The organism is Egicoccus sp. AB-alg6-2 (genome assembly GCF_041821025.1).
GTDB lineage: Bacteria > Actinomycetota > Nitriliruptoria > Nitriliruptorales > Nitriliruptoraceae > Egicoccus.
In genome coordinates this window covers 1-56,893 of sequence record NZ_JBGUAY010000011.1, presented here as the reverse complement: position 1 = coordinate 56,893, position 56,893 = coordinate 1, and the positions used below count along the sequence as shown (strand labels likewise).

The following is a 56,893-nucleotide window of genomic DNA, read 5'->3' as shown; positions in this document are numbered from 1 at the left end:
CCGCGTCGACCCGCGGGTCCCGATCGAGGAGACCGTGGGGGCGATGGCCGAACTGGTGAGCGCCGGCAAGGTGCGCTACCTCGGGCTCAGCGAGGCCGGCGCCGACACGATCCGTCGGGCCCATGCCGTGCATCCGATCACGGCGGTCCAGACGGAGCTGTCGCTGTGGACCCGCGAGGTGCAGCGCGAGGTGCTGCCCGCGCTCACCGACCTCGGCATCGGACTGGTGGCCTACTCACCCCTCGGTCGCGGCTTCCTGACCGGCAAGATCCGCACCGTCGACGACCTCGACGAGACCGACGGTCGACGCCGTCACCCGCGCTTCCAGCAGGAGGCGATGGCCGCGAACCTGCGGCTGGTGGAACTGGTCGAGGAGGTCGCGACGCAGCACGACGCGACGGCGGCGCAGGTGGCGTTGGCGTGGGTGCTGGCGCAGGGCGACACCATCGTGCCGATCCCGGGCACGACGCGTCCGGAGCGCATCGACGAGAACGTCGCGGCCCTCGACCTGACGCTGGACGCCGACACGCTGCGTCGCCTGGACGACGCGCTGCCACCGCAGGGAGTCGCCGGCACGCGCTACCCGGAGCCGATGATGCGGTTCCTCGAGACCTGACGCGGCGTCACAGACCGAGGGAGCGGGCGATCAGCATCCGCTGCACCTCCGAGGTGCCCTCGCCGATCTCGAGGATCTTCGCGTCCTGGTAGAACCGGCCCACGCGGTACTCGGTGGTGAAGCCGTACCCACCGAACACCTGGGTCGCCTCGCGGGCCGCCGTGACCGCCTGCTCGGACGAGTACAGCTTGCTGATCGACGCCTCGCGCTTGTACGGCTGCCCCTGCATCTTGAGCCAGCAGGCGTAGTAGTACATCTGCCGCGCCGTCTGGGCCGCCACCTCCATGTCGGCGATCTTGAAGGCCAGCGCCTGCTGCTTGCCGATCGGTTTGCCGAACGCCTCGCGCTCGTGGCTGTAGCGCACGCACTCGTCGACGCACCCCTGGAGAAGTCCGACGGCCAGGGCGGAGATGGCGATGCGGCCGTCGTCGAGCGTCTTGAGGAACTGACGGAACCCGGCACCACGTTCGCCCAGGGTGTTCTCGACCGGGACGCGGACGTCTTCGAGGATCAGCTCCCGGGTGTCGGAGGCGTGCCAGCCGACCTTGCGGTACGGCGGCGCGACCGAGAACCCGGGCGTGTCGACCGGGACGACGATCGCGGTCATCTCGTCGTCGCCGGTGAAGGCGGTGACGGTCACGATCGAGGTCATCTCGGTGCCCGAATTGGTGATGAAGACCTTGCCGCCGTTGATGACCCAGTGGTCGCCGTCCTGCACCGCCCTCGTGCGGGTGGCGCCGAACACGTCGGAGCCGCCCCCCGACTCGGTCAGGCCGAACCCGCCGAGCTTCTCGCCGCGGCACAGCTCCGGCAGCCACCGTCGCTTCTGCTCCTCGGTGCCGAACTCGTCGATGGGGGCGGCGCCCAGGCCGACGCCGGCCTCCAGCGTGATGCCCATCGACTGGTCGACCCGCCCGAGCTCCTCGATCGCGAGGCACAGGGTCAGGTAGTCGCCGTCCATCCCGTCGTAGGCGGAGCTGAACGGGATGCCGAACAGCCCGAGGGCACCCATCTGCCGCACGATCTCGACCGGAAACCGCGCCTGCGCGTTCATCTCGTCGGCCGCCGGGGCGATGACGTCCTCGGCGAACCGCCGCACGACCTTGCGGAACTCTTCCTGCTCCGGGCTCAACGCGAACGACAACGCCACGACGGCTCCCTCTCGGACGATTTCCCGTCAGATTACTTTGACGTCAAACTACTGCCGGCGTCGGAGGGGCGATCCCCGCACGGGCTCACCCGCCCCGCGTCACCCGGAGGTGGTGCACGTCGCCGGCACCGACGGCGACCTGGCGCTGCGGGGTGTCCACCACGAGCCGACCCTCGCGATCGAGGTCGACCGCCCGTCCCTCGATCGAGGACCCGTCGGGGAAGTCGACCCGGACCTCGGCGTCGATGGTGGCGCAGACGTCGCGGTAGGTGATCAGCAGCCGCAGGGGGTCTCCCGGCACCGAGTGGAGCCAGGCGGCCAACCCGCGCAGCACGTCGGCGAGCAGGTCGCCGCGGTCGACCTCCGCCCCCGTCTCCTCGGCGATCGAGGTCCACGCGGCCTGGTCACCGTCGCGTTCGGTGCCCCGCCAGTCGACGTTGATGCCGATGCCGATGAGCAGGACGTCACCGACCCGCAGCCGATGCTGCTCGACCAGGATCCCGGCCGCCTTGCGCCCGTCGATCAGCACGTCGTTGGGCCACTTCAGCAACGGGGTCACGCCGGCGCGGCGCAGGGCGTCGGCCGTCGCCAGGCCGGCGGCGAGCGGCACCAGGGTGGGATGGACCGGCGGGGTGGAGACGGTCGCGGTCAACATCAGCGACGCGTGCGGGTCGGGACCGTCGAGCCAGGTGCGACCCTGGCGGCCGCGGCCGGCGGTCTGCCGGTCGGCCACGACGATCAGTCCGGGCTGCACGCCCGAGCGCAACCGTTCCAGGGCGAGATCGTGGGTCGAAGCAACTTCCTCGACGTGTTCGACGGTGTGCCATGCCAGCGGCCCGGACAGCAACGCTGCCACGCGTTCGTGCCCGGCGAGGTCATCGGCCACGCTGCCTCGGTCGGCTCGGGGGCGGAGAGGTGGTGAAGGCTAGGATGCCCGACCTCGCGGCGGCTGCCTCGCTCCAGTGCCCGCCTGCGTCCCCGTCCACCGGAAGGTGTTCGCGTGGCCGAGACCACGAAGGACAAGCTCGAAGAACTGCGTCGCCGGCAGGCCGAGGCCATGGCCGGCGGTGGCGATCAGGCGATCGCGAAGCAGCACGACCGCGGCAAGCTGACCGCCCGCGAGCGGATCGACCTGCTGCTCGACGAGGGTTCGTTCGTCGAGACCGACGCGTTCGCGGTCCACCGGGCGACCGGATTCGGGCTCGAGGACAAGAAGATCCTCGGTGACGGCGTCGTGACCGGCCACGGCACCGTCGACGGGCGTCGCGTCTGCGTGTTCAGCCAGGACTTCACCGCGTTCGGCGGGTCGCTCGGCGAGGTGTTCGCGGCCAAGGTCGTCAAGGTCATGGACCTCGCGGAGAAGATGGGGGTGCCCGTCATCGGGCTCAACGACTCCGGTGGCGCCCGCATCCAGGAGGGCGTGGTCAGCCTCGGCGGCTACGGCGACATCTTCCTACGCAACGTGCGTAGTTCGGGGGTGATCCCCCAGATCAGCGCGATCATGGGACCGTGCGCGGGCGGGGCGGTCTACTCGCCCGCCATCACCGACTTCGTGTTCATGGTCAAGGACACGTCGCACATGTTCATCACCGGCCCGAACGTGATCAAGACGGTCACCGGTGAGGACGTCACGATGGAACAGCTCGGCGGCGCGATGTCGCACGCCTCGAAGTCGGGGGTGGCCCACTTCGCCGCCGAGGACGAGGAGAGCTGCCTCGAGGACGTCAAGTACCTGCTGAGCTTCCTGCCGGCGAACAACCTCGAGCTGCCGCCGGTCGTCGAGACCGGCGACGACCCCGAACGCGTCGTCGAGGAGCTCGACACCTTCGTGCCCGACAGCTCCAATCAGCCCTACGACATGCGCGACATCGTGCGCCACGTCGTCGACGACGGTGAGTTCCTCGAGGTGCATCAGCACTACGCGGAGAACATCGTGGTCGGGCTCGCCCGCCTCGACGGGCAGACGGTCGGCGTCGTGGGCAACCAGCCGGCCTACCTGGCCGGGGTGCTCGACATCGACAGCTCGGAGAAGGCGGCGCGGTTCGTGCGCTTCTGCGACGCGTTCAACATCCCGATCGTGACCTTCGTCGACGTCCCCGGGTTCCTGCCGGGCACCGACCAGGAGTACGGCGGCATCATCCGGCACGGCGCCAAGCTGCTGTACGCCTACGCCGAGGCCACGGTGCCGAAGCTGACCGTGATCGTGCGCAAGGCCTACGGCGGCGCCTACGACGTGATGGGTTCCAAGCACCTGGGCGCGGACGTCAACCTCGCCTGGCCGACGGCCGAGATCGCCGTCATGGGGGCCAAGGGGGCGGTCAACATCCTCTACCGCCGTGAGCTCGAGGCCGCCGAGGACCCCGACGCGCTGCACGAGGAATTCGAACAGCGCTACGCGACCGACCTCGCCAACCCGTGGCGGGCCGCCGAACGCGGCTACGTCGACGCGGTCATCGAGCCGTCACGCACGCGCGTCGAACTCGTCCGGGCGCTGCGGTTCACCCGCACCAAGCGCGAGGCCCGGCCCGCCCGCAAACACGGGAACATTCCCCTGTGAGCAACGCGAACGAACCCGGACCTGTGAGCAACGCGAACGAACCCGGACCTGTGAGCGACGCGAACGAACCCGGACCTGTGAGCGACGGGAACGAACCCGGACCTGTGAGCGATCTCCGTATCGAGGTACGTCAGGGCGCACCGACGACGGTCGACCTGGCCGCCATCGTCGTCGCGCTCACACCGGTCGACGTGCCGCGGACCGACGAACCGGAGACCCGCGGGGGCCGTCGAGCGACACCCGCCTGGACGCGGGCGGCCCTGCTCGAGGGCGTGGGTGGCCGCGTCGCGGTGAGCCCCGCGGACCTGGTCCAGCCCCGCAGCTGACCGATCCGTCGGTCTATTCGTCGGTCGCGTCCTCGGCGACGCTGTCGGCCTCGTCGCCGTCCCCGCCTGCGGAGGGCAGCTCGGGCTCCTCCGCGGGGGCGGTCGGGTCGGCGCCCTCCTCGGGCTGCTCGCCGAGTTCGGCCAGGGCGGCGTCGGCCTCTTCCTGCGTGGCGTAGACCGTCACGGTGGTCTCCATGCCGGCCGAGCGGTGCCCCGGGACGTTGCAGATGACCGTCCACTCGCCGGGGAACAGCAGGACCGTGTCCTCGCCGGTCTCGCCACCGTCGGCCTCGGGAATGCCCGAGCCGTCGGCCGCGCCGAGGAACTCGGCGTTGTGGTAGGCGTCGCTGACGTTGGTCACGGTCACGGTTACCTCACCCGTGACCGGGGTGCCCTCGAGGTTGTCGAAGAAGAAGTTGCCCATGTCCAGGGAGATGTCGCCGCCGGGGCCGACCGGCTGGATGGGGTCGAAGCAGTCCGAGCCCTCGGGGCAGCGCACGGCGGCGGCCTCTTCGGCACCGGCGGGAATGGGCGAACAGCCCGCGACGAGCAGACCCGCGGCGGTGACCAGTCCCAGCGTGGCGCGACGCACGACGGCTCCTTGGAGGACACGTGGAGGTGACGGTGATCCGACGACTCGAGGCACGTACGGCCACCTGTGCCGCCGGCGACCCGCAGCGTACCTGCGCGTCGTCGCGGGCTGCCAACCGGCGCGCGGGCGGTGCGTACGCCGCCGGGACGACGGTCGGGACGGCCGCCAGGCGAGCTACTCGACGGTCAGCAGGCCGCGCATCGACGACTCGTGGCCGGGGATGGTGCACACGTAGGGGTACTCGCCCGGTTCGAGGTCGAGGGTGCCCTGATCAGTCCCTCCGGGGCCGCACTCGGCGACGACCGTCCGTTCCTCGCCGACCACGAGGTTGTGGTTGACGCGGTCCTCGCAGCGCAACTCGAAGACGATCTCGCCGGCGGGTGCGGCCAGGCCGGCCGGGTCCCATTGCAGCCGGTCGGTCCCGGTCACGCGCAGGATCCCGTCGTCGTCGGGGGTGCCGACGACGGCGGGTTCGACCGGTGCTGGCGGCCCGCCACCACAACCGGCCAGGACCAGGGTGGCGGCGACCAGCAGGTGGCGCGGACCGGGGCGGCGCACGGTGCCGTCCTTTCGACGTGGCGACGAGGCGGCGGCAGTGTGGCGACACCCCCTCGCGGACGCCAATCCGCGGGTCGTCGAGCGGGCGACCAGCCCCGGCGGCGGAGTTCGGCCGCACGGGTCACTAGTCTGCCGCGGGTCGAGGTCTGTCCCCTGCCCGAGGTCGAGAGTCGTGTTCGACGCCGTCCTGGTCGCCAATCGCGGCGAGATCGCCATCCGCGTCATTCGCGCCTGCAAGGAACTCGGTGTCCGCAGTGTCGCCGTGTACAGCGAGATCGACCGCGACGCCCCCCACGTGAGGCTGGCCGACGAGGCCTACCTGCTGGGTCCGGCGGCGGCCTCGGAGTCCTATCTCAACGTCGAACGCATCCTGGCGGTCGCCCGCGAGGCCGGCGTCGACGCGATCCACCCGGGCTACGGATTCCTGTCCGAGAACGCCGACTTCGCCGACGCGGTCGCCGAGGCAGGGATGACCTTCGTCGGTCCGCCGGCCGAGGCGATCCGCAAGATGGGCGACAAGCTCTCCGCCCGGGCCGTCGCTCTGGCGGCCGGCGTCCCCGTGGTACCGGGGACCCAGGAGCCCACCGACGATCCCGACGAGGCGATCCGCTTCGGCGACGAGTACGGCTATCCGGTCGCGGTCAAGGCGATGTTCGGCGGCGGCGGTCGCGGCATGAAGGTGGTGCGCAACGCCGACGAGATGCGTGAGGCCCTCGAAGCCGCGCAACGCGAGGCCAAGGCCGCGTTCGGCCGCGGCGAGTGCTACCTCGAGCGCTATCTCGAACGTCCGCGCCACATCGAGATCCAGGTGCTGGGCGATCTCGACGGCACGCTGATCCACCTCGGCGAACGCGACTGTTCCCTGCAGCGTCGCCACCAGAAGCTGGTCGAGGAGGCCCCCGCCGCGGGCATCTCGCAGGACCTGCGCGACCGGATCGGGACCGCCGCCATCGAGGTCGCCCGGGAGATGGGCTACCACAACGCCGGCACCTGCGAGTTCCTGCTCGACGCCGACGACGAGACCTTCTACTTCCTCGAGATGAACACCCGCCTGCAGGTCGAGCACCCCGTCACCGAACTCGTGACCGGCGTCGATCTGGCCCAGGCCCAGCTGCGCATCGCCGCCGGCGACGGCATGGGCCTGACCCAGGACGAGGTCACGCTCACGGGTCACGCGATCGAGGTCCGGATCAACGCCGAGGAGCCGGCGACCAACTTCATGCCGACCCCGGGGCTGATCACGCGGCTCGTTCCGCCGCTGGGGCCGTGGGTGCGCTTCGACACCGGCACCGAGTCGGGCTACGAGGTGCCGCGCGACTACGACTCGATGATCGCGAAGCTGATCGTGTGGGGCGCCGACCGCGACGCCGCCCGCGCGCGCATGTCACGCGCCCTGGACGAGCTGGTGATCGAAGGCATCCCGACCACCGTCCCGTTCCACCGCCTGGCCATGACCAACGAGCAGTTCGCCGCGGGTGAGCACGCCACCGTCTCCGTGGAGCGCGAGTGGGACCTGTCGGGGCTCGAGCCGCAGGGGCCGGCAGCCCCCGGCGAGGGCGTTGACGGCGAGCCCTCGCGCGAGGTGACCGTCGAGGTCGGCGGCAAGCGGATCGGCGTGCGCGTGTTCGGCGACCTCGCGCTCGGCGCCGGGGGTGCGACGGCCGGGGCCCCTGCCAAGCGGCGGGGACGGCCCGGCGGGTCCGGCGGCCAGAAGGCCGCGGCGTCGACCGACGACCTGGTCGCGCCCATGCAGGGCACGGTGGTCAAGTACGCCGTGGCCGAGGGCGACACGGTCGCGGCCGGTGACCTGGTCGCCGTGCTCGAGGCGATGAAGATGGAGAACAACATCACCGCGCACCGGGACGGCACCGTCACCAAGATCGGCTTCGCCGCCGGGGACGTGGTCGAGTCGGGGGCCGTCCTGGCCAGTATCGGCGACGCGAGCTGAGAGCCGGCCCGCGCAGCACGCGCGCGGGCCGGGGACATGACCCGAAGGGTGGGCGTAGGTTGCCGACCCGATAGCCGGATGTGACTACCCGTTTCGTGGCACGTGATCATCTGTGCCCGGTCCTCCGGCATCGCTCACAAGGGTCGCCGCATGCGCCGGTTCACGCTCCTCGTCGTCCTCGCCCTCCTCGCCAGCGTCCTGCCGGTCGCAACGGGCGCCCTCGCCCAGGAGGCCGAGCCGACCGGCCCGGGGGTGGTGATCAGCCAGGTCTACGGCGGCGGGGGCAACAGCGGCGCGACGCTGACGCACGACTACGTCGAGCTCTTCAACGCCGGCGACGCCACCGCGGACGTCGGTGGCTACACGCTGCGGTACGCGTCCTCATCCGGGACGTCATGGACCAATAACGCGATCCTGCCGGCCGGGGCCTCGATTCCTCCCGGCGGGTACTACCTGGTCCAGCTGGCGACGAGCAACGCATCCGTGGGGTCGGCGCTGCCGCCGGCCGATGCAACCGGCAGCATCAACCTCGCTGGCGGCAGCGGCAAGATCGCCCTGTTCGCCAGCAACGCCACGGTTCCGACGGAGATCTGCCCAGGCGGCGCCGAGCTCCTCGACTTCGTGGGTTACGGCACCGCCAATTGCGGCGAGGGAGGCAGCTCCACCCCGGCCCTGAGCAACACGACGGCCGCGCTGCGCAACGGCGCGGGCTGCGTCGACACGGACGACAACGCGGCCGACTTCTCGACGGGTTCCCCGGCACCCCGCAACAGCGGCACGCCGGCCGCCCCCTGTGACGGCTCGAACGAGCCCGACCCGGACCCTGACCCCGATCCCGACCCGGATCCCGACCCCGACCCTGACCCGGCCGACGCGACCGTCGTGATCAGCCAGGTCTACGGCGGCGGTGGGAACAGCGGGGCCACCCTCACCCACGACTTCATCGAGCTGTTCAACCGCGGCGACCAGGCGGTCGATCTGCAGGGCCACGCGGTCCAGTACGCCTCGTCGACCGGCACCTCCTGGCAGGTCACGCCGCTCAGTGGCACGATTCCCGCCGGCGGCTACCACCTCGTCCAGCAGGCGGCCGGCAGCGGTGGCAGCCAGGCACTGCCGACCGCGGACACGACCGGGTCCATCCCCATGGCCGCTGGCGCGGGCAAGGTCGCGCTGACCGACTCGACGACGGCGCTGCAGGGTTCCTGTCCGACCACCGTCATCGACCTGGTCGGCTACGGCGGGGCGAACTGCTTCGAGGGCAACGGCGCGGCGCCCACCCTGAGTGCCACCGCCGCCGCGATCCGCGACGAGGCCGGCTGCGTCGACACCGACGACAACGCGGCCGACTTCGCCACCGGTGCGCCCTCGCCGCGCAACAGCGCAGTCGAGCCGGCGCCGTGCCGTGAGCGGCCCGTTCCCGACCCCGACCCCGAGTTCCCCGAGGACGTCTGCACGGCGACCGACGACGACATCACGGTCGTCAACGAGATCCAGGGGGACGGCAGCGAGACCCCGATCGCGGGCCAGCTCGTGCTCACGCGTGGCGTCGTGACGGCCGACTTCACCTCCGGCGGCGACAGCGGCATCCCGGCCAACCAGGGCCTGCGCGGGTTCTTCGTCGAGGCGATCGAGGAGGACCGTGACGACGACCCGGCGACGTCCGAGGGCGTGTTCGTCTTCGACGGTCCCGGCGCGTTCGACGGCAAGGTCGGCGACCTCGTCCACGTCGTCGGCCGGCCCAGCGAGTTCAACGGGGTCACGCAGGTGAGTGCCTCCGACCTCGCGGTCTGTGCCGACACCGGTGTCGACGCCACGTTGCCGCCGCCGGCACAGCTGCCGCTCCCGACGCATCCCGCGGATCGAGGGGACGTGTTCGAGCCGCTCGAGTCGATGCGGGTCGTGCACGACGAGCTGACCGTGGTCGAGTTCTTCCAGATCGAGCGGTTCGGCGAGGTCCGCCTGTCCTCGGGCGGCGTGCTGCAGAACCCGACCAACGTGGTCGATCCCCGCGACGACGCCGCCTACGAGGCCGTCGTGGCGTACAACGCCGCCAACAACATCATCCTCGACGACGGCCGGACGGGACAGAACCTCGACCCGCTCCCCTACGTCGTGCCCGGTGACACCTTGCGCATCGGCGACCAGCTGCGCGACGTGCCCACGATCCTGCACTTCGGGTTCGGCGAATGGCGGCTGCAGCCGGTCGACATCGGCGAGATCACCGAGGAGTTGCGGACCAACCGCTCGCGTCCCCGTCCGCAGACGCCGCCCGAGGTCGGTGGCAGCCTCACCGTCGCCAGCTTCAACGTCCTCAACTACTTCAACGGTGACGGGTACTTCGTCGGCGACGACCACGCGACCGCGACCGGATTCCCGACCGCCCGCGGGGCCGTGACGCCGTCGGAGTTCGACCGCCAGACCGAGAAGATCGTCGACGCGATCGTGCGCATGGACGCGGATGTCCTCGGCCTCATCGAGATCGAGAACGACGCAGGCGACCGTCAGGCCGCCGCCGCGCTGGTCGATGCGGTCAACACCACGCTCGGCGCCGAGGTGTACGACTACCTCGACACCGGCCGGATCGGCACGGACGCGATCAAGCTGGCCTACATCTACAAGCCGGCGACCGTCGTGCCGAGCGGGAACTTCGCGATCCTCGACAGCTCGGTCGACCCCCGCTTCGAGGACCAACGCAGCCGGCCGGCCCTCGCCCAGACCTTCACCGAGCTCGCCACCGGGCGCTCCGTCACCGTGACCGTGAACCACCTCAAGTCCAAGGGATCCGCCTGCCTGGCGGCCGACAACGACGCCCGCCAGGGCAACTGCAACGGTGTGCGCCTACGCGCCGCACAGGCGATGGCGGACTGGCTGGCGACCGACCCCACCGGACAACAGGCGCGGGGCGATCTCATCATCGGTGACCTCAACGCCTACGCGCAGGAGGACCCGATCCGGGCGCTCCAGCAGGCCGGCTACACCGATCTGCTGGACCACTACGCGGCCGATGACGTCATGCCCTACACGTACACGTTCGACGCGACACAGGGCTATCTCGACCACGCGCTGGCCGACGCCGACCTGATGCCGTACGTGACCGGCGCGGCGGCGTGGAACATCAACGCGGACGAGGTGCCGGCCATCGACTACCTCGAGTCGTGCTGTGGGGTGTCGGGCAACCAGCGGTTCCGCACGGCCGACGTCGCCGAGCGCTACTACGACCCGAGTGCCTTCCGGTCATCCGACCACGACCCCGTCCTCGTGGGACTGGACCTCATGGCCATCCCCGCGACGATGGACGAGTGCGCCGATGGGGGCTGGCGCAACTTCACGCGCCCGTTCCGCAACCAGGGCCACTGCGTGGCCTGGGTGGCGACGGGCGGCCGTCACCCCTGACCGGACCCGCCAGACGGCGACGGGCCCCTGCCACGGCGGGGGCCCCCTCGCGGTCGACCGACGGTCAGCGCGTGGCGTCCAGCCGCGCCATGAGCATGCGGGCGCACTCGGCAACCGATCCGGCCATCGACGGGTAGACCGTGATGGTCTGGGCCAGCTGGGCGACGGTCAGGCGGTTCTGCACCGCCACCGCAAGCGGCTGGATCAGGTCGCTGGCACGCATCGAGACGACCACACCCCCGACGACCGTGCCCGAGCCGACCTGGGCGTGGACCTTCACGAAGCCGTCGACGCCGTTGGTCATCTTCGCGCGCGGGTTGCCCCGGAAATCGAGTCGCGCCGTCTCGACCGGGACACCGGCCGCGACGGCCTCGTCGGCGGAGATGCCGACGGTCGCCACCTCCGGATCCGTGAAGATGGTCGCCGCCACCGCGTCCCAGCGGATCGGCTGGACGGCCTGACCCAGCGCGTGCCACATCGCGGTCCGGCCCTGCATGGCCGCGACCGACGCCAGCATGACCCGTCCGGTGACGTCGCCGGCGGCATACACCCAGCGGCAGTCCGTGCGGCCGACGGAGTCGACGTCGATCCCGCCCCATTCGTTGACGGCCGCACCGACCGTCTCGAGCCCGATGTCGCGGGAGCTCGGCACCTGCCCGACCGTGAACAGCACGTGGCTGCCGACGACGTCGGAACCGTCCTTCAGACCGACGACCACCTCGTCGCCGCGCCGCTCACAGGACACGGCCCGTGCGTTGCGCAGGATCGTCATGCCGCGCCGTTCGAAGACGTCCTCGATGACCTGCGCCGCGTCGGGATCCTCGGTGGGCAGAATGAGATCGCGCGAGCTGACGAGGGTCACCTCGGCACCGAAGCGGCGGAACGCGTGGGCGAACTCGGCGCCGGTCGCGCCGGAGCCGACCACGACGAGGTGCTCGGGAACCTCGGGCAGCCCGTAGACCTGCTGACCCACCAGCACCCGTTCGCCGTCGGGCTCGAAGAACGGCAGCACCCGGGCGGTGGAGCCGGTTCCGACCAGGACGTAGTCGGCGGGCAGGACCCGCTCGCCGCCGTCGGCGTCGGTGACCGTCACCTCGTGGTAGCCGGAGATGCGGCCACGGCCGCGGATGAGATCGACACCTCCTGCCGTGACCTTGGCCTCGATGTCGCGCGACTGGTTGGCGCCGAGCTGCAGGACGTTGCTGGCGACCTTCGGAAAGTCGACCACGGTGCGGTCGATGCTGCGGCCCTCGGGCAGGTGCACACCGAGGTCCTCGGCAAGGTGCATCCAGCCCATCGCCTCCGCCGCCACGATCAGCGCCTTCGACGGGACGCAGTCCCACAACACGCTGTTGCCGCCCAGACCCTCGTCGCTGACGATGGTGACGTCGGCACCGAGTTCGGACGCGACGAGCGCGGCCTCGTACCCGGCCGGTCCGCCACCCAGGATGACGATGCGTTGCGTGCTCACGAGCAGCCTCGAGCAGGTCGTGTCATGGCGTGGTTGTCAGCGACCCTACCCGCGTGCCGGGTCGTCCCTGCCCGCCCGCGCGTACGTGCGAGGGGCCGGAGGCGCCGTCGCGGCCGGTCGGTGGCGACGGGTTCAGAACCGCTCGGAGGGCACGTAGGCGCCGAACTCGTCGCGCAGCACGTCACAGACCTCCTGCAGCGTCGCGCGACGCCGCAGCGCGTCGTGCATCGGCGGCAACAGGTTGTCGTTGCCCTTGGCGGCCCGACGCACGTCGTCGAGTGCCGCGTCCACGCCACCCTGGTCACGCTGCGCCTTCACCGTCTCGATGCGCGAGATCTGGTCCTGACGGATCGACTCGTCGATGCGCTGCAGCTCCGGTGCGAGCTCGTCGTCGGTGCGGTAGCGGTTCACGCCGACCACGATCTGGCGCTCGGCGTCGATGTCGCGCGCGAGGTCGTAGGCCGCGCGTTCGATCTCGCCCTTCTGGTAGCCCTGTTCGATCGCCGCGACGGCGCCGCCCATCTCGTCGATCTGCTCGAGGTACCCGCGCGCCTCGGCCTCGATCGTGTCGGTCATCGACTCGATCAGGTACGAGCCGGCCAGCGGGTCCACCGAGGCCGGGACGTCGGTCTCGTGGGCGATGACCTGTTGGGTGCGCAACGCGAGTCGCGCCGACTTCTCCGTCGGCAGGGCGAGCGCCTCGTCGTAGCTGTTGGTGTGCAACGACTGGGTCCCGCCGAGCGTGGCGGCCAGGGCCTGGATGGCGACGCGGACCAGGTTGACCTCGGGCTGCTGGGCGGTCAGCTGCACGCCCGCCGTCTGGGTGTGGAAGCGCAGCATCTGCGACCGGGGATCCTGCGCACCGAACCGGTCGCGCATGATCGACGCCCACAGCCGCCGGGCGGCCCGGAACTTCGCGATCTCCTCGAGCAGCGTCGAGCGGGCGACGAAGAAGAACGACAGCCGCGGCGCGAAAGCGTCGACGTCGAGGCCCGCGTCGATCGCGGCCTGCACGTAGGCGATGCCGTCGGCGAGCGTGAATGCGATCTCCTGGACCGGCGTCGCCCCGGCCTCGCCCATGTGGTAGCCCGAGATCGAGATGGTGTTGAAGCGCGGCAACACCTCGGCGCAGTAGCCGAACGTGTCCGCGATGATCCGCAGGCTCGGGGCCGGCGGGTAGATGTAGGTGCCGCGGGCGATGTACTCCTTGAGCACGTCGTTCTGGATCGTGCCGCGCAGGTCGGCGGGCGCGACCCCCTGTTCCTCACCCGCGATCTGGTACATCAGCAACAGCAGCGACGCCGGCGCGTTGATGGTCATCGACGTGGACACCTGGTCCAGCGGGATGCCGTCGAAGAGCGCCTTCATGTCCTCGACGGTGTCGATGGCGACGCCGACCTTGCCGACCTCGCCGTCGGCGATCTCGGCCGAGGAGTCGTAGCCCATCTGCGTCGGCAGGTCGAACGCGACCGAGAGTCCGGTCGTGCCCTGCTCGAGCAGGTACTTGTAGCGCCGGTTGGACTCCTGCGCGGTCGACATGCCGGCGTACTGCCGCATCGTCCACAGCCGCCCGCGGTACATTGTCGGGTAGACGCCGCGGGTGTAGGGGTAGGCGCCGGCGTCCCCGAGGCGCTCCGCGGGGTCGAATCCCTCGAGGTGCCCGGGGCCGTAGACCGCCTCGATCGGGAAGCCGCTGACCGCCGTCGGTTCCTCGTCCGCCATCGAAAGACCCCTCGCGTCGTGGCTGTCGAAGGTCAGGCGCTGCGGCGCGACCGCATCTTGCCTTTCCGGTAGTCCTTGTTCATCCAGGCGATGAAGTCGATCGAGATCCCCTTGGGACAGGCGGCCTCGCACTCGCCCATGTTGGTGCAGGAGCCGAAGAACTGTTCCATGGTGTCGACCATGCTGACCGCCCGCTCGTAGCGCTCGGGCTGACCCTGGGGCAACACGTTGAGGTGCGCCATCTTCGCCGAGGTGAACAGCTGCGCGGCACCGTTGGGGCAGGCCGCGACGCAGGCGCCGCAGGCGATGCAGGCGGCCGCGTCCATCGATGCGTCCGCGACCTCCTTCGGCACCGGGATCAGGTTGGCGTCGGGTGCCGAACCGGTGTCGACCGAGATGTAGCCGCCGGCCTCGACGATGCGGTCGAAGGCGGAGCGGTCGACGACGAGGTCGCGCACCACGGGGAAGCCGGCTGCCCGCCACGGCTCGATCACGATCTCGTCGCCGTCGGCGAACTTGCGCATGTGCAGCTGGCAGGTGGCGGTGGCGCGTTCCGGGCCGTGCGCCTGCCCGTTGATCATCAGGCCGCAGGTGCCGCAGATGCCCTCGCGGCAGTCGTGGGCGAACTCGATCGGCTCGTCACCGGCGTCGATGAGCGACTCGTTGACGTGGTCGAGCATCTCGAGGAAGGACGCGTCCTCGCTGACGTCGGTGGCGTGGTAGGTCTCGAACCGACCCGGTGCGTCCGGACCGGCCTGACGCCAGACTCGTAGCGTGAGATTCATTGCAGCCTCTTCGCGGTCGATGCGGCAACGGGGGGTCTGCGGGGGGCGCAGCCCCCCGCATCCGTCACTTGTAGCTCCTCTGGCTGAGCGCGACGTTGGTGAAGTCCAGCGGTTCCTTGTGCAGGGTCGGCTCGGTGCCGAGCCCCTGCCACTCCCAGGCACCGACGAAGGCGAAGTTGTCGTCGTCGCGCAGCGCCTCGCCCTCCTCGGTCTGCGACTCCTCGCGGAAGTGCCCACCGCACGACTCCTCGCGCATGAGGGCGTCGCGGCACATCAGCTCGGACAGCTCGAAGAAGTCGGCGACGCGGCCGGCCTTCTCCAGCGAGGAGTTGAGCGTGTTGGCGGAGCCGGGGACACGGACGTTGTTCTCGAACTCCTCGCGCAGCGTCGGGATCTCCGACAGCGCCTTCTGCAGGCCGGCCGCGTTGCGCGCCATCCCGCAGTGCTCCCACATGATCTTGCCGAGTTCACGGTGGTACCAGTCGACCGAGCGGGTGCCGTTGGTCCGCAGGAACCGGTCGGTCTGCTCGCGCACCGCGGTCTCGGCCTGGGCGAACTCCGACGCCGAGGTGTCGACCTTGGGCTGGCCGAGCATGGGGGCCAGGTAGTCACCGATGGTGTAGGGCAGGATGAAGTAGCCGTCGGCGAGTCCCTGCATCAGCGCGGACGCGCCCAGGCGGTTGGCGCCGTGGTCGGAGAAGTTGGCCTCGCCGATCGCGAACAGGCCGGGGATCGTGGTCTGCAGGTGGTAGTCGACCCACAGGCCACCCATCGTGTAGTGGGGCGCCGGGTAGATGCGCATCGGCATGACGAAGGGGTCCTCGCCGGTGATGCGCTCGTACATCTCGAACAGGTTGCCGTACTTGTCGCCGACGGCGTCGCGACCGAGGCGGGAGATGGCCTGCGCGAAGTCGAGGTAGACCCCGTTCTTGAGCGGACCGACGCCCTTGCCGGCGTCCACCTGCTCCTTGGCGTTGCGCGAGGCGACGTCACGCGGGACGAGGTTGCCGAAGGCCGGGTACTTGCGCTCGAGGAAGTAGTCCCGTTCGCCCTCGGGGATGTCGGCCGCGGCCCGGCTCTCGTCGGGGTTGGTCGGCACCCAGATGCGTCCGTCGTTGCGCAACGACTCCGACATCAGGGTCAGCTTGGACTGGAACTCGTCCGACGACGGGATGGCGGTCGGGTGGATCTGCGTGAAACAGGGGTTGGCGAAGTAGGCGCCCTTGCGGTGCGCGCGCCAGGCCGCGGTCACGTTGGAGGCCATGGCGTTGGTGGACAGGTAGAACGCGTTGGCGTACCCGCCGGTGCCGAGCACGACCGCGTGCGCCGAGTGCGAGCTGATCTCGCCGGTGACGAGGTCGCGCACCACGATGCCCGACGCCTTGCCGTCGACCACGACCAGCTCGAGCATCTCGGACTGGGTGACGAGCTCGACCGTCCCGGCCGCGACCTGGCGCGCCAGCGCCTGGTAGGCGCCGAGCAGCAGCTGCTGGCCGGTCTGACCGCGCGCGTAGAAGGTGCGCCGGACCTGCGCGCCACCGAAGGAGCGGTTGTCGAGGAAGCCGCCGTACTCGCGGGCGAAGGGGACCCCCTGCGCGACGCACTGGTCGATGATGTTGTTGGACACCTCGGCCAGTCGGTAGACGTTGGCCTCGCGCGAGCGGTAGTCGCCGCCCTTCACGGTGTCGTAGAACAACCGGTAGACCGAGTCGCCCTCGCCGTGGTAGTCCTTCGCCGCGTTGATGCCGCCCTGCGCGGCGATCGAGTGGGCGCGGCGCGGCGAATCGTGGAACGTGAACACCTTGACGCGGTAGCCGAGCTCACCGAGGGTCGCAGCGGCCGACGCGCCGGCAAGACCCGTGCCGACGATGATGATCTCGAACTTGCGCTTGTTGTTCGGGTTCACCAGCTTCATGTTGAACTTGTGGTCGCGCCACATGCTCTCGAGCGGTGCGTCGGGGATCTTCGAGTCGAGCGTCATCGCTGCTGCCTTTGTCCCGCGGAGCGGTCGTGCCGGTTGGCGTGACGGCCTGGCCGCCCCGATTGCGGCTGCCTAGCCGACGAGTCCGAACTGCACGGCCAGGGGGAACGAGACGTTCCCGCCGATCACGATCACGGCGAAGCCGATGGCGAAGGCCCGCCGCCAGTGGTTGAACTTGCGGTTGTTCCAGCCCATCGACTGGAACATGCTCCAGGCACCGTGGTAGATGTGGATGCCGAGCACGAGGTTGGCGATCACGTAGAAGGCCGCGACCAGCGGCTGCGAGAAGCTCGCGATCAGCTTGTCATACGGCGTCGAGCCCGCCTCGGCCGGGTTCACCCACCCCAGGGTGAGGTCGGCGATGTGGTAGAGCAGGAACAACAGCACGATCACGCCGGTCCAGCGCATCGTGCGGGCGGCGAAGTCGGCCGCGACGAACTCGCGACGCGCCTGGTACCGCTCGGGCCGGGCGTTGCGGTTCATCACCGTCAGTTGGTACGCCGCGAGGATGTGGAAGAACAGGGTCACCAGCAGCAGGACCCGCATCCCCCACAGCGCCCCTTCCTCGGGCACGATCGGGACCAACAGGCCCGCGCGCAGGAACTCGGCGTAGTGGTTGAAATCCTCGGCGCCGAGGTAGATCTTGAGGTTGCCGACCATGTGGGCGAAGACGTAGCCGAGCCACACCATCCCGGTGATGGCCATGACGTACTTCTTGCCGACCGCGGACCCGTAGAGGTCGACCAGGAAGGGCCGCCGCGTCTTTCCACCGGATGGATTGGGGGGGCCGCCTTGCGTGACCCCGGTGACCTTGGTCGCCATCGCGCTGCTCTCTCCTGGAAGGCCGCCATCCCGGTGGGGCGCCGTGCACACGCCGCCTGGCACGGGTGGTCCCTGCAGGAAGGAGTTGGGGCACCGCGAGGAGTTGACGTGGTGGCAGGCCCACCCACCGGTCCGGCACCGCCACGTCTTGGAGCCTATCACCGCGGTCCCGGCCCCCTTGCGCGCGCGGCGGCGTCCGGCGTGGCGGCTGACGCGATCGTCGAACGCTTCCGACGCAACCACGGGCCACGCTTGCGCGTCTGAACGGAGGGAGACGAGGAGAGCAGGCCGGTGACCACGATGATGTCGCAGACGCCCCCCGAGGTGCGTGCCGCGGTGCTGGCGGCCCGTTGCGCCGTGCTGCTGCGCACCATCGCCCGGCAGGGAGGTCCGGAGCCGACCGAGCACCTCGAGCAGGTACGCCGCCACCTCGCCCGGCGCGGGCCCGGCGGCATGCGGACGCGCCGGGATCGGGCCGCCTCGGCCCTCGCGGCGGCCGCCTCGGGTCGCACCGGGCCGCTCCCGCAGGAGCGGGCTGCCCAGCTCGCACGCGATCTCGAGGTGATCGAGTACGTCCTGCGCCAGGTGTCACGGATCGGCGCGAACGGCACGCTCGCGCCGGCCTGACACCGGCCGTCAGGTTCACTCGCGGCCGTCGCCGAGGAGTCGGCCGAGGAACTGGCCGACGCGGCCCGGTCCCTGGGCGAGCTGGTTGCGCGCGGTCTCCGGCAGCGACCCGGGATCGCGATCGGCGACGGCACGCAGGACGTCACGCGCCGAGGGGTTGACGAGCGCGAGGTCGCCGACGCGGACGGTCGGCACGGTCTCGTCGCCGTCGGCGACCGACCGCACGAAGGCCGCTGCCTCCTCGTCCTCCCAGATGTCGCGACGTCCGAAGACCAGTCCGGTCCGCTCCAGCTCACGGAACAGCGCGCTGCAGAACATGCAGCCGGGACGCCAGAAGACGGTGACCGAGGCGTCGGCCGGCAGTTGCGAATCGTCGTCGAAGCGCAGCGGTTCGGACGTCGGGCCGGGTGTGGCGTCGTCCTCGGTGTCCATGTCGTTCCTCCATGACGGCGCCACCGACCTCAGTTGTGGGCCGTGATCCGCTCGACGGCGTCGGCGACGACGTCGGGACGGTCGCGATGGATGCTGTGACCGGCGCGTGCGACCGTCTCGGTCGTCACGTCGGGGGCCTGCGCCAGCGTGGCGGCCAGGGTCGGGTCGAGCAGCCCCCCATGTGCGGGGTCGGCGACCAGTAGGTGTACCCGACCCCGCCAGGACGCGGCGTGGCCGGTCAGATCCCAGGGATCGTTGTGGTCGACGACGGCGTCGACGACGTCGGGCGTGACGCGCCGCGCCGCCAGCACCTTGCGCCAGACGTCGCGGGCGTCCCATCGTGGGTGGGCGGCCGCCACGGCGGCGGCATCGAGTTCGCCGACGTCGCGCCGCTGCGCGGCGCGAACCGCCTCGCGGTCGGCGTCGTCGAGGCGCAGGACCGGGTCGACGAGCACCGCCGCGGCCGCCCGGTCGGGCTCGGTCAGCAGTTGGGCGGCCACGGCCCCGCCGAGCGAGTGCCCGACGATGAGGTCCCAGCGGTCGCCGAGCAAGGCGACGTCGGCCGCGAACGCCGCGATCGTGTGGTTCGCGGCGGTCGGGCTCATGCCGTGGCTGCGCAGGTCGGGGGCGAGCACCAGCCACCCGGCGTCCGCGAGCTCCGACGCCAGCCGCCACCAGCAACCACCGTCGGATCCGAGCCCGTGCAGCAGCAGCGCCCGGCGCTCACCGAGCGGATTCCACAGATGGGTGTTGAGTCGCAGGGGGGCCGACGGCGCCACCGCGCTCACGCCTGGCCGGGCGGGAGCAGCCCCATCGCCCGCTTTGCATCCGCCAGCGTCGGTGCGGCGATGGCGCGGGCACGCTCGGCGCCATCGGCCAACAGCGCGGCCACCTCGCCGGGGTCGCGGTGCAGATCCCGGTAGCGGTCCTGGAACGGGCGGAGGCGCTCGACGACGGCATCGGCCACCGCCTGCTTGAACGGACCGTAGCCGCCACCGTCGTACTCGGCGGCCAGCTTGTCGACCGGATCGCCGGTGACGGCCGCGAGGATCTCGAGCAGGTTGGAGACGCCCGGCTTCTCGGCACGGTCGTGGCGGATGTCGCTGGCCGAATCGGTGACGGCGCTCTTGAACTTCTTCTCGATCTGCTTCGGGTCGTCGAGCAGCCGGACGATCCCCTTCTCGCTCGACTGCGACTTCGACATCTTGCTCGTGGGGTCCTGTAGGTCCATCACGCGCGACCCGGCCCGCGGATGCACGGCCTTCGGCAGGGTGAACACGTCACCGAAGCGGTGGTTGAACCGCTGGCCGATGTCGCGGGCGAGTTCGATGTGGTGGCGTTGGTCCTCGCCCACCGGGACCTCGTCGGCGTGGTAGAGCAGGATGTCGGCCGTCTGCAGCACGGGGTAGTCGAACAGTCCGACGCTGACGGACTCGCCGCGGCCCTCGGACTTGTCCTTGAACTGCGGTTGCTTGCGCAGCTCCCCGAAACCGGCGACGCAGTTGAACAGCCAGGTGCACTCGGCGTGCTCGTGCACGTGCGACTGGACGAACAGGATCGAGCGCTGCGGGTCGACGCCGACCGCGAGCATCCCCGTCGCGAGCTCGACCGTCCGGGACCGCAGCGTCTGCGGGTCGTGCTCGGCCGGTGAGGTCATCGCGTGCAGGTCGACGACGCAGTAGACGCAGTCGGCCTCGTCCTGCATCGCGACCCAGTTCACCCACGCGCCCAGCAGGTTGCCCAGATGCGGTTCACCACTCGGCTGCATGCCGGAGAAAACGCGGGTCACGGTCGCTTCCTGAGGTCGGAACGGTTGGGAACGGCCGGCACGGGCCGGACGGCGGGGCCGTGAAGGTAGCGTTGCCCCGGCGACCCCCGACGCGGGCGCGTCCGAGGAGCAGACGGTGCCGCCCATCGAACTGCCGCACCTCAGCAGCGGTCCCGTCCGGCTGCGCCCGCCGACCGAGTCCGACGTGTCGGTGATCGCGCGCTGCTGCCAGGACCCCGACGTGCAACGGTTCACGCGGGTGCCGTCGCCGTACACCCGGGCGGACGCGCGGGCGTTCGTCCGGTTCAGCCGGGACAGCCTCGCCAACGGCCGTGGCGTCCACCTGCTCGCCGTCGACGAACGCGACCGCGTGCTCGGCGCGATCGGACTCGGCATCGACGTCGCAGACCTCAGCGGTGAGCTCGGCTACTGGATCGCGCCCGAGGCCCGTCGCCGGGGCGTTGCCGTGCGCGGGGGCCGGCTCCTGCTCGAGTTCGCCTTCGGACCGCTCGAACTCGGCTACGTAGGCCTGCACGCCGCGGCGTCCAACGCCGGCTCCAACGCGGTCGCCCGGCGGCTCGGCTTCGTCCACGAGGGGACGCTGCGCGACGCGATGGTCGACGGTCCGTCCGGTGACCGCCGGGCGCCGCGTGTCGACGCCAACGTCTGGGGCATCCGACCCGGCGAACTGCCGCTCTGACCCATCCCGCCGGCTTGCCCGCGCGGCCAGCGTGCGTCCCCGATCGACCTTCGGTCACCTTCAGCGGCGGCGGTAGCGGTCGACACCGGTCATAGTGCCCCCACGCCCCGCGCCACGAAGCGCGATCGAAACGGGCAGCGAAAGGAGAGGTGATGCATCAGGACGCGCAATATAGCCGCCCGGTCATCTACCCGCCACACGTCGTCGCACAGTGTCTGGCCGACCTCGGCTGACGGCACCACACGACGTCATGCGTAGCGCCGCGCCCGTCCCCGGGCGCGGCGCTCTTGCATGGCAGCAGGAACCGGCGGCAGGAAACGTCAGAGCATGTCCTGCACGGCGTCGCGTTCCTGGGACAGCTCGTCGACCGACGCCTGCAGCTTGGCCTTGGTGAAGTCGCTGAGCTCGAGCCCCTGCACGATCTGGTAGCTGCCGGCGCCGTCGGTCGTGACCGGGAAGCCCGAGATGAGGCCCTCGGCGACGCCGTACGAGCCGTCGGAGGGGACGGCCATCGACACCCAGTCGCCGTCGGCGGTCGGCCGGCCGCCGCACCAGTTGGCGACGTGGTCGACGAGCGCACTGGCCGCCGATGCCGCCGACGACGCGCCGCGCGCCTGGATGATGGCGCTCCCGCGCTGCTGCACGGTGCTGAGGAACTCGCCCTCGAGCCAGTCGCGGTCGGTGATCACCTCGGTCGCGGGTCGGCCACCGATCCTGGCGTTGTCGAAGTCGGGGACCATCGTGGGCGAGTGGTTGCCCCAGACGGCGAGGTTGGTCACCTCGGCGACCGGCACACCGGCCTTCTTCGCCAGCTGGGACTTCGCGCGGTTCTCGTCGAGCCGGACCATCGCGGTGAAGCGCTCGGCCGGGACCCCGTCGGCGTTTGCCGCGGCGATCAGGGCGTTGGTGTTGGCCGGGTTCCCCACGACGGCGACCTTGAGGTCCGACGCGCCGGAGGCGGCCAGCGCCTGGCCCTGCCCGGTGAAGATCTTGCCGTTGTCCTTGAGCAGGTCGGCCCGCTCCATGCCCTGCCCGCGCGGCTTGGCCCCGACGAGGCAGGCCACGTTGACCCCGTCGAACGCGACCTCGGCTTGGTCGGACAGTTCGATGCCGGTCAACAGCGGAAACGCGCCGTCGTCGAGTTCCATCGCCACGCCCTCGAGCGCTCCGAGGGCCGGCGTCACTTCGAGGAGGCGCAGCTCGACGGGGGTGTCGGGACCGAACATCTGCCCGGAGGCGATGCGGAACAGCAGGGCGTAGCCGATCTGGCCGGCGGCACCGGTGACGGCGACACGGACGGGCGAGCTCATGAGGGGCTCCTGGGACGCGGACGGACGACGGGACCCGCCGCGCGCACACGGCGGCGCCGACGGATCGGTTTCCGAGCGTAGTGCGGGCACCCGCCTACCCTGATGGTCGACCTCGGACGGCAGACCCATGAACTCCGTCGTGCAGCGCGTGTTCGCCGCCGTGTACGACCCGATGCTGGCCCGCGTCGAGCGCCGCGGACTGGCCGAGTTGCGCCGGCACCTGCTCGGGTCGATCGACGGCGAGGTCGTCGAGATCGGCGCGGGCACCGGCGCGAACCTCGAACACTACGGCGACCGTGTCCGTCGGGTCGTCGCGGTGGAACCGTCGCCCCCGATGGCGGACCGGGCACGACGACGGCGCCTGGTCGGCAAGCTCGACGTCGAGGTGGTGGTCGCGCCGGCGGAGCGGTTGCCACTGGCGGACGCGAGCGTGGACGTCGCGGTGTCGACGCTGGTGCTGTGCTCGGTGCGCGACGTGGCGGCGTCGCTGGCGGAGGTGCACCGGGTCCTGCGCCCGGGCGGCCGGTTCGTGCTGCTCGAGCACGTCGCCGGCGAGGACGGGATGCTGCGTCTGCAGCGGTTCGTGCAGCCGGTGTGGAAGCCGCTCGCCGGTGGCTGCCACCTCACCCGCGATCCGCTGCCGTCGCTGCGCGCGGCCGGCTTCGACGTGGCCGACCTGCGGCACGTCCGGCTGCCGCTGCCCGGTCCCGCCAGTCCCGGCCTGGTCGGCACGGCGACGCGCCTCTGATTCAGGTGCCGGTGCCGTCGACGACGGTGCGGCCGTCGAGCGGGGCGTCGAGTTCGACGACGACGCCGGTGTAGCGACCGATCTCGATGCAGGCCTGGTCGCCGCCGTCCTCGGGGGGCTGGCGACCCTCGAACAGCGTCACCTCGACCTGCTCGGCGGTCTCGAGCACCGTGTAGTGGTCCAGGACGTGGCACGGCTCGACGCCGGACCACCACGTGATCAACACCGCGTCGTCGCGGTCACCGAGCGGCTGGGCTCCCTCCCAGCCGATCGCCGCCACGTCCACCATGCCGGGCGTCGGGTCCACGAGGGTCGGGACGAGCTCGTCGCCCATCGCTGCGTCGGGTTCCACCGGACCGCTGGAGACCGGCGTGTCCGGATCACCGTTGACGGTGTCGTCCGGGTCGAATCCCGGCTCCCCGCCGGCGGCCGGCTCCCCCACCGCGATGCCCTGGCCACCGGTGCCCTCACTGCCGCTGGTGCCGCCGCCGGCACAGGCGGCGAGCACCAGCGCACCGCCGACCAGTACCGACCACGTCCGCTGCCCCATCGCGGTCTCCTCCGCTTCGTCACCGATGGGACGTCGCGGACGGACCGGTGGTTCCCGGGGGTCAGTTCCGGGGAAGGCCGCGGCGCAGACGTGCCGCCTCGAGCGTGTTCTGCAGCAGCATCGTCACCGTCATGGGGCCCACCCCGCCGGGGACCGGGGTGATGGCGCCGGCGACCTCGCGGACGCCGGCGAAGTCCACGTCCCCGACCAACCGGCCGTCCTCGCCGCGGTTGGTGCCGACGTCGATGACCGTGGCGCCGGGACGAACCATGTCGGCGGTGATCAGGCCGATGCGACCGACGGCTGCGACGATCACGTCGGCCGTCCGGCACACGGCGGCCAGGTCGGCGGTTCGCGAGTGCGCCAGGGTGACCGTGGCGTCGCGGCCCTTGAGGGTCAGCATGACCGACAACGGCCGTCCGACGAGGTTGCTGCGGCCGACGACCACCACGTGGGCGCCGGCGGTCTCGACCCCGGCCTCGGCGAGCAGTTGGAGCACCCCGTACGGGGTGCACGACAGAAACGTCGGGTCCCCGATCGCCAGCCGGCCGGCGGTGTAGGGGTTGAGCGCGTCCACGTCCTTCGTCGGGTCGATCAGCTCCTGGACGGGCTGCGGGTCGAGGTGGTCCGGCAGCGGCAGCTGCACCAGGATGCCGTCGATCGCGTCGTCGGCGTTGAGGTCGGCGACCAGCGCCTCGAGGTCGCGTTGCGAGGTGTCCGCGGGCAGCACCAGCTGCCGGCTCAGCATTCCCGCCTCCTCCGTGGCACGGTGCTTCATCCCGACGTACACCTGCGAGGCGGGATCCTCACCCACGAGCACGGCGGCCAGTCCCGGTCGGACGTCGTGCTCCGCCTTCAGGCGGGCGACGTCGTCGGCGATGCGGGCACGCACCTTCTGTGCGAGGGCCTTGCCGTCGATGATGCGTGCGGTCAACGGTTTCTCCTGGCGCGCTGGCGTGACGGAGCGGACGGATCAGTGCCTGAAGTGCCGGCGACCGGTGAGCACCATGGCGATGCCGTGCTCGTCGGCGGCCGCGATCACCTCGTCGTCGCGGACCGAGCCGCCGGGCTGGACGATGGCGCGCACCCCTGCGGCGGCCGCCGCGTCGGGGCCGTCACGGAAGGGGAAGAAGGCGTCGCTGGCCAGCACGCTGCCGACGTGACGGTCGCCCGAACGCTCGACCGCGAGACGCACGCTGTCGACGCGGCTCATCTGTCCCGCACCGACCCCGACCACCTGCAGGTCCCTGGCGAGCACGATCGCGTTGGACTTGGTGTGCTTGCACGCGATCCAGGCGAAACGCAGGTCGGCGAGGTCCGACTCGTCGGGTTGCGTGCGGGTGACGACCCGCCACTCCTCCCACGGTTCGTCGCCGACGTCGCCGTGCTGGACCAGAAGGCCCCCGCTGACACTGCGCAGGTCCCACGCGTGACGCGGACGCTGCGCCGAGGGCATCCGCAGGATGCGCAGGTTCTTCTTCTCGCGCAGGACTTCGAGCGCGTCGTCGTCGTACCCGGGCGCGACGACCACCTCGGTGAACACCTCGGTGATGCGGCGTGCCGTCTCGCCGTCGATCGGACGGTTCGCCGCGACGATGCCACCGAAGGCGCTGACGGGGTCCCCCTCCAGCGCGCGGGCGTAGGCCGTCGGCAGGTCGTCCGCGGCGGCGAACCCGGCCGGATTGGTGTGCTTGATGATGGCGACGGCCGGCTCGTCGACGTCGATCGCCAGGCCCCAGGCGGCATCGGTGTCCAGCAGGTTGTTGAACGACAGCTCCTTGCCGTGCAGCTGCTCGGCCTCGCCGAGCCCGCCGCCACCGGTGTGGATGTAGAACGCCGCGGCCTGGTGCGGGTTCTCGCCGTATCGAAGCGTGCTGCGGCGCGGCAGGGCCATGCCGAGCTGCGCGGGGAAGGTCTCCTCGCGCTGGAACCAGCCGGCGATCTCGGCGTCGTAGGCGGCGGTGTGCTGGAACGCCTTGCCGGCCAGGTCGCGCTTCAGCGGGAACGACAAGGCACCGGTCTCGCGGAGCTCGTCGAGCACCCGCGGATAGTCGGAGGGGTCGACCAGCACCCCGACCGATCCGTGGTTCTTGGCCGCCGCACGCACCATGGTGGGTCCGCCGATGTCGATCATCTCGACCACGTCGGGCGCACTCGCCCCCGACGACACGGTCTGGCGGAAGGGGTAGAGGTTGACGACGACCAGGTCGATCGGCTCGATGCCGAGCTCGTCCAGTTCGGCGACGTGGGCGGGGTCGGTACGGTCGGCGAGGATCCCGGCATGGACCGTGGGGTGCAGGGTCTTGACCCGACCGTCGAGGCACTCGGGGAACCCCGTCACCTCGGACACACCGGTGACCGGGACGCCGGCATCACGCAGCGTCTGTGCGGTCGATCCGGTCGAGATCACCTCGACGCCGAGGTCGTGCAGGGCGCGGGCGAGGTCGGCGACGCCGGTCTTGTCGAAGCAGCTGATCAGCGCACGACGCACGGGCGTCATGGCCGGGAGCGACAGCGGCGTGTTCACGGGTTCTCCTCACAGGACGTGCACGAGTCACAGGACGTGCACGAGCCGACCGCTCACCTTCAGACGGTCGTGGCACAGCAGTTTCACGCAGGCGGGCAGCAGGGCGTGCTCGGCCGCCTTGATGCGTTCGTGCAGCCGGTCCTCGGTGTCTTCGGCGTGGATCGGGACGACCTCCTGGGCCACGATCGGCCCGTGGTCGACCTCCTCGTCGACGAGGTGGACCGTGCACCCGGTGACCCGGACACCGTAGGCGAGGGCCTCCCGGACGGCGTGGGCGCCACGGAAGGCCGGGAGCAGGGAGGGATGGGTGTTGAGCACGCGGTCCGGCCAGCCCGACAGGAAGGCGTTCGACAGGATCCGCATGAACCCGGCCAGCACGACGGCGTCCGGTCGGTGTGCCTCGACGTCGCGCCGCAGCGCGGTCTCCCAGGCGCCTCGATCGCCGTGCGCCGCCAACGGTTGGACGACCGTCGCGATGCCCCGCTCGCGTGCGCGCTCGAGGCCACCGGCGTCGGCGCGGTCGGCGGCAACCACCACCACCTCGCCGCCGAAGTCGGCATCGGCGTCGATCGCGTCGAGCAACGCCTGCAGGTTGGTCCCTCCGCCCGACACCAGCACGGCCAGCCGGGTCGGGCGGCGCGACGCAGACGGCACGATGGCTCCGGGACGGATCGCGGGAACGAGCGGTCGGTGCGAGGGTGGCCCGGCGACGCCGGCGACCGGTCCGCCCCCTGTCGGGGGCGTCGTCGGCGGAGCCTATCGAGTCGTCCGGCGACCGGAACCCGCATGCCGACTAGGATCTGGCGATCGATCGGCGGAGCGGAAAGGGACCGGTGCGGGGCGATCTGGCGCTGTCTGCCCGGCTCGCCATGCGGGGCGGTGGGCTGGCCGGGTCGGTGTCGGCGATCGGCGGACTGGTGGCGATCGTGGCCGCCCGCAGCCCCTGGTTCCACGCGATGGCCGAGGTCGCGATGCTCGGGACGCGTCAGCAGCGGGCGGTGGCCTCGCTGACGGGGGTGCCGGACACGGTGTGGGGCTGGTCGACGCTCGCGTTGGGCCTCGTCGCCGTCGTGCTGGGTGTCCTGGTCGCACTCGACCGACCGCCGCTCGTGGCCAGGCGCGTGCTCCTCGGCTGCGGCCTGGGACTGGTCGCGACCGCCGTGGCGGCCTGGCTCGGTCCCGCCCCGGCGCTGGACGGGATCGCCGGGGCCGAAGGCGGGCAACTGGCCCAACTCGCGCGCCGGCTCCCCATGGGCGTCGCCCTCGAGCTGCACGTGCGGGCGGGCATCGGGCCGCCGTTGAGCGCTCTGGCCGGCGTGTTGGTGGTCGGAGGGACACTGGCCGCACGCGAGTTGTAGCCTGCGCCCGCCGAGGACTTGTGTCCTCACCTCCCGTCCGTGCCGAGGTCTGCCGTGCCGCTCGTCGTCAGCCGTGGATCGTCGCGTGCCCTGATGGCGGTGGTGACCGCGCTGGCGGTCGTCTTCGCCAGCGTGCTGCCCGCTGCCGCACAACCGAGCTCGCAGGAACTGCGCGGCCAACGCGACGACGTACAGGCCCGCCTCGACGAGTTGATGATGGAGGTCGCCGAGGTCGTCGAGGACTACAACGAGGCGGCGGTGGCGCTCGAGGCCGCCGAGGCCGAGCTGGCGGCGACCGAGGCCGAGCATGCCGCGCTGACGGCCGAGGTGGCCGGGCTGAGCGCCCTGGCCGAGGACCACGTGCGGCGCATCCACAAGTTGGGGCCGAGCCTGGAGCTGTCCTCGATCTTCGTCGCCGGCAACCCCACGGATGCGGGCGCGAAGGCCGCCACGCTGCGCCGGGTGCTGGCCGGTCAGCGCGCCGACCTCGAGGGTCTGGGCGCCGCCCGTACCGCGATCGCGGCCACCGAGCAGCGGCTCGCCGAGCAGCGGCGCTCGGCGCGGACGCAGGCGGACGAGGTCGCAGAACGCCGCGAGCAGCTCGACGCCCTGGTCGAGTCGCAGCGCGAGGAGATCGCCGAGCTCGAGCAGCAGATCACCACCGCCGAGCACCGCGAGGAGGAGGAGCGTCGGCGCGCCGAGGAGGAGCGACTCCGGCGCGAGGCCGAGGAGCGCGCGCGCCGCGAGGCCGAGGAACGAGCGCGCGAGGAGCAGCGGGAACGCGAGGCGAGGCGCGAGGCCGAGCAACGCGCCGCCCGCGAGCAGGCGGCCGAGTCGGCCACCTCGCCACCAGCACCGGCCGCGCCGTCGCCCTCGCCCGCCGCACCGGCGCCGTCGCCCGCGCCGTCGGCCGCACCCAGCGAGGAGCCAGCGCCGGCGCCCGCCCCCTCCGCACGTCGTTCCGCCCAGACGGCGATCGACACCGCCATGGCCCAGGTGGGCAAGCCGTACAAGTACGGCGGCAGCGGGCCCAACAGCTTCGACTGCTCCGGCCTGACCTCGTTCGCGTGGCGGGCGGCCGGCGTCGAGATCACCCGCACGTCGCGGTCCCAGTACGCCTTCACCAAGCGCATCTCCCGCGGGGAACTGCAGCCGGGCGACCTGATCTTCTACGGACGCTCGGTGAGCGGCATCTCGCACGTGGCCATGTACATCGGTGGCGGCAGCGTCGTCGAAGCGCCCTACACCGGCGCCAACGTCCGCGTCCGCGGCGACGGCCTGTCCCGCAAGGACATCGTGGGCTACGGCCGCGTCTGACCCTCAGCGGATCGGGGCGTAGTGCCACCGTGAGCGTGCCAGCTCGCCCCACACCGCTCGGGAGGCATCCTCCGTCGGCTGCTGGTAGGAATAGATGACGGCGCCGTCGACCCGCATCGCCGTGGTCACCTGGCGGTGCACCGCTGCCGGTCGGTTGAGGTAGCCGGCCGGACCCGGCACGACCTGCACGTCCGTCGTGGCCGCCAGCGCGCGCTCGTAGGCCAGCCACGCGTCGAACCAGCGGGCCGGTTCGGCCTCGTGGGCACGGAAGTAGTTCATGGGCACGACCGCGTCGACCTCGCCGCGTCGGACCCACCCGTCCCAGTCCTGCAGGGTCCGGGTGTAGGGCAGGGTCTGACGGAAGCCGGCCGCGTCGTGTGTCCGCGGGCCGGCGCCCCAGGTGATCACCGCCGCCGACAGGGTCACGTCCCGGCCCGAGGCGCGGATGGCTTCCCTGGCGGCGAGCACGATCCTGCGGGTCTGGTCCCGCCGCCACGCCGTGAAGGCGGCATCGTTGTTGGCCGGCGTCCCCGTGGCGCCGGTGTCCCGCCGGAAGGCCGCCAGAGCCAGCGGGTTGTAGCCGTAGGCGGGGGACTCGTAGCGGACGTAGTCGAGGTGGATGCCGTCCACGGCGTAGTTGCGTGCCAGTTCCCCGACGACGGCCGCGACGTGCTGACGGACGGCGGGCACGCCCGGATCGAGGTAGCTCGTCCAGCTGCCGTCGCTGGTACGGGTGACCCAGCGGCGATCCACGGGGGCGCCAAGCCCGTGGGTGGTGTGCATCCACCCGGCCGGCGCGGGCAACCCGCGGTAGACGTCGTGCCAGGTGGGTGCGACGCCGAACCAGGCATGGACCTCGATGCCGCGGGCGTGCGCGGCCGTGATCAGTTCCGCCAGCACGTCGAAATCACGTGCGAGGCGGGGATCGGCCGTTCGCGGCAGCACCGACGAGTCGTAGTAGGCGTCGTGCCGGCGCGCGACCTGGGCGATGATCACGTTCGCGTCGGCAGCCGCCAGTTCGTCGACCACGGCGCGGACGCCCGCGCGGGTCTTGAGCGCGTCGTCGAACAGGTGCACCCACGCACCGCGCATCCGGCTCGCATAGGCGTCGTCGGCCGCCGGCCGGGTTGCGGGTCGTCGCACGAGCCCACCCGCGAGCAGCACATGCGCCGACCGGGTCGTGAACGAGGCCATCTGCTCACGCGAGACGGCCCGGCTCGGAGCGAACGTGGTCGGTGTGGTCCCGGCCACGATCCCGGCGCCGACCAGCTGCCCGATCGCGGCACGGTGCACGTTGTCGACGGGAACGTCGCGGAAGGGCACCGGACCCGCCGCCAGCGGGGCACCGAACCCGTTGGCGAAGGTGCGTGCCAGGATGGCCGACATCTGCGCCCGGGTCACGGGCACGTCCGGCCCGAAACGGCCGTCCGCGCCCCCTGCGACGATGTCGAGGGCGGCCAGGGCATCGATGTCGCGTTCGAACACGTGGCCGACGGTGTCGGGGAACCCGGCCGAAGCGACCTCGGACGGGCTGCGACCGGCGTTGCGCAACAGGCGGGCGATCATCGCCGCCGTCTGGCCCCGGGTGACCGCAGCGGCGGGGTCGAAGCGGCTGGCGGAGCGACCGTTGGCCATCCCCCACCACACGGCACAGTCGATGGCGGCGCGGTGGGGCGAGGCCAGCGTGTCCGTGAATGCCGTGGCCGGTACGAGGTGTCCCGCGCACGCACCGGTGCCGGTGGCCGCGTGGGCGGGGGCGCCGACCCCGAGGACCGGGGCCGTGAGGGCGAGGGCGACCAGCAGGGCGAACCAGCGTCGGCGCATCGGCGGACCACCACAGCGGAAGAGTTCCACCGCGAGGTGTACCGCGCAGACGGCAACCGCGGGTGCGGTTCGGCGATTGCTGCGCTGCGCGCCCGGCGGCGGGGCGGGGGCGACCGTGGTCAGCCCGACGTCGGACCGGCCTCCGGGGTCAGCGCCGCCCGGGCCAGCGCACGGGCCTCCTCGAGGCGGGACGCGTCGACGTAGATGCGCGTGCCCCAGTCCGCGGCGGACAGGATGCGGGTGTAGCGCCCCGCCGTCTTGTGCCACCAGACGATGCCGGCTCGGTCCAGCGCCTCGGCGACCACCTCGGCGTTGTCGTCGGTGAACTGCCCCAACTGCACGGTCCGGACATCCGACACGGCGGCGGCTCCCTTCGGAACGGGCACGCGGATCTCGCCGCTACGGTACGCCAGTCGAAACGACCACCGAGCGCGCCGTCGAGACCGGGAGCTGACCGATGCACGCGATCGGCGTCCTGGCGGCCGAGACGGGCGCACCCGGCGGCGCACTCGGATTCGTGGCGCCCGTGGTCGTGCTCGCCGTGCTCGGCCTCGTCGTGGCGCGTTCCCTCCGCCGGCAACGCGCGTACGAGCAGCACGTCGTCCAGAACCCGGACGGCCAGCCGCCGGCCGACGAACGCGATCCTTCCGACGACTCCGATCCCCCGGCCTAGCTGGAGCACCTGTCCGGGCTCAACCCCGGAAGAGCAGGTTCATCAGGCCGAACAACAGCAGCGTGCCGATGATCGAGACGACGATCGATCCGAGGCAGCCGAGCCGATTCGAGTAGAAGCCGAACATGGGGTCCCCGAGCGATTCAGGCGTCGAGCGACGCCGGAGCAACGTACGGGGCAGGCGGAAGGCGCCAGACGCGTGCGACCGGCCCGTCGGCCCCCGGCAACCGCACCTCGGCGGCGGTGACCGTGAGCGGTGGGTGCCCGAGTTCCGCCGCAGCGCCGACCCCGGGCGCGAGCTGCAGCAGCGACGCATCGAGGCGCAGCGGGTCGACGGAAGCGCGGGTCAACTGCACCAGCATCCGCTCGTCGGGATGTTCGCGCAGATAGACCAACTGGTCGTCGGCCTGGTGCACCCACCGCAGCCCACCGTGGCGCAGCGCCGCCGACCGCCGGCGCAACCGGACCAGGCGCCGGGTCCAGGCCAGCGTCGCGTGGTCCCACGATTCACGGCGGTGCCAGGGCATGGGGAGACGGGCCGGCACGCTCGACTCGCCCGGCAGCGCGATCTCGTCGCCGTAGAAGATCGACGGCACCCCGGGGAAGGTCAGCAGCCAGGCCAGCCCGACGTCGCGTCGGCCCGGGTCACCCGCGACGGTGGCCCAGCGCGCCGTGTCGTGGGAACCGAGCAGCGACACCGAGTGGACGACGCTGCGCCAGGGGACCTGCCCGCGGACCAGCTCCAGTCCCCGCGCGACCGCGGCGCCCCCTCGACGCGCCAGTGGCACGGGCATGCCCAGGGAGTCGCCGGCACCGGCCGGGTCGCCCAACCAGCTCCACGCCGCCCGCGTGAAGCCGAGGTAGTCCATGGTCCCGTGCCAGCCCTCGCCCTGCAGGTCGCCCGTCGCGTCGTGGCAGTGCTCGGCCAGCAGGTAGGCGTCGCCGCCACGGGCGTCGTGCATGGTGGCCAGCAACTGCCGCTGGATCTGCGCGTTCAGGTCGATGGCGCCGGAGCGCCCGGCGACGTTGGCGGCGTCGACGCGCCAGCCGTCCAGTGAGAACGGTTCGCCCAGCCAGCTCGCCGCGACCGAGTCGAATCCGTCGTACAGGCGGCGACGCAGCTCCGCACTGCGATGGTCGAACTTGGGCAGGGTCGGCACGTCCGCCCAGGCCTGTGCGACGCCGCCCGGATGGTCGCGCCACAGGTAGAAGCCGGCTTCGACGCCGGCGGGGTCGCGCAGCGCCGCCCGGTACCACGAATGGCCGTCACCGGAGTGGTTGAGCGTGAGATCGCCGACAACCTGCATCCCGCGGTCGTGCAGGGCGGCGCTCAACTCCGCGAGGGCGGCGTCCCCACCGAGCAGTGGGTCGACGGTGGTGAAGTCCGTCGCGCAGTAGCGGTGGTTCTCGGTCGCCGGGAAGAGCGGATTGAGGTAGATCCCGGTCACGCCGAGGTCCTCGAGATGGTCGAGGTGCTCGGTGACGCCCCGCAGGTCGCCGCCGTACAGCTGCCGCATCGACGACGGAGGCGCCGCCGCGACCGGTTCGTCCCAGCCGGCCGGCTCGGCCCAGTCCGGCCAGTCGACGGACGCCGCTGAGCGGGCGAAGCGGTCGGGGAACACCTGGTAGAGCACGCTGTCGGCGACCCAGCTCGGCGGAGGGGGCGTCGCCACGAGCGCGAAGTCGCTGCTGTCGGTGACCTCGTTCGCCGCCATCCCCACCTGGGTCAGCCACCGCTGCCCGCCGCCACCGTCGAGCAGGAAGCGGTAGCGGGTCGCGGGGTTGACCACCTCGACCTCGGCTTCCCACACGTCGACGGCGGCGCCGCGCAGGAGGCGACGTGCCGGGGCGTAGGCCGGCTCGGTGTCGGGGCTGGTACGCACGTGGACGGTGTCGACGGCCGCGGCGTGCGGCACCTCGACGCGTACGACGACGCGGTCCCCGAGTCGCGGCGCGACGACGGCCCGCCCGGCGGGCGTCGCGACATGGGCCGGCGAACCGGTGTGGTGGGGCTGCTCGAGCAGGTCGCCCACGTCAGCCCTTGACCGAGCCGGTCGTCAGCCCGGAGACGATCCACCGCTGACCGAACAGGAACAGCAGCAGCGTCGGCAGGGAACCGATGAGTGCACCGGCGGCGAAGGGACCCCACTGCTGGCCGTAGTTCTGGTCGATGAAGCGGTACAGCCCCGTGGCGAGGGTCTGGTTGCCGTCCTCCTGGCCGAGCAGGATGCTCGCGAGGATGAACTCGTTGAAGAGGAAGATGAACGACAACAGGCCGGCCACGACCAGGATCGGCGCCGACAGCGGCAGGATGATGCGCACGAAGATCTGGCCGTGCGTCGCCCCGTCGACACGCGCCGACTCGTCGAGGTCGGTCGGCACGGTGTCGAAGAAGCCCTTCATCAGCCACGTGTTCGTCCCGAGCGCGCCGCCGAGGTAGACCAGGAACAACCCGAGCTGGGTCCCGAAGCCGATCGTCGGGAAGTAGGTCCGCACGTTCACCAGGAACAGGAAGATCGCCACGTTGGCGAGCAGCTGCGGGAACATCTGCATCAGCAGGATCGCCAGCAGGCCGACCCGCCGTCCGGTGAAGCGCAGCCGCGAGAACGCGTAGGCGGCCATCGCCGACAGCAGCATGTTCACCGCGGCCGCACCACCCGCGATCTTGAGCGAGTTGCCGAGCCAGGTCCAGTACGGCGTGACCTGGAACAGGCGCGTGTAGTTGGCCGTCGTGACCTCCCGCGGCAGGAGCTGGCTGCCCTGCAGGGTCGCGGTCGGCGAGAACGAGGCGAGCACGACGAAGTAGGCGGGCATGAGCGCGAACGCCACGGCGAGGGCGGCGACGACGTAGCGCCAGCCGAGCTCCCTGAACCACCGCACCCCCCGTGGCGACGACGCGTTGCGGACGCGACCGGCGGCGCCGTTTCGCAGCTTGGCGTGCTCGGCGGTGGGGACCGGCATCGGGACCGGATCGGCGGCCATCAGTTGATCTCCTCGAGGACCGCGGTCCGCTTGAAGCCGAGATAGCTGAAGACCGCCACCAGGAAGAAGATGATGGTGGACACCGCGGCGGCGAGCCCGAAGTCCTGGCCGCGGCCGCTCTCGAAGGCCAGCCGGTAGCTGTAGCTGATGAGGATGTCGGTGTGGCCCGCCGGGGTCGGCGTCCCGCCGATCGGTGGGCCGCCGCCGGTGAGCAGGTAGACCACGTTGAAGTTGTTGAAGTTGAAGGCGAACGAGGCGATGAGCAACGGCCCGACCGCGACCAGCAGCAGTGGCAGGGTGATGTTGCGGAACGCCTGCCACCCCGACGCGCCGTCGACCCTGGCGGCCTCGGTCAGGTCCGCCGGGATGGCCTGCAGCGCGCCGGTGTTGATCAGGAACATGTAGCCGAAGCCGAGCCACAGGTTCACCAGCAGGATCGAGAATTTGGGCAGCGCACCGGCGAACGCCTGGCTCGACAACCAGGGCACGCTCCAGTCGAACATCCGGTTGATCGGCCCGAACGACTGGTTGAGCAGACCGCGCCAGATCAGTGCCGTCATGAACGAGGGCAGTGCGTACGGAACGATCAGCAGCGACCGCGTCAGCCGACGGCCCTTGATCCGCGGGTCGTTGAGGGCCATCGCCAGCGCGAGGCCCATCACGAACGTCGTGAGCATCGACAGGATCGCGAAGGCGAACGTCCACACGAACACGCGGAAGAACGGCCCCCGGATGGCGGGCGAGGTCAGCACCCGCTCGTAGTTGCCGAAGCCGACCACGTCGCGGTAGCCAGGGCGCAGGGTCGTGCCGTCCGCGGCGGTGTAGGTGCCCTCGACGGGCTCGTAGACCTGGCCGGTCGCGGTGTCGGTGATCACGCCGCTGGCCGGGTCGTGCTCGAGCGCCGCGACGGCAACGGCGGCCGAGGTGAACGTCTGCACGCTGATGGCGTCGGCGGCCGCACCCTCTTCGAGTTCGGCGGCGGCGTCGTCGGTGATGGGCACCGCGAAGGCGAGCACCTCGGCCTCGCGCTGCGACGCCTCGCTCAGCGTCATGGGACGGAAGCGCCCGGCGACGACCGTGTCGTTGCCCTCACCGACCACGTCGCCCTCGGCCAACGGCTCCAGTCCGTCCCCGGTGCCGAGGAACACGTCGCCGTCGGGGTCGGTGAGCAGCAACGCCAGCGAGCCGTCGGCGTCGTCGACCAGGGGTCGGGAGCGGAACCGGGTCGCGTCCTCGGGGACCCGGGTCGCGCCGGCGATGATGCGGCCGACCGCCTGCTCCTGGGTCAGGACGTTGCCGGTGCCGTAGTTGGTGAAGCCGATGTAGGCGGTGTAGAGCACCGGATACACCTGGAAGACCAGCAGCGCGACCGTCCCGGGCACCATGAACTTCAGTGGCAGCGCGCGCTTGGACAGGTAGACCGCGTCGATGGCCAGCGTGGCCACGATCACCATGACCAGCGGGGTCCAGGCGCGGGCGGGCAGCAACGTGGAGACGGCGTAGAGGCCGAGCCCGTTGACCACCCCGAGGAAGACGAGCTTGGCGAACAGGCCGGTGACGCTGTTGGAGCCGAGCCTGGCCGCGAGACGGTCGGCGAACGGCGTCGCCGCCCCCGGCCCGCCCGGACGACCGGCGGGCCGGGGGGTGTTCGTCCCCCGGCCCGCGTCGGCGTTTCGGCTCATCGGCGCGAGGTCGCGCGGATCAACCGGCGATGGCGTTGCGGATCTGCTCCGCCGCCTCCTGGAACGCCTCCTGCGGGTCGTTGCCCGAGAAGATGTTCTGGTAGGCGTCGGTCCAGGCGCCCCAGACCGCGCCCATCTCCGGGATCGCGGGCATCGGCCGGCCGGTCTCGCCGGCGGCGCCGAAGCCGGCGACGACCGGGTCGTCCTGCACGGACTCGAAGGCGCTGACCAGCGCCGGCGGGCGGTTACCGGCCTCGTACAGCTCGAGCTGGACCTCTTCTTGGCCGAGGTAGTCGAGGACGAACGTGGTGGCCGCGAGCGAGTTCTCCGCGAACGCCGACACCATCACGCCCTGCACGCCGACGAACGGGCCGGGGTCGTTGCCGTCGACCTGCGGCAGCGGCTCGACCTCGAAGTCGACGTCGCCGAAGTCGCCCAGTGCCCACGGACCGGTGATCGCGAACGGGGCACGACCGCTGGCGAAGGTGTCGATCATCACGTCGTAGGTGATGTCGGAGTTGACGACGCCCTGCTCGTAGAGCTCACCGAAGATCTCGGCCGCACGCAGGCCGCCCTCGGAGTCGAGCCCGACGTCGCTGCCGTCGTAGGAGCCGTCCTCGTCCTGGCCGAACACGTACCCGCCGGCACCGGTGACGACCCAGTAGTTGTGGAACGGGTCACCCGGGTCCTGCTGCCAGGCCACGGGCAGGTCGGCGTCGCCGGCCTCCACCGCGTCCAGGCCGACCTGGACCATCTCGTCGAGCGTGGTGACCGGCTCGGGCGCCAGCTCGGTGTTGCGGATCAGCGCGATGTTCTCGATCGAGTACGGCAACCCGTAGTTGGTGCCGTCGTAGTTGAACGCCTGCGTGGCGACCTCGAGGTAGTCCCCGGCGGCCGCGCCGAGGTCGAGCGGCTCCACCACGCCGTTCTCGGCCAGCTCGCCGAGCCAGTCGTGGGCGCCGATGAACACGTCGGGCCCCTGGCCCGCCGGGCCCTGGACCGAGACGAGGTCACGGATCTGGTCGAACGGCACCTCCTGCACCGCGACGGTGATGCCCTCGGCCTCCCCGAACTCCTGCGCCAGGGGCTCGAGGATCGGTGCGCGGGTGTCGTCGGCCCAGATCACCAGGTCGGCGTCCGCGCGGGCGATGGCGTCCTCCTCGCCCTCGGCCGGTTCCTCCTCGGCCGGCTCTTCCTCGGCCGGCTCCTCCTCGGCGGGCTCCTCGGTCGGTTCTTCGGCGGGCGCCTCGGTCTCGGGCTCCTCGGCGGTGGGCTCTTCCGTGCCGCCGCATGCGGTCAGCACGAGCGCGGCGGCCGGAACGACCGCCAGCCACTTCCTCAAGCTGGTCATCGAACACTTCTCCTGGAACGGCCAGTGGGCCGTCATGACGTTGCGGCCCAACCTGTGGCAGGACCATAGCAAGATCTTGCAGGGTCTTGGGAAAAATTCCGCAAAACGTTTCATCATGGAACGATCCAGCGACTACGCTGACCTCGTGAAACCACGTCTTCGCCACGTGGCTGACCTCGCCGGAGTCAGCCAGGCCACGGTCAGCCGGGTCCTCAACGGCAAGTCGGGCGTCTCCGAGACGACCCGGCGCGAAGTGCTGCAGGCGCTCAACCAGCTCGGCTACGAGCCCGTCGGTGTCGCCCGCGCGCGGCGCCGCGGCCTCGTCGGACTGATCGTGCCGGAACTCGACAACCCGGTGTTCCCGCGCTTCGCCCAGGCCATCGAGTCGCGCCTGGCGGGCGAGGGGCTGACCACCGTGCTGTGCACCTCGACGCCCGCGGGCATGGTCGAGGGCGACTACCTCGACGTCCTGATCGACCACGCGGTGGCCGGCGTCATCGTGGTGTCGGGGCTCGGCGCCGACCTGTCAGCCGACGACGACCACGCGCGCTACGCCGACCTGGTATCGCGCGGGATCGCGACGGTCCTCGTCAACGGCCGCCCGCACGACTGCGACGTGCCCGGCGTCACCGTCGACCACGCCGCCGCATCGCGTCAGGCCGTGGCGCACCTCGCCGCGCTCGGCCACCGCACCGTCGGGTTGGCCATCGGGCCTCGCCGCTACCTGCCCAGCGTCGAGCTCGCCGACGGCTACCGCCGCGGGATCGCCGACGCGGGCCAGGACGTCGAGCTGATCAGCGAGACGCTGTACGGCATCGAGGGCGGCCACGCCGCCGCCGTGCAACTGCTGGCGAGGGGCGCGACCGGCATCGTGTGCGGCAGCGACCTCATGGCGCTCGGCGCGATCCGGGCCGTTCGTGAGGCCGGGTTCTCGGTCCCCGCCGACGTGTCCGTGATCGGCTTCGACGACGCCGGCCCGAACGCCTACGTGGAACCGCCGCTGACCTCCGTGCAGCAGCCGTTCGAGGCGATGGCCCAGGCCGTGGTCCAGCTGCTCAACGAGCCGCCGACCATGGACGGCCCGATTCCCGAGCTGCGTTTCCGGCCGGAGCTGGTCGTGCGGGCCTCGACCGGCCCCGCCCGCGTGCCGGCGGCCGTCACCGGCCCCTGACCCGCCGGTGCCTCCCCACCTCGACGGCGGTGAGGCGACCGCGGGTGATGCGACCCCGAGGTCGTGCGGCATCGGCGAGGCACACCTCGTCCGGGCAGCACCGCCGCGCCACGACGTCACTGCCTCGTACGGCGGCCCGCCGCAGCGGCCGCCCCGTCCCGGCCGCGTCAGTGGCCGATGGCGCCGCCCTCGGAGCGCGGGTCGCTACCCGCCTCGTAGCCGCCGGCGACCAGGCGGATCGCGTGGGCGTGACCCGCACTGTGCGACCGCGCCTCGAGGTCGGTGACGGTGTGGCCGCGCTCACGCAGCCCCGCCGCGATGGCCGGGTCGGCGTCCGCCTCCACCGCGACCGAGCCGTCGGCCACCTCGACCACGAACCGGGGCGCCGCAACCGCGTCCTGCGGGTCGGCGCCGCCGTCGACGAGGTGGCCCAGCAGCTGGGTGTGGATCTGCGCCTGGGCGTCGCCACCCATGGTGCCGAACACCACCTCCGGCGCCCCGTCGCGCAGGGCCATCGCCGGGATCAGGGTGTGCAGCGGCTGCTTTCCCGGGCCGATCACGTTCGGGTCACCCGGCTCGAGGCTGAAGTGGGCGCCGCGGTCGTGCAGCCCGATGCCGGTACCCGGTACGACGACGCCCGAGCCGAACCCGACGAAGTTCGACTGGATCAGGCTGACGAGCAGCCCGTCCCGGTCAGCGGCGCAGAGATAGGCCGTACCTCCGGCGGCCGGTCGTGCCGGCGGCCAGGCGCCAGCCCGCTCGGCATCGACCGCGGCGGCCATCGCGTCAAGGCGCGCCGGCACGATCAGGCCGGCCGGATCGACCGTCATCGTGCGCGGATCCGCGACGTGTTCCTCGCGGTCGGCGAGCGCGGCCCGGATCGCCTCGACCTGCAGGTGGGCGGCGGCCGCCGGATCGTCCGGGAGGCGGTCACCCAACCGGTCGAGGATGCCGAGCGCCGTCAGGGCGGTGACCCCCTGCGTCGGCGGGGGCAGCTCGAGCACCTCGAGCTCGCGGTAGCGACCGGACATCGGCGTGACCAGCCGCGACCGGTGGGCAGCGAGATCGTCGGCGGTCATCGTCGAACCGCCACGCTGCAGCACCTCGACGATCGCGTCCGCGATGCGGCCGGTGTAGAAGGCCGACGGGCCGTCCTCGGCGATCGTGCGGAGGGTCGCGGCGAGGTCGGTTTGGACGAAGCGCCGCCCGGCCTCCATCCGGCCGTAATTCGCCATCCAGTCCGGCTGGTCACCGAAGCGGGCCCGGGCACGTTCGGGGAAGCGGGCGCCGTGGGGGCTGAGCAGGAAACCGTGCTCGGCGAGCTCGATCGCCGTCGCGGTGACGTCGCCGAACGCACGGGTGCCGAACCGGTCGAGGAGGTCGAACCAGCCGGCCACCGCGCCCGGCACCGTGACCGGCAGCGCGCCGAACATCGGCATCCCGCCGGTGCCCGGCATCGACACCGACGGGTCACCGTGCCCCGCGTCGACAGCCGCGCGGATCGCCTCGGGCGTGGCGCCCGCGGGAGCGGCGCCGGCGCTGACGGTCCCGTGCGCCTCGCCGTCCCAGACGATGGCCAGCAGGTCGCCACCGACACCGCAGAAATAGGGGGTCACCACGGCGAGCACGAGGTTGGCGGCGACAGCGGCATCGACCGCGTTGCCACCGTCGGCCAGGACCCGCGCGCCGGCGGTGGAGGCGAGGTGGTGGGGACTCGCCACCACCCCGTGCGGGAACCAGCGTGCGCTCATGGACACCTCGGAGATCGCCTGTGGAGAGTCGCCACCTTAGGGCGGTCCGTGTCACGGCCCACCTGTAGGTTCGGACCGGCAAGTCGCTGGATCCGTGGGGGCGGGTGAGGACATGCGTCGTGGGTCGACGCCGCTACACGGAAGTGCAGTTCCGGGCCGCCGTCGCGGACCCCGGGACGAAGACGATGGCCGACCTCTGCCGCGCACTGGGTCTCGTCCCCCGCGGCGCCAACTACGAGACCGTCTATGACTACGCGGCCGAGCTCGGGATCGATCTGCGGTTTCTGGCGCGACCGACAGCACGTCATGTGTCCGACGCCGACTTCCTCGCCGCCGTCGCGGCGGCGTCTGGTTACCCGGATCTATGCCGACGCCTCGGGCTCAAGGCCTGCCACCCGACGTACCGACGGTTGCGGGAGCGGGGGCGTCAGCTGGGCCAGCGTCTACCGGCGGAGTGGTCGCGAAGGGGGCCCCGGCCGTCCCCCGGGACCACCGGAGACGGAAAAGGCGCCAAGTCCTTCCCCGAGCACGAATTTCGGCGTGCCGTGCTCGGCAACTTCTCGATCGCGGCCGTGATCCGTGATCTCGGCTTCGTGCCATGCGGCACGGCCTACGCGCGCTTCGCTGCAAGCGTCGCAAGCTATGAGGTCGACCTGACTCACTTCGGCTCGGCGGGCACACGAGTCCGCTTTCTGCTCGACAAGCTGGCACCGGAGCTCGCAGCGAACACGGCGAATCGCTTCACCGACCTCGGCCGGCGGCTCGTCAGCGTCGGGCTGAAGACATGGGCATGCGAGCGCTGCGGTCTGACCGAGTGGCAAGGACGCGAAGTGCCACTGGAACTGGACCACGTCAACGGCGACCGGCGTGACAACCGGTTGCAGAACCTGCGGCTGCTCTGCCCAAACTGCCACGCCCTGACACCGACCTACCGCGGTCGGAACCGCGGCGCCCGTGCGCGGCATAGCAGGGAGGCACGATCGCCCGACGCGGATCCATCGCCACGCCCGATGAAACAACTGGCCCTCGTTTAGGCTTCTGGCCATGCGGGCGTGCTGGAACGGTAGACAGAGAGGCCTTAAACGCCTTGGGGCGCAAGCCCGTGTGGGTTCGAATCCCACCGCCCGCACAACGAACGCGCCTGCAACCATTCGGCATCGCGTGCCGTCCCACCGATGACGGGGGGCAACATGCCGAGCATGGTTCGAACACGGTTCCCGGCGACGATTCTGGTGGCCGCCTTCGTGATCACCGCCTGCGGTGCGTCGCCCGACGCGCCCGACGGTCGGGCCGGCGGCGACCCAGACCGCACTCGCGGCGCTCGACATCGAGCGTCCCACGCCGGACTCGCCTGACGTGCCGGATCTCGTCGCCGGGCTCAACGACGTCGGCTACCGGCTGTTCGCCGCCGCGGCCGCGGAGTCCGCGGATGACCTCGTGCTGTCGCCGCTGTCCATCGGCATTGCCTTCGGCATGGCCGATGCGGGCGCCAGTGGCGAGACGGCAGAAGCGTTGTCCGAGCTGTTCGGGTATCCGGTCGACGGCGAAGCCCGGTGGGAGGCGTTCAACACGCTCGAGCAGGGGGTGACCGATGTCGGCGGTCCGGTCGTGCGACTCGCCAACCTGCAGTTCCCCGACAGCGGCTTCACGACCGTCGACGGGTACGACGAGCGCCTCGCGACCTGGTTCGGCGCCCGCGTGGAACCACTTCCTCTGAAGGCCGACCCCGACGGCTCCCGCGCGCACATCAACGACTGGGTCGCCGAGCAGACCGAGGACCTGATCTCCAACCTGCTTCCCATGGGCGCCCTGAACGCAGACTCGGCGTTGGTGCTGGTGAACGCGCTCTACCTCGAAGCGGACTGGGCACGGCTTTTCGGCAAGTACGGCACCGAAGCCCCCGACTTCACGCGTCTGGACGGCTCGACCGTCACGGTGCCGCTCATGCACGAACTCGAACTGTCCGGGCCGGCCGTGGCGACGGACGCCTACGTCGCCACCGAGATCCCCTATCTCGGCACGAGCGGTCGATGCTGGTCGTCGTCCCAGCCGTGGGAAGCTACGCCGAGGTGGAGGCGCAACTCGGTCGAGAACTCGTCGACGAGATCGACGCGAATGCGAGCGGTCAAGCGGTCGAGTTGTTCCTGCCCCGGTTCGAGAGCAGCAGTCAGGTCGACCTGCGCGGCCTGATCGAGGGCGACCTCGGCGCTGCCGACATCTTTGGCGTCGGGGCTACGACGGCATCGCGTCCGGCATCACACTCGAGGACGCGATCCACGCCGCGGACATCGCGGTCGACGAGCAGGGGACGGTCGCGGCGGCCGCCACGGCACTCCTCTTCGAGGACAGCGGGCCCCCCGAGCCCGTAGTGACCGTCCGAGCCGACCAGCCATTCCTCTACCTGATCCGGCACAAGCCGACGAGCGCGGTGTTGTTCGTCGGCCGCGTCCTCGACCCGGCGGCCTGAACGACGATCGTCAGAGCTGGCCCTGGTCGGGGGTGCCGGCGTCGGTGCCCACGTCGTCGGCGGTCAGCCGCACCAGCGGGCCGCTGCTGAACGTCGGCGGGGTCGAGACACCGGCGGCGCGCCACGCCGCGGGTGGGACGCCAAGATCGGCGAGGTAGAGATCGCCGACGTAGGCGTGGGAGATCCGCTCGGCCAGGCCGCGGGTCGGGGCACCGATGGCGACCGTGACGTCCGCGGTCACGCACGGCCCCCGGACCCCCGCGTCAGCCGACAGCCCGGTCGGCAAATCGAGCGACACCACCGGGACGTCGTGGCGGCGCAGCCAGGTCGCGGCGACCTCCGGCAGATCGCGCAGGGGCGGCTCGGTCCCGACGCCGAGCATGGCGTCGAGCACGACCTGGCCGGGCGCCCTGGCATCGTTGAAGGTCTCGGCGGTCACGGACGTCAGGGGCACACCCGCGGCTTCCAGGACGGCGAGTTGCTGCGGATGCCGCGGAGGTCCGACCGTCACCACCTCGACCCCGGCACCGGCCGCGACCAGCAGACGCGCCGCTGCCAGTCCACCTGCGCCGTTCTCGCTCGGGCCGGCCAGCACCGTGATCGTCACGTCGGCCAGGTCGCCGCCGTGCAGCCGACGGAGGGCGTGTGCGGCGGCCCGCCCCGCCTGCTCGGCCCGCACGAGCGGCCCCACCCCCCGCCCGTCGAGCCACTCCCGTACCTGCCGGACCTGGGCCGCGGCCACGTGTTCGACCTCGGCCTGGGACCGGGACGGCAACTCGCCCTCGAGACGCACCCGCCGTTCCCAGGACGGCACCTGCTCCCACGGCCGCACGGCGAATTTCTCGCCGAGTTCGTGCGGCTGCAGGCCCCCGGACCAGCCCTCGACGGCCGTGTCGAGCAGCAACGCCATCACGATCGCGGTCGCCCCCCACAGGATGTCGGCATCGAGCTGCCACGCCCAGGTCGACCCGCGCAGGCTCAACGGCGCGTGCCGCCACCGTGACCGGTCGAGCAGTTGGGTGAGCGGCACCTCGAGGACCTCGTCGACCTCCCACGGGTTCTCGGTCAGCGGATGTGGCTGCCGCCAGCGCGCCAGGACCGGCACCACCCAGAACCGCGACGGCGGGATGTAGAACTTCGGCCCCACACCGACGATCTCGACGGTGTGACCACGGAGTCCGATCTCCTCGCGGGCCTCGCGCAGCGCCGCCTCGTCGACCGACTCCCCCGGGTCGAGACGCCCGCCGGGAAACGACACCTGCCCGGGGTGCGAACGCATGTCGCGGCGGCGGCGCGTCAGCACGACGCGCGGCCCTTCCGGCGTGTCCTCGAGCAGCACGAGGACCGCCCCGACGCGCGCTTCCGGCGGCGGGGTGCGTGCGTCCTCGGGAACCTGCACCAGCGCCTCCCGCAGGCGCGGCCAGAAGACCGCCGGGTCCAACCGCTCGTCCACCCGACTCCGCCCTCGCTCCGCCTGCGCGCACGCTACGCGACACGGCGGCCGCGACGCGACGCGAAATGTGGGGCCACCGTCGCACGCAGCTGGCAAGATCCCGACGACCGGGAGTTGCCGCATGAACCACCTCGAGAGCCCAGACGACGCCACCATGCTTCGATGGCTCGACGTCGCCGTCGAGGAGGCCGTCGCGAGCCGCACCGAGGGTGGCATCCCGATCGGCGCCGCGCTCATCGGCACCGACGGACAGGTGCTCGGACGCGGCCACAACCGCCGCGTGCAGGAGGACGACCCGTCGGTCCACGGCGAGACCGACGCGTTCCGGCGTGCGGGCCGGCAACGCAGTTACCGCGGCACGACGATGGTCACGACCCTCTCGCCGTGCTGGTACTGCGCCGGACTGGTGCGCCAGTTCGGCATCTCCCGGGTCGTCATCGGCGAGGCACGAACGTTCCACGGGGGCCACGACTGGCTCGCCGAGCACGGGGTCGAGGTCCACGTGCTCGACGACCAGCGCTGCATCGACCTGTTGCAACAGTTCATCGCCGAGCACCCGGCGATCTGGAACGAGGACATCGGTCATGAGTGACACCGCGGACACCCGCGCGCCGGCGCCCGACGGCATCGACCCCGACTACCCGCTGCAGATCGTCCCCCTGCACGCCCGCAAGGGCGTGCTGTCGCTGGGGGTCGTCCTGCTCGGCTTCACCTTCTTCACCCCGACGATGCTCGCGGGAGCCAGCATCGCGCCCGCGTTCTCGTTCAACGAGTTCCTGCTCGTCGCCCTCCTCGGCTCGGCCGTGCTGGGTGTCTACGTCTCCGCCCTCGGCGCCGTCGGAGCCCGCACCGGCCTCACCACCGTGGTGATGTCCCGCTACGCCTTCGGCGACAAGGGCGCGAAGCTGGTCTCGTTGCTGCTCGGCGGGACGCAGATCGGCTGGTACGGCGTCACGGTCGCGACCCTGGCGTTGCTGACCCAGCAGGTGACCGGCCTGGACGGACCCGTGTGGCGCTGGGTCCTGATCCTGGTCGGCGGGGCCGTCATGGGCGTGACCGCCTACTACGGCTACCGCGGCATGGAACTGCTCTCGGCCGTGTCCGTGCCGCTGCTGTTGATCCTGGCCGGCTGGGTCACGTGGCGCTCGCTCACGGAGGTCGGCGGGATCGGCGGCCTCGGGGGGCTCACCGGGACCGGGGAGATGACGGTCGCCGCCGCGGTCACCGCCATCGTCGGCACGTTCGCCTCCGGGGGCACGCAGGCGCCCAACTGGACTCGGTTCGCCCGGACCCCCACCCAGGGGGTCACCTCGGCCACGATCGCGTTCTTCGTCGGTGAGCTGCTCATGATCTTCTTCGGCGGGATCGGGGCGCTGGCGTTCGGCATCGGCGACTTCGTCGAGGTGCTGTTCGCGCTCAACCTGATCGGGTGGGGCCTGGTGTTCCTGGTCGCCAACCTGTGGACCACCAACGACAACACCGCCTACAACTTCGGCGTCGCCGGTGCCGAGCTGTTCAACGCCAACACCAAGAAGCCGTTCGTGGTCGGTGGCGTGATCGTCGGGACGCTGCTCGCCCTGCCGATCTACGACAACCTGATCGGCTACCTGGCCTGGCTCGGCATCCTGATCCCCGCCATCGGCGGCGTGATCATCGGTGACTTCCTCGCCAACTGGCGCGGCGGGATGCCCGAACCACTCGACTACCGCTTCCCTGCCGTGCGTTGGGAGAACCTCGCCGTCTACGCCGTGGCGACCCTGCTGGCGTGGCTGTCGAGCCGGTACGGCGTCTTCATCCCGCCGGTGGTGGCGATCGTCGTGGCGATCGTGGGCGCCTACCTCGTCGGACGGCGGGCGTCGGACCTCGGGCGACCCGCGGCGGCCGTCTGAAACGGCGACCGTCTGACACGACGGTCGCGGTCAGGCGAGTGAGGCGGCCAGGCCGTCGAGGATGTCGGACTCGCTGACCACGACATCATCGAAGTCGTAGCGCTGCGCCACGCGCGAGAGCACCAGGGCGCCGCCGTGCAGGACGTCCTCCCGGCCCGGCTGCACCGGGCCCAGAGCGGCGCGCTCAGACGCGGACATGGCGAGCAGGCGTTCGGTCAGTTCGAGCAGCGCGGAGAGCGGCACGCGGGCGCCGTGGATGCGGCGCTCCTCGTAGGCCGGCAGGTTGAGGTGCAGCGCGGCCAGGGTCGTGGCCGTGCCGGCGACCGCCACCAACGACCGCGCCCCCGCCAGGTCCGCGCCCTGCAACGACAGGCCGGCATCGGCCTCGTCGAGGCGTTCGTCCACGAAGGCGCGCGCCGCAACCACTTCGGCGGCGGCGGGCGGATCGGTCGCCAGGTGGCGCTCGGTGAGCCGTACGCAGCCCAGCTGCATCGACACGCTACCGGCCACGTCGCCGCCGTCGTCGCCGACGACCAGCTCGGTCGAACCGCCGCCGACGTCGACGACCGCGACTGGAGCGACCACGTCGACGGCACCCGCAGCGCCGGCGAAGGTCAGGGCCGCTTCCTGTTCGCCGCTGAGCACCTCCGCGTCGACGCCGGCGACCTCGCGGACGCCGCCGAAGAAGCGGTCGCGGTCACCGGCGTCACGGACGGCGGACGTGGCCGCGATCCGGACGCGGTCGGTCACCCCCGCCGCGGTCCACAGCTCGCGGTAGCGGGCGATGGTGTCGAGCGTCCGCTGCAGGGCCTCGTCGTCGAGGTGGCCGTTGCGGTCGACGCCGGCACCCAGGCGGGTGATCGTCAGCTCGCGGGCGATCCGGCGGCCGTCGGCGTCGACGATCAGGAGCCGGACCGAGTTGGTACCGACATCGACGGCGGCCCGGGCCGCGGTCACGACGAGCGCTCCATGCGGGCGGCGACCTCGCCCTCGGTCACGCACGGGCCGCGGCACGGCGCCGGGGTGGTGTGCTCGACCGTCCACTGCCCGACCACGTTGTCGCCGGTGGCCAGCGTGTGCCCCGCGTGCACGTGCAGGCACTTGATGTGCCCCGGCATGCCGCCAGCACTCGGGTTGCCCGGCAACGGCTCGCCAAGTTGGTCCCGTGCGGCGACGTAGCGTTCCGACGCGGCCGCGTACGAAGCGGCGAACTCGTCGTCGGTGCCGAGCCGTTCGTTGAGCCCGACCATGGCGTGATCGGCCTCGAGGCCGCCCACCCGTGACCGCATGACCGGGCACGTGAGCCAGAACGTCGTCGGAAACGGCGTGCCGTCGTCCAACCGCGGAGCGACACGCACCACCGTCGGCAGCCCGTACACGCACCGGTGCACCACGGCCGGGGCGCCGCGGGCGGGACGACCCAACTGCACCGAGACGATGGCCTGTTCGCGCCGGTCGGCCGGCGCGGCCGCCAGCGCCCGCTCGTACGAGGCCTGCGGATCGGGCCGCACGGCGTCGGGCTGGGGGCCGGGCACGCCGGTCGGGCGCACACCGACGTCCGGCGCCTCGCGGTCCGAGGCGCCGGGCACGTCCCTGGGGACGGGGCGCGCGGCCCCGTCGGGGAACGGCATCAGCCGACGCGTCCGCGACGCTGTCGGCGCGCCTCACCCTGGATCATCTGCGACTTGTGCATGAAGCGGCGCAGACGCTTGTTGAAGTCCTTGTCGAGCTTGGACCGCAGGTTGACGGACTCCTCGTCCTGCCACTCCGGGTCGGCACGCTTGATGGACAGGTCGACCTTGCCGTCCTCCTTGACGTCGAGCACCTTGACGTCGACCTCGTCGCCTTCGGCGAGGTAGGCGTAGATGTTCTCGACGAAGTCGGCGTCGACCTCGGATACGTGGACCAGCCCGGTGACGATGCCTCCGTCCTCGGTCGGAACCTCGACGAATGCGCCGTACTCCTCGAGCCGGACGACCTTGCCCTTGACGATCTGTCCCTGCAGTTGGACCAACTCCTGTGGGGCGCGGGGCGCTCGCGCGAGACGCCTGGGGGCCCCGGTCGTAGCCGCACGTCGGCGGCTGGCGGTGAAGGGACCCGGTCCGCAGACGGGACCGGGCGCGCGATCGGCGGAGCCACAACCGAGCTCCGCACCCCGTAACGGTACGGAGCGCAGCCGCCAGGGGCAACACCGACCGGACGTCCGATCGACCTGCCGTCGCTCAGGATGAGCCGACCCAGCCGTGCACCGTCTCCCACATCCGCTCGTACCAGGCCGCATCGGAGGGCGCCTGCACGGTGGAACGCGGGGCGGTGATCCGGGGCCGCTCGACCTCCGGAGGGATCAACGTGTAGGGCACCTCCCCGGGCCGGATGAAGCCCTGGTGCTCGCGGGCGAGGAGCTCGATGTTGATGGGGTCCTGCAGGTCGCGCTGGCGCTGCAGCAGTTCGGCGTTGGCACGGTCGAGCGCATCCGCCTTTCCGGCCAGCGCATCCACCCGTTCGCGGGTGTCCAGGTAACGCTGGGCCGGCCCCGAGAGCATCAGCACGGACAGCACGATCGCCCCGAGCAGCATCAGCACCAGCGGCCGATCGCCACTGACGGCGCGGCGGACGCCGTGACGGACCCCGCGCGCCGCCGCCAGGCTGCGGTCGGCGGCACGCTGCAGGGCGACCGGACCCCGATCGTGACCACCGCGCCGACGGCGACGCTGCTGGCGCCGCAGGTCGCGGCGCGCGTGCGAGCGGGACGGCTGGCTGGTCACGGGGCGAACCGGGGGAACGCTTCACGGCCGGCGTAGCGGGCGCTGTCGCCGAGCTCTTCCTCGATGCGCAGCAACTGGTTGTACTTGGCGACCCGGTCGGAGCGTGCGGGCGCGCCGGTCTTGATCTGGCCCGCGTTGGTGGCGACGGCGATGTCGGCGATGGTGGCGTCCTCGGTCTCGCCGGAACGGTGGCTGATCATCGCGGTCCACCCGGCACGTTGCGCCATGGCGACCGCATCGAGGGTCTCGGTCAGCGAGCCGATCTGGTTGACCTTCACGAGCACGCTGTTCGCGGCCCGCTCGTCGATGCCGCGTCGGACGAAGGCGGGATTGGTCACCAGCAGGTCGTCGCCGACGAGCTGGACCTGCTCGCCCAGCCGCTGGGTCAACAGCTTCCACCCGTCCCAGTCGCCCTCGTCGAGTCCGTCCTCGATCGAGACGATCGGGTAGCGGTCGACGAGGTCGGCCCACAGCTCCACCATCTCCTCGGACGACAGGACCCGTCCCTCGCCGTCGAGGTGGTATCTGCCGTCGCGGAACAGCTCGGAGGTGGCCGGGTCCATCGCGAGCGCGATGTCGCTGCCGGCCCGGTAGCCGGCGGCGTCGATCGCCTCCATGAGCAGGTCCAGCGCGGCCGAGTTCGACGCGAGGTCGGGGGCGAAGCCGCCCTCGTCACCCAGCCCCGTGGACAGGCCCCGGCCGTGCAGCACCTTCTTGAGCTGGTGGTAGACCTCGGTGCCGATGCGCAGCGCCTCGGCGAAGCTGGGGGCGCCGATCGGCGCGATCATGAACTCCTGGAAGTCGACGTTGGAGTCGGCGTGGCTGCCCCCGTTGAGCACATTCATCATCGGGACCGGGAGCAGGTGCGCGTTGGGGCCGCCGAGGTAGGCGTACAGCGGCAGGCCGCTCGCCTCGGCCGCCGCCTTGGCGGTCGCCAGCGAGACGCCGAGGATGGCGTTGGCGCCCAGCGTGCCCTTGTTGTCGGTGCCGTCGAGGTCGAGCAGGAGCGCATCGATCTCGCGCTGCCGCGTCGCGTCGTGTCCGAGGAGCGCCGGCGCGATGGTCTCGTGGACGTTGTCGACGGCCTTGCGCACCCCCTTGCCGAGGTAGCGCTCCCCGCCGTCACGCAGCTCGACCGCCTCGGCCTCGCCCGTGGACGCCCCCGAAGGGACCGCTGCACGACCGAGCGTGCCGTCGACCAGGCCGACCTCGACCTCGACGGTCGGGTTGCCGCGGCTGTCGAGGATCTCGCGGGCGCGGACGAGTTCGATGGTCGTCAGATGCATGAGCGGTGTCGTCTCGAGGAGAGAGGGAACGGCGGGCACGCCAGGCGGTCCGTACACGCGGCGCCTGACCGCATCGGACGGTACGTGACGGTCACGCGCATTGGAAACAACGCCGACACGAGCGTGGGACCAGGGGTTGGTGGGAACCCCGGTGTCTCAGACGTCCAGGCGCCACAGGCGGCGGGTGACGACGCCGGCGGCCAGTCCGGCCATCGCGCCGACCACGAACCCGCGCCCGCGTCGCTGGTCGACGGCGGCACCGATGAGGGCACCCGCCACCTTCGCACCGACGACCACGACGGCGTCGGTCGGGAACGGCGCCCGGTCCACCTGCCATCGCGCCAGGTCGGCGACGTCGACGTCGGTGTCCCAGCCGGCCAGCACGTCCTCGTTGCCGCGGACCTCGTCGGGCGCGAGATCGGGAGGGCGGATGCTCGCGGGCGCGCCCGACCCGTTGGCGTCGGTGGCGACGTCGTCGGTGGACATGCGCGTCCTCGGCTGGCAGGGATCCGGCGGGGGCGGCAGCCTAGTCGGGACGACCGGCCCGGTCAGTCGGGCGCCTTGACCTCGTCCCACAGCTCCAGCCACGTGTCCCGGCTGAGGTCGTCGACCGGCAACTCCCGCTGGACCGCGAGGGCCAGCACCGCCTCGAAGCGGGCCCGGAACTTGCGCGCCGCGGCCCGCGCCGCCACCTCGGGATCGAGGTCGAGGGCGCGCGCGAGGCCGACGACGGCGCCGAGCAGGTCACCGAGCTCCTCGAGGCGCTCCTCGTCCGTCCCGGCGTCCAGCAGTTCGCCGAGCTCCTCGGTCACGCGGGCGGCGGGTTCGGTCGGATCGCTCCAGTCGAACCCACGCTTGGCGGCCTTGCGCTCGAGCGTCTCGAGCAGCATCAGGCCGGGCAGCGCCGGTGGCACGCCGTCGAACGGGCCGGTGCGTCCCACCTTCTCGCGGGCCTTCAGGGCGTCCCAGTTGCGCTGGACGTCCTCGGCGGTGTCCGCGTCGCCGTCGGCGAACACGTGCGGGTGACGCCGCACCAGCTTGTCGACGATGCCGCGCGTCACGTCGTCGATGTTGAAGGCACGACGATCGCTGGCCACCTGGGCCTGGAACACGACCTGCAGCAGCACGTCACCGAGCTCTTCCGCGATGTCGACGTCGTGTTCCCGCTCGATCGCGTCGATGAGTTCGTAGGTCTCCTCGACGAGGTACTTCGCGAGGCTGGCGTGATCCTGCTCCAGGTCCCAGGGGCAGCCGTCCTCGGGGTCGCGGAGCCGCTTGAGCACGTCGACGAGCCGGACGAACTCCGCGCCGGCGGGTTGCTGCGCCATGAAGACGAACTCGACCTCGGCGTCGTGCTCACCGGCCTGGCCACCCAGCGTCGGACCCAGCCCCTCGTCCCCGGGACCGAGCAGGTACACCGCCACGCCTTCACGGACCGCGTACTCGAGCAGCGCCTTGGCGATGCGCCGATCCTCGGGGCTGCCCGGCTTGGTCAGGTCGAGCTCGGCGCGGCCGAGCGTGGCGGGAGCCAGCGGCTGCAGGTCCAGGCCGGCGAAGTACAGGTGCTTCGCGCTCGGGTGGGTGTCGGGGTCGCGCAGGTGCACGACCGGCGCGGTTCCGAGCACGTCCCACGCCTGGAACGGCAGCAGGCCGGGCAGGGCGTCGGAGGTCTCGACCAGCACCACCCTGGGCGGCGCGCCCCCGCTCATTCCTCGGCCGGCGCGTCGACCGGGTCGTCGAGCAGGTCGCCGGGCTGCTGCCCCGGTTCGGCGCCCTGGCCGACACGCTCGGGCGCGACCACCTGCTGCAGTTCAGCGTCCCAACGGCCGAGCCCCGGCGCGACCGTGACCTCGGCGTCCGCGAACGCACTGGCCAGCAACTGGTCGAGCTGCCCCTGCGCAGCCTGGTCGCGACTGCCGCCGCCGGCCGCCTGCTCGACGCTGCCCTCGTCGGTCACCTCGAGGACGTGGAACCCGAAGTCGGACTCGACCGGTCCGACGACCTCACCGATCGTGGCGGACCACACGGCGTCGTCGAAGGGCGGCACGAACGCACCACGAGGGTTGTCGCCGAGTTCGCCGCCCTGTGCACCGCTACCGGGGTCGGTGGAGCGTTGCTGGGCCAGTTCGGCGAAGTCGGCGCCGTCGGCGAGCTCGTCGACGATCGCCTGGGCCTCGGGCTCGGTCTCGACCAGGATGTGGCGCACCGTGCGGGTCTCGACCTCCTCGACCTCGACCTCGCCGAGGAGCTCCTCGCGCAGCAGGTCGAGGCGGAGGCTGGCCGGGATGAGGACGTCGCGGTAGAGCTCGACGGTCAGACCGCTCTGCTGGGCGGACAACTGCTGCGCCAGCGCCTCCTCGCCGCCGAAGCCTTCGACGTCCTCCTCGAACCTGGCCGCTTCCTCGGCCGGGTCGACGGTGATGCCGCGCTCGTCGGCGAGGTTGATGATCGCCTGGGCCTGGATCAGGAAGCTCAGCACCCGCCGCTGGGTGTCCCCGACGAGCTCGTTGCGCTCCTCGGCGTCCATCGACGCGCTGTCGCCGGTCAGTTCGCGCACCGCGCTCTCGAGGCGTTCGCGCGAGATGACCTCGCCGTCGACCGTGGCCGCGGCCCCCGGGGTGGTCGCGCCGCCGCAACCGGCGAGGAGGGCCGCGAGCATGGCGGCTGACAGCAGGGAACGGATGCGCACGGCGAGGTACTCCAGCAAGCGGATGCGGCCGGCGAGCGGCCTGTCGAGACGACGGACGGACACGCGTCGCCGCGGAGTCTACTGGTTCGCCCGCCGCGGGCTCTCGCCGATTCCGACCGGGATCGCCATTCCGAGAACGTGACCTATGCTGCCCGCATGACGACCGACATCCACGACACCGTCGACGAGCAGCTTCGCCGGGCGCGTCAGCGCTACACCGGCGGGCGCCGTCAACTCGTGCAGCTGCTGATGGATGCCGGCCGGCCCGTGACGATCCCCGAGCTGCAGCATCTCGGTGCACGCCAGTCGCAGAGCTCGCTCTACCGCAACCTCGCGACCCTCGAGCAGTGCGGCGCGGTGCACCGCCTGGCCTCGACCGACGACGTCGCCCGCTACGAGCTCACCGAGGAGCTCTCCGAGCACCACCACCACCTGCTGTGCTCGCTGTGCGGTCGTCTCGAGGACGTCGTGCTGCCGGCTCGGATCGAGTCGGCGCTCGCCGAGGCCGCCGACGAGGCCCGCCGCCAGACCGACTTCGACGTCGACTCGCACCGCTTCGAGCTCGTCGGTACCTGCGCCACCTGCAGCTGACGTCGCCACGCGGGCCGCAACCCGCGGACCGTGGTGGTCAGCCGGCCGCAGCGGGCGCGTGCCGGTGTCGCCACGTGCGGGCGCGATCGAGGCTCTCGCGCACGGCGAGCACGACGAAGAAGGCGGCTACGGTCAGACCGGCGATGGTCGGTGCGGCGGCGAGCCCGAGGTGGAAACTCAGCAGCAGCCCCGCGATCACGCCGAGGGCGCCGATGAACATCGCCACGCCCATCATCACCGGTACGCGCCGCGACACGAGGGCGGCGGTCGCCGGCGGGGCGACGATGAACGCGAACACCAACATCGTGCCGACCGCCCGGAACGAGCTGATGATGACCATGGCGACCAGGGCCAGCATCACGAGGTGGGTGAGGCCGGGACGCAACCCGAGGACCTCGGCCTTGGCGCGACTGAACGACAGCACCAGGAACGGCCGGTACATCGCGATCGTGACGACGACGGTGACCGCCGTCGCCTGGGCCACCGTGCGCACCTGGTCGCTGGTGACCCCGAGCGGGGAGCCGAACAGGATGGTGGTCAGGTCGCCTGCGTACGCCCCGCTGCGCGAGATGACGGCGACGCCGAGGGCGAGCATGCCGACGAACAGCAGCCCGATCGCGGTGTCGTCGCCGAGGCGGCTCCGGGCGCTGGCGACGCTCACGCCCCCGATCATGACGGCTGCGCTGATCGCCGCACCGACCAGGAGGTTGCCACCCAGCACGTAGGCGATCGCGATGCCGGGCAGGACCCCGTGGGCGAGCGCGTCGCCCATGAACGACATGCCACGCATCACGACCCACGTGCCGATGAGCGAGCTCGCGACCACGGTGAGCAGGCCGGCCATCAGCGTGTTGCGCATGAACCCGTAGGCGAACGGCTCGCTGATCAACTCCAGCACGGGGCGCTCCGCGGGATGGTCGGGGGACGGCCGGCGACGGCCAGCAAGTGGATCACATCAGCCGAGCGCGTCGACGATCCGCCGGGCGTTCTCACGCAGCAGGTCGACGTAGGTCGCGGCATCGCTGCCCGGCTCGCCGAGCGCATCGGTGTACAGCGAGACGACCGCGATCTCGGGGCCCCCACGACTGCCGACCTCGGTGGCGAGCTGATCGGCGAGCGCGGACGACTCGACGTTCTCGGTGAAGATCGCCGGCACCCCCGTCTCCTCGATGGTCTCGACGAGCGCCGCGAAGGCGCGCGCGTCCGCCTCGGCCTGGGTCGAGACCCCTGGCACGACGGTCCCGAGCACCTCGAAGTCGTAGCGGTGCGCGAGATAGCCCAGCGAGTCGTGGTTGGTCACCAACAGGCGACGCTCGGACGGGATCGTGGCGTACAACTCCGCCAGTTCGTGATCGAGCGCACGGAGTTCGTCGGCGTACGCCAGGGCGCGGTCGTCGAAGTCGCCGGCGCCGACCTCGCCCAGCTCGGCCGCGATCAGTTGCACCGCGTCGGCCATGCGCTCGGGGTCGAACCAGATGTGCGGGTCGAGCGGCCCGTGGTCGTGACCCGCGTGGTCGTCGTCGTGGCCGTGCTCGTCGTCGTGGCCGTGCTCGTCGTCGTGGCCGTGCTCGTCGTCGTGCGCGTGGTCGTCGTCGTGCGCGTGGTCGTCGTCGTGCGCGTGGTCGTGGTGGTCGGCGACGCCGAACTCGATCGGATCGAGCTGTTCGGCCAGCTCGAGCACCCGGATGCCCTCCGACGACGCCGCGTCGATGGCGTCGACCAGGTTCTCCTCGAGCCCGAGTCCGTTGGCGACGACGAGGTCGGCCTGGCGCAGCAGCGCGGCGTCGCTCGCGGAGGGTTGGTAGCCGTGGGGGTCGACACCGGGCGGAACGAGCACCTCCACCCGCGCATCGTCGCCGACGACGTTGGACACGACGTCGCCGAGAATGCTGGTGGTGGCGACGACCAGCGTCTGGTCACCCTCGTCGACGATCCCGGGTTCGGCCGACTCGTCCGGCGCGTTCGTCGTCGGCGCATCCACCTCCGGGGACTCGGCCTGTTCCGGCTCCGTGAGTTGCCCGCCGTCGCCGGCGCAGGCCGCCAGCATCAGGGCGACACCGGCCAGCGCGACGGCGGCACGGGAGGGGCGGGAACGAGAGCCGAGCAGGGACACGAGCAGACCGATCGATTCGTCGTGAGGACGGCGACGCCCGCGCGCTGCCGCGGCGGTAGCTTGTGTCGCCCGTTCCGATGAGGGTAATGGGAACTGTTCCTAAAAGCGAGCCGACCATGACCTCCACCCGGCGGGGACGAACCGATTCCGAAGCCGCCGCCACCGCCCCGGCGATCGTGATGCGGGGGCTCGGCGTCCACTACGGCGGGATCCGCGCCGTCGACGCCGTCGACCTGCAGTTCGCGCGCGGGCAGGTCGTCGCCATCATCGGGCCGAACGGCTCCGGGAAGTCGACGCTGCTCGGCACCATCTCCGGGCTCATCCGCCCCGACCGCGGCAGCATCGCGGTGCTCGGCCGACCGCCGAGAACCATGCGCCGCCAGGTCGCCCACGTGCTGCAGACGACCGTCGCGAACGAGGCGGTCCCCCTGACCGTGCAAGAGACGGTGAGGATGGGCTGCTACGGCCTACGTGGCGCCTTCCGGCCACTGGGAAGCGAGGACCGCGAGGCGGTCGACGACGCCGTCGAGCGCCTCCGCATCACCGATCTCCTCGACCGACAGCTGCTGGAACTCTCCGGCGGGCAACGGCAGCGCGTGTACGTGGCGCAGGCACTCGCCCAACGGGCGCAGGTGCTGCTCCTCGACGAGCCGATCACGGGGCTCGACCTCGTCACCCAGGAGACCATCACGGAGGTCGTCGCGGCCGAGCGCGATCGCGGCGCGACCGTGGTCCTGACCACCCACGACGTGGGTACCGCCCAGCTCGCGGACACGACCGTGTTGATGGCCACCCGGGTGGTCGCGGCCGGTCCGCCGGCGCACGTCCTCACGCCCGAGCACCTGACCCGCGCCTACGGAGGTCACGTCCACGTGCTCGACGACGGCACGGTGGTGCTCGACGAGTCCCACCACCACGACCACCGGCACCACGACCGGATGTGAGGCT

Annotated in this window: 53 protein-coding genes, 1 tRNA gene and 2 pseudogenes (1 of these 56 cut by a window edge); 21 read left to right on the top strand and 35 right to left on the bottom strand. The window is 71.5% G+C overall.

The features are described 5' to 3' along the window. Positions 1-616, top strand: partial view of an aldo/keto reductase gene (locus ACERMF_RS17055; RefSeq protein WP_373670349.1) — the 3' portion only. It extends 365 nt beyond the left edge of the window; only the last 616 of its 981 coding nucleotides appear in the window; its start codon lies beyond the left edge, outside the window; it ends in the stop codon at positions 614-616. Positions 617-623: 7 nt separating this feature from the next. On the opposite strand, the gene ACERMF_RS17050 is transcribed toward ACERMF_RS17055, so the two are convergent. Both ACERMF_RS17050 and ACERMF_RS17045 read right to left on the bottom strand, forming a co-directional pair. Next, a complete protein-coding gene (locus ACERMF_RS17050; RefSeq protein ID WP_373670348.1) occupies positions 624-1,766 on the bottom strand; it encodes an acyl-CoA dehydrogenase family protein in 1,143 nt (380 codons plus the stop codon). A gap of 85 nt (positions 1,767-1,851) precedes the next feature. Then, positions 1,852-2,652, bottom strand: coding sequence for a biotin--[acetyl-CoA-carboxylase] ligase (locus tag ACERMF_RS17045; protein WP_373670347.1), 801 nt, complete (start codon positions 2,650-2,652; stop codon positions 1,852-1,854). 171 nt (positions 2,653-2,823) lie between these two features. Between ACERMF_RS17045 and ACERMF_RS17040 the strand changes: the two genes are divergently transcribed. Both ACERMF_RS17040 and ACERMF_RS17035 read left to right on the top strand, forming a co-directional pair. Next, entirely contained in the window at positions 2,824-4,323 is a 1,500-nt protein-coding gene (locus ACERMF_RS17040) for an acyl-CoA carboxylase subunit beta (protein WP_373670371.1), read from the top strand. 104 nt (positions 4,324-4,427) lie between these two features. Beyond that, entirely contained in the window at positions 4,428-4,649 is a 222-nt protein-coding gene (locus ACERMF_RS17035; protein WP_373670346.1) for a hypothetical protein, read from the top strand. A 13-nt stretch (positions 4,650-4,662) separates the two neighbouring features. Here ACERMF_RS17035 and ACERMF_RS17030 read toward each other — a convergent pair whose 3' ends face one another. Next, positions 4,663-5,241 carry a hypothetical protein gene (locus ACERMF_RS17030; RefSeq protein ID WP_373670345.1) on the bottom strand — a complete coding sequence of 193 codons (579 nt, stop codon included), beginning with the start codon at positions 5,239-5,241 and terminating at the stop codon, positions 4,663-4,665. 174 nt (positions 5,242-5,415) lie between these two features. Next, positions 5,416-5,799, bottom strand: a complete 384-nt coding sequence (locus tag ACERMF_RS17025) for a plastocyanin/azurin family copper-binding protein (RefSeq protein ID WP_373670344.1) — start codon at positions 5,797-5,799, stop codon at positions 5,416-5,418. A gap of 172 nt (positions 5,800-5,971) precedes the next feature. Here ACERMF_RS17025 and accC point away from each other — a divergent pair, with 172 nt between their 5' ends. Continuing rightward, a complete protein-coding gene (accC, locus tag ACERMF_RS17020) occupies positions 5,972-7,747 on the top strand; it encodes an acetyl-CoA carboxylase biotin carboxylase subunit (protein ID WP_373670343.1) in 1,776 nt (591 codons plus the stop codon). A gap of 150 nt (positions 7,748-7,897) precedes the next feature. Next, positions 7,898-11,140 (top strand): ExeM/NucH family extracellular endonuclease, encoded by a 3,243-nt coding sequence (locus ACERMF_RS17015; RefSeq protein ID WP_373670342.1) that lies wholly within the window; start codon positions 7,898-7,900, stop codon positions 11,138-11,140. Positions 11,141-11,204: 64 nt separating this feature from the next. Here ACERMF_RS17015 and ACERMF_RS17010 read toward each other — a convergent pair whose 3' ends face one another. From ACERMF_RS17010 to ACERMF_RS16990, 5 genes are all read right to left on the bottom strand, one after another. After that, positions 11,205-12,611, bottom strand: a complete 1,407-nt coding sequence (locus ACERMF_RS17010) for an NAD(P)H-quinone dehydrogenase (RefSeq protein ID WP_373670341.1) — start codon at positions 12,609-12,611, stop codon at positions 11,205-11,207. A 132-nt stretch (positions 12,612-12,743) separates the two neighbouring features. Further along, the gene (locus ACERMF_RS17005; RefSeq protein ID WP_373670340.1) at positions 12,744-14,333 is read right to left on the bottom strand and encodes a methylmalonyl-CoA mutase; all 1,590 of its coding nucleotides are present in this window, start codon (positions 14,331-14,333) and stop codon (positions 12,744-12,746) included. Positions 14,334-14,365: 32 nt separating this feature from the next. After that, positions 14,366-15,118 (bottom strand): succinate dehydrogenase/fumarate reductase iron-sulfur subunit, encoded by a 753-nt coding sequence (locus tag ACERMF_RS17000; RefSeq protein ID WP_373670339.1) that lies wholly within the window; start codon positions 15,116-15,118, stop codon positions 14,366-14,368. A gap of 64 nt (positions 15,119-15,182) precedes the next feature. Then, positions 15,183-17,099: a fumarate reductase/succinate dehydrogenase flavoprotein subunit gene (locus ACERMF_RS16995; protein WP_373670338.1), complete on the bottom strand. Its 1,917-nt coding sequence runs from the start codon at positions 17,097-17,099 to the stop codon at positions 15,183-15,185. 72 nt (positions 17,100-17,171) lie between these two features. Then, a complete protein-coding gene (locus tag ACERMF_RS16990; protein WP_373670337.1) occupies positions 17,172-17,921 on the bottom strand; it encodes a succinate dehydrogenase cytochrome b subunit in 750 nt (249 codons plus the stop codon). A gap of 291 nt (positions 17,922-18,212) precedes the next feature. Between ACERMF_RS16990 and ACERMF_RS16985 the strand changes: the two genes are divergently transcribed. Continuing rightward, positions 18,213-18,548, top strand: coding sequence for a hypothetical protein (locus ACERMF_RS16985; RefSeq protein WP_373670336.1), 336 nt, complete (start codon positions 18,213-18,215; stop codon positions 18,546-18,548). A 15-nt stretch (positions 18,549-18,563) separates the two neighbouring features. Here the strand turns inward: ACERMF_RS16985 and ACERMF_RS16980 are convergent, their stop codons facing one another. Genes ACERMF_RS16980 through trpS form a run of 3 tightly spaced genes read right to left on the bottom strand, consistent with a single transcriptional unit; the run spans position 18,564 to position 20,769 of the window. After that, complete coding sequence (locus ACERMF_RS16980) at positions 18,564-18,980, bottom strand: glutaredoxin domain-containing protein (protein ID WP_373670335.1); 417 nt, start codon at positions 18,978-18,980, stop codon at positions 18,564-18,566. 29 nt (positions 18,981-19,009) lie between these two features. After that, positions 19,010-19,759: an alpha/beta fold hydrolase gene (locus ACERMF_RS16975; RefSeq protein WP_373670334.1), complete on the bottom strand. Its 750-nt coding sequence runs from the start codon at positions 19,757-19,759 to the stop codon at positions 19,010-19,012. 5 nt (positions 19,760-19,764) lie between these two features. After that, the gene (gene trpS, locus ACERMF_RS16970; RefSeq protein ID WP_373670333.1) at positions 19,765-20,769 is read right to left on the bottom strand and encodes a tryptophan--tRNA ligase; all 1,005 of its coding nucleotides are present in this window, start codon (positions 20,767-20,769) and stop codon (positions 19,765-19,767) included. Positions 20,770-20,884: 115 nt separating this feature from the next. Here trpS and ACERMF_RS16965 point away from each other — a divergent pair, with 115 nt between their 5' ends. Next, entirely contained in the window at positions 20,885-21,448 is a 564-nt protein-coding gene (locus ACERMF_RS16965) for a GNAT family N-acetyltransferase (RefSeq protein ID WP_373670332.1), read from the top strand. Positions 21,449-21,768: 320 nt separating this feature from the next. Here ACERMF_RS16965 and ACERMF_RS16960 read toward each other — a convergent pair whose 3' ends face one another. Beyond that, positions 21,769-22,758, bottom strand: a complete 990-nt coding sequence (locus ACERMF_RS16960) for a malate dehydrogenase (protein WP_373670331.1) — start codon at positions 22,756-22,758, stop codon at positions 21,769-21,771. Positions 22,759-22,885: 127 nt separating this feature from the next. Here ACERMF_RS16960 and ACERMF_RS16955 point away from each other — a divergent pair, with 127 nt between their 5' ends. Further along, positions 22,886-23,506: a class I SAM-dependent methyltransferase gene (locus ACERMF_RS16955; protein WP_373670330.1), complete on the top strand. Its 621-nt coding sequence runs from the start codon at positions 22,886-22,888 to the stop codon at positions 23,504-23,506. A 1-nt stretch (position 23,507) separates the two neighbouring features. Here the strand turns inward: ACERMF_RS16955 and ACERMF_RS16950 are convergent, their stop codons facing one another. From ACERMF_RS16950 to purN, 4 genes are all read right to left on the bottom strand, one after another. Next, positions 23,508-24,056 (bottom strand): hypothetical protein, encoded by a 549-nt coding sequence (locus tag ACERMF_RS16950; RefSeq protein WP_373670329.1) that lies wholly within the window; start codon positions 24,054-24,056, stop codon positions 23,508-23,510. 61 nt (positions 24,057-24,117) lie between these two features. Beyond that, positions 24,118-24,990, bottom strand: coding sequence for a bifunctional methylenetetrahydrofolate dehydrogenase/methenyltetrahydrofolate cyclohydrolase FolD (gene folD / locus ACERMF_RS16945; RefSeq protein WP_373670328.1), 873 nt, complete (start codon positions 24,988-24,990; stop codon positions 24,118-24,120). A gap of 39 nt (positions 24,991-25,029) precedes the next feature. Further along, positions 25,030-26,556 carry a bifunctional phosphoribosylaminoimidazolecarboxamide formyltransferase/IMP cyclohydrolase gene (purH, locus tag ACERMF_RS16940; RefSeq protein WP_373670370.1) on the bottom strand — a complete coding sequence of 509 codons (1,527 nt, stop codon included), beginning with the start codon at positions 26,554-26,556 and terminating at the stop codon, positions 25,030-25,032. 54 nt (positions 26,557-26,610) lie between these two features. Further along, positions 26,611-27,237 carry a phosphoribosylglycinamide formyltransferase gene (purN, locus tag ACERMF_RS16935; protein WP_373670327.1) on the bottom strand — a complete coding sequence of 209 codons (627 nt, stop codon included), beginning with the start codon at positions 27,235-27,237 and terminating at the stop codon, positions 26,611-26,613. 179 nt (positions 27,238-27,416) lie between these two features. On the opposite strand from purN, the gene ACERMF_RS16930 reads away from it, so the two are divergent. Both ACERMF_RS16930 and ACERMF_RS16925 read left to right on the top strand, forming a co-directional pair. After that, on the top strand, positions 27,417-27,941 hold the full coding sequence (locus ACERMF_RS16930; protein WP_373670326.1) for a hypothetical protein: 525 nt from the start codon (positions 27,417-27,419) through the stop codon (positions 27,939-27,941). A 54-nt stretch (positions 27,942-27,995) separates the two neighbouring features. Next, on the top strand, positions 27,996-29,258 hold the full coding sequence (locus tag ACERMF_RS16925) for an NlpC/P60 family protein (RefSeq protein WP_373670325.1): 1,263 nt from the start codon (positions 27,996-27,998) through the stop codon (positions 29,256-29,258). Between the two features lie 3 nt (positions 29,259-29,261). On the opposite strand, the gene ACERMF_RS16920 is transcribed toward ACERMF_RS16925, so the two are convergent. Continuing rightward, positions 29,262-31,082, bottom strand: coding sequence for a family 10 glycosylhydrolase (locus tag ACERMF_RS16920; RefSeq protein WP_373670324.1), 1,821 nt, complete (start codon positions 31,080-31,082; stop codon positions 29,262-29,264). A 119-nt stretch (positions 31,083-31,201) separates the two neighbouring features. Next, on the bottom strand, positions 31,202-31,441 hold the full coding sequence (locus ACERMF_RS16915; RefSeq protein ID WP_373670323.1) for a hypothetical protein: 240 nt from the start codon (positions 31,439-31,441) through the stop codon (positions 31,202-31,204). Positions 31,442-31,539: 98 nt separating this feature from the next. Between ACERMF_RS16915 and ACERMF_RS16910 the strand changes: the two genes are divergently transcribed. After that, the gene (locus tag ACERMF_RS16910; protein WP_373670322.1) at positions 31,540-31,755 is read left to right on the top strand and encodes a hypothetical protein; all 216 of its coding nucleotides are present in this window, start codon (positions 31,540-31,542) and stop codon (positions 31,753-31,755) included. A gap of 143 nt (positions 31,756-31,898) precedes the next feature. On the opposite strand, the gene ACERMF_RS16905 is transcribed toward ACERMF_RS16910, so the two are convergent. From ACERMF_RS16905 to ACERMF_RS16890, 4 genes are read right to left on the bottom strand one after another with little or no spacing between them, the layout of a single operon-like run. Then, on the bottom strand, positions 31,899-33,788 hold the full coding sequence (locus ACERMF_RS16905; protein ID WP_373670321.1) for an alpha-amylase family glycosyl hydrolase: 1,890 nt from the start codon (positions 33,786-33,788) through the stop codon (positions 31,899-31,901). A 1-nt stretch (position 33,789) separates the two neighbouring features. Beyond that, positions 33,790-34,716, bottom strand: a complete 927-nt coding sequence (locus ACERMF_RS16900; RefSeq protein ID WP_373670369.1) for a sugar ABC transporter permease — start codon at positions 34,714-34,716, stop codon at positions 33,790-33,792. Between the two features lie 20 nt (positions 34,717-34,736). Further along, positions 34,737-36,419: an ABC transporter permease subunit gene (locus ACERMF_RS16895; RefSeq protein WP_373670320.1), complete on the bottom strand. Its 1,683-nt coding sequence runs from the start codon at positions 36,417-36,419 to the stop codon at positions 34,737-34,739. A gap of 19 nt (positions 36,420-36,438) precedes the next feature. Continuing rightward, the gene (locus tag ACERMF_RS16890; protein ID WP_373670319.1) at positions 36,439-37,770 is read right to left on the bottom strand and encodes an extracellular solute-binding protein; all 1,332 of its coding nucleotides are present in this window, start codon (positions 37,768-37,770) and stop codon (positions 36,439-36,441) included. A gap of 115 nt (positions 37,771-37,885) precedes the next feature. Here ACERMF_RS16890 and ACERMF_RS16885 point away from each other — a divergent pair, with 115 nt between their 5' ends. Further along, positions 37,886-38,941, top strand: coding sequence for a LacI family DNA-binding transcriptional regulator (locus ACERMF_RS16885; protein WP_373670318.1), 1,056 nt, complete (start codon positions 37,886-37,888; stop codon positions 38,939-38,941). Positions 38,942-39,108: 167 nt separating this feature from the next. Here ACERMF_RS16885 and ACERMF_RS16880 read toward each other — a convergent pair whose 3' ends face one another. After that, positions 39,109-40,692, bottom strand: a complete 1,584-nt coding sequence (locus ACERMF_RS16880; RefSeq protein ID WP_373670317.1) for a gamma-glutamyltransferase family protein — start codon at positions 40,690-40,692, stop codon at positions 39,109-39,111. A gap of 119 nt (positions 40,693-40,811) precedes the next feature. On the opposite strand from ACERMF_RS16880, the gene ACERMF_RS16875 reads away from it, so the two are divergent. The 5 genes and pseudogenes from ACERMF_RS16875 to ACERMF_RS16855 all read left to right on the top strand — a co-directional run bounded on the left by ACERMF_RS16875 (position 40,812) and on the right by ACERMF_RS16855 (position 43,159). After that, positions 40,812-41,726, top strand: a complete 915-nt coding sequence (locus ACERMF_RS16875) for an HNH endonuclease (protein WP_373670316.1) — start codon at positions 40,812-40,814, stop codon at positions 41,724-41,726. 12 nt (positions 41,727-41,738) lie between these two features. Next, positions 41,739-41,821 (top strand) — tRNA-Leu (locus ACERMF_RS16870). A gap of 131 nt (positions 41,822-41,952) precedes the next feature. Further along, positions 41,953-42,693 (top strand): annotated as a pseudogene (locus tag ACERMF_RS16865) (serpin family protein); the annotation flags it as partial. Positions 42,694-42,722: 29 nt separating this feature from the next. Next, positions 42,723-42,866 (top strand): annotated as a pseudogene (locus tag ACERMF_RS16860) (hypothetical protein); the annotation flags it as partial. A gap of 68 nt (positions 42,867-42,934) precedes the next feature. Next, positions 42,935-43,159, top strand: a complete 225-nt coding sequence (locus tag ACERMF_RS16855) for a serpin family protein (protein WP_373670368.1) — start codon at positions 42,935-42,937, stop codon at positions 43,157-43,159. 10 nt (positions 43,160-43,169) lie between these two features. Here the strand turns inward: ACERMF_RS16855 and ACERMF_RS16850 are convergent, their stop codons facing one another. Beyond that, on the bottom strand, positions 43,170-44,612 hold the full coding sequence (locus ACERMF_RS16850; RefSeq protein ID WP_373670315.1) for an NAD(P)H-hydrate epimerase: 1,443 nt from the start codon (positions 44,610-44,612) through the stop codon (positions 43,170-43,172). A 121-nt stretch (positions 44,613-44,733) separates the two neighbouring features. Between ACERMF_RS16850 and ACERMF_RS16845 the strand changes: the two genes are divergently transcribed. Both ACERMF_RS16845 and codB read left to right on the top strand, forming a co-directional pair. Then, positions 44,734-45,204 carry a nucleoside deaminase gene (locus tag ACERMF_RS16845; protein ID WP_373670314.1) on the top strand — a complete coding sequence of 157 codons (471 nt, stop codon included), beginning with the start codon at positions 44,734-44,736 and terminating at the stop codon, positions 45,202-45,204. Beyond that, the gene (gene codB / locus ACERMF_RS16840; RefSeq protein ID WP_373670313.1) at positions 45,197-46,501 is read left to right on the top strand and encodes a cytosine permease; all 1,305 of its coding nucleotides are present in this window, start codon (positions 45,197-45,199) and stop codon (positions 46,499-46,501) included. Before ACERMF_RS16845 ends, codB begins: the two co-directional genes overlap by 8 nt. A gap of 30 nt (positions 46,502-46,531) precedes the next feature. Here codB and ACERMF_RS16835 read toward each other — a convergent pair whose 3' ends face one another. The 8 genes from ACERMF_RS16835 to ACERMF_RS16800 form a co-directional block, all read right to left on the bottom strand. Continuing rightward, positions 46,532-47,458 (bottom strand): exopolyphosphatase, encoded by a 927-nt coding sequence (locus ACERMF_RS16835; RefSeq protein ID WP_373670312.1) that lies wholly within the window; start codon positions 47,456-47,458, stop codon positions 46,532-46,534. Next, positions 47,455-48,132, bottom strand: a complete 678-nt coding sequence (locus ACERMF_RS16830; RefSeq protein WP_373670311.1) for a DUF501 domain-containing protein — start codon at positions 48,130-48,132, stop codon at positions 47,455-47,457. The genes ACERMF_RS16835 and ACERMF_RS16830 overlap by 4 nt, the downstream gene beginning before the upstream one ends. Then, on the bottom strand, positions 48,132-48,515 hold the full coding sequence (locus tag ACERMF_RS16825) for a S1 RNA-binding domain-containing protein (protein ID WP_373670310.1): 384 nt from the start codon (positions 48,513-48,515) through the stop codon (positions 48,132-48,134). Before ACERMF_RS16825 ends, ACERMF_RS16830 begins: the two co-directional genes overlap by 1 nt. 208 nt (positions 48,516-48,723) lie before the next feature. Then, the gene (locus ACERMF_RS16820) at positions 48,724-49,266 is read right to left on the bottom strand and encodes a septum formation initiator family protein (RefSeq protein WP_373670309.1); all 543 of its coding nucleotides are present in this window, start codon (positions 49,264-49,266) and stop codon (positions 48,724-48,726) included. Next, complete coding sequence (eno, locus tag ACERMF_RS16815; RefSeq protein ID WP_373670308.1) at positions 49,263-50,552, bottom strand: phosphopyruvate hydratase; 1,290 nt, start codon at positions 50,550-50,552, stop codon at positions 49,263-49,265. The genes ACERMF_RS16820 and eno overlap by 4 nt, the downstream gene beginning before the upstream one ends. A gap of 156 nt (positions 50,553-50,708) precedes the next feature. Continuing rightward, on the bottom strand, positions 50,709-51,038 hold the full coding sequence (locus ACERMF_RS16810) for a hypothetical protein (protein ID WP_373670307.1): 330 nt from the start codon (positions 51,036-51,038) through the stop codon (positions 50,709-50,711). 62 nt (positions 51,039-51,100) lie between these two features. Continuing rightward, positions 51,101-52,261, bottom strand: a complete 1,161-nt coding sequence (mazG, locus tag ACERMF_RS16805; protein ID WP_373670306.1) for a nucleoside triphosphate pyrophosphohydrolase — start codon at positions 52,259-52,261, stop codon at positions 51,101-51,103. Further along, positions 52,258-53,304, bottom strand: a complete 1,047-nt coding sequence (locus ACERMF_RS16800) for a peptidylprolyl isomerase (RefSeq protein WP_373670305.1) — start codon at positions 53,302-53,304, stop codon at positions 52,258-52,260. Before ACERMF_RS16800 ends, mazG begins: the two co-directional genes overlap by 4 nt. Positions 53,305-53,397: 93 nt before the next feature. Between ACERMF_RS16800 and ACERMF_RS16795 the strand changes: the two genes are divergently transcribed. Then, on the top strand, positions 53,398-53,832 hold the full coding sequence (locus ACERMF_RS16795) for a Fur family transcriptional regulator (protein WP_373670304.1): 435 nt from the start codon (positions 53,398-53,400) through the stop codon (positions 53,830-53,832). A gap of 37 nt (positions 53,833-53,869) precedes the next feature. On the opposite strand, the gene ACERMF_RS16790 is transcribed toward ACERMF_RS16795, so the two are convergent. Further along, positions 53,870-54,730, bottom strand: a complete 861-nt coding sequence (locus ACERMF_RS16790) for a metal ABC transporter permease (RefSeq protein ID WP_373670303.1) — start codon at positions 54,728-54,730, stop codon at positions 53,870-53,872. Between the two features lie 57 nt (positions 54,731-54,787). Then, positions 54,788-55,945 carry a metal ABC transporter solute-binding protein, Zn/Mn family gene (locus ACERMF_RS16785; RefSeq protein WP_373670302.1) on the bottom strand — a complete coding sequence of 386 codons (1,158 nt, stop codon included), beginning with the start codon at positions 55,943-55,945 and terminating at the stop codon, positions 54,788-54,790. Positions 55,946-56,061: 116 nt separating this feature from the next. On the opposite strand from ACERMF_RS16785, the gene ACERMF_RS16780 reads away from it, so the two are divergent. After that, the gene (locus ACERMF_RS16780) at positions 56,062-56,889 is read left to right on the top strand and encodes a metal ABC transporter ATP-binding protein (protein WP_373670301.1); all 828 of its coding nucleotides are present in this window, start codon (positions 56,062-56,064) and stop codon (positions 56,887-56,889) included. Positions 56,890-56,893: the final 4 nt, after the last annotated feature.

Excerpts from the sequence above, each read along its gene's own strand:
- ACERMF_RS17040 (WP_373670371.1), top strand. The coding sequence starts at position 2,824 with ATGGCCGGCGGTGGCGATCAGGCGATCGCGAAGCAGCACGACCGCGGC.
- ACERMF_RS16895 (WP_373670320.1), bottom strand. The coding sequence starts at position 36,419 with ATGAGCCGAAACGCCGACGCGGGCCGGGGGACGAACACCCCCCGGCCC.
- ACERMF_RS16960 (WP_373670331.1), bottom strand. The coding sequence starts at position 22,758 with ATGAGCTCGCCCGTCCGTGTCGCCGTCACCGGTGCCGCCGGCCAGATC.
- ACERMF_RS17015 (WP_373670342.1), top strand. The coding sequence starts at position 7,898 with ATGCGCCGGTTCACGCTCCTCGTCGTCCTCGCCCTCCTCGCCAGCGTC.
- ACERMF_RS16810 (WP_373670307.1), bottom strand. The coding sequence starts at position 51,038 with ATGTCCACCGACGACGTCGCCACCGACGCCAACGGGTCGGGCGCGCCC.
- ACERMF_RS16780 (WP_373670301.1), top strand. The coding sequence starts at position 56,062 with ATGACCTCCACCCGGCGGGGACGAACCGATTCCGAAGCCGCCGCCACC.
- ACERMF_RS17000 (WP_373670339.1), bottom strand. The coding sequence starts at position 15,118 with ATGAATCTCACGCTACGAGTCTGGCGTCAGGCCGGTCCGGACGCACCG.
- ACERMF_RS16890 (WP_373670319.1), bottom strand. The coding sequence starts at position 37,770 with ATGACCAGCTTGAGGAAGTGGCTGGCGGTCGTTCCGGCCGCCGCGCTC.
- ACERMF_RS16910 (WP_373670322.1), top strand. The coding sequence starts at position 31,540 with ATGCACGCGATCGGCGTCCTGGCGGCCGAGACGGGCGCACCCGGCGGC.
- ACERMF_RS16885 (WP_373670318.1), top strand. The coding sequence starts at position 37,886 with ATGGAACGATCCAGCGACTACGCTGACCTCGTGAAACCACGTCTTCGC.
- ACERMF_RS16955 (WP_373670330.1), top strand. The coding sequence starts at position 22,886 with ATGAACTCCGTCGTGCAGCGCGTGTTCGCCGCCGTGTACGACCCGATG.
- ACERMF_RS16830 (WP_373670311.1), bottom strand. The coding sequence starts at position 48,132 with ATGCCGTTCCCCGACGGGGCCGCGCGCCCCGTCCCCAGGGACGTGCCC.
- ACERMF_RS16880 (WP_373670317.1), bottom strand. The coding sequence starts at position 40,692 with ATGAGCGCACGCTGGTTCCCGCACGGGGTGGTGGCGAGTCCCCACCAC.
- ACERMF_RS17005 (WP_373670340.1), bottom strand. The coding sequence starts at position 14,333 with ATGGCGGACGAGGAACCGACGGCGGTCAGCGGCTTCCCGATCGAGGCG.
- ACERMF_RS16950 (WP_373670329.1), bottom strand. The coding sequence starts at position 24,056 with ATGGGGCAGCGGACGTGGTCGGTACTGGTCGGCGGTGCGCTGGTGCTC.
- ACERMF_RS16990 (WP_373670337.1), bottom strand. The coding sequence starts at position 17,921 with ATGGCGACCAAGGTCACCGGGGTCACGCAAGGCGGCCCCCCCAATCCA.
- ACERMF_RS16900 (WP_373670369.1), bottom strand. The coding sequence starts at position 34,716 with ATGCCGGTCCCCACCGCCGAGCACGCCAAGCTGCGAAACGGCGCCGCC.
- purH (WP_373670370.1), bottom strand. The coding sequence starts at position 26,556 with ATGACGCCCGTGCGTCGTGCGCTGATCAGCTGCTTCGACAAGACCGGC.
- eno (WP_373670308.1), bottom strand. The coding sequence starts at position 50,552 with ATGCATCTGACGACCATCGAACTCGTCCGCGCCCGCGAGATCCTCGAC.
- ACERMF_RS16980 (WP_373670335.1), bottom strand. The coding sequence starts at position 18,980 with ATGGACACCGAGGACGACGCCACACCCGGCCCGACGTCCGAACCGCTG.
- ACERMF_RS16995 (WP_373670338.1), bottom strand. The coding sequence starts at position 17,099 with ATGACGCTCGACTCGAAGATCCCCGACGCACCGCTCGAGAGCATGTGG.
- ACERMF_RS16920 (WP_373670324.1), bottom strand. The coding sequence starts at position 31,082 with ATGCGCCGACGCTGGTTCGCCCTGCTGGTCGCCCTCGCCCTCACGGCC.
- mazG (WP_373670306.1), bottom strand. The coding sequence starts at position 52,261 with ATGAGCGGGGGCGCGCCGCCCAGGGTGGTGCTGGTCGAGACCTCCGAC.
- ACERMF_RS16795 (WP_373670304.1), top strand. The coding sequence starts at position 53,398 with ATGACGACCGACATCCACGACACCGTCGACGAGCAGCTTCGCCGGGCG.
- codB (WP_373670313.1), top strand. The coding sequence starts at position 45,197 with ATGAGTGACACCGCGGACACCCGCGCGCCGGCGCCCGACGGCATCGAC.
- ACERMF_RS16845 (WP_373670314.1), top strand. The coding sequence starts at position 44,734 with ATGAACCACCTCGAGAGCCCAGACGACGCCACCATGCTTCGATGGCTC.